The organism is Pseudomonas sp. EA_65y_Pfl1_P113 (genome assembly GCF_963970525.1).
Taxonomy (GTDB): Bacteria; Pseudomonadota; Gammaproteobacteria; order Pseudomonadales; family Pseudomonadaceae; genus Aquipseudomonas; species Aquipseudomonas tritici.
The window spans coordinates 1-57,671 of the sequence record NZ_CAXAQM010000030.1; the positions used below are offsets into that span (position 1 = coordinate 1).

At 60.1% G+C, this 57,671-nt stretch carries 47 protein-coding genes and 1 other RNA gene (1 of these 48 running past the window's edge); 31 read left to right on the forward strand and 17 right to left on the reverse strand.

Translation table 11 applies throughout. The annotated features are described in order from the left end of the window. Positions 1–359: 359 nt before the first annotated feature. The 7 genes from wecB (at position 360) to AACY52_RS22160 (ending at position 11,970) form a co-directional block, all read left to right on the forward strand. Positions 360–1,511: a non-hydrolyzing UDP-N-acetylglucosamine 2-epimerase gene (gene wecB, locus AACY52_RS22130; RefSeq protein WP_339439018.1), complete on the forward strand. Its 1,152-nt coding sequence runs from the start codon at positions 360–362 to the stop codon at positions 1,509–1,511. Then, positions 1,508–2,770 carry a UDP-N-acetyl-D-mannosamine dehydrogenase gene (gene wecC, locus AACY52_RS22135; protein ID WP_339439017.1) on the forward strand — a complete coding sequence of 421 codons (1,263 nt, stop codon included), beginning with the start codon at positions 1,508–1,510 and terminating at the stop codon, positions 2,768–2,770. The genes wecB and wecC overlap by 4 nt, the downstream gene beginning before the upstream one ends. A 2-nt stretch (positions 2,771–2,772) precedes the next feature. Next, the gene (locus AACY52_RS22140; RefSeq protein ID WP_339439016.1) at positions 2,773–7,080 is read left to right on the forward strand and encodes a methyltransferase domain-containing protein; all 4,308 of its coding nucleotides are present in this window, start codon (positions 2,773–2,775) and stop codon (positions 7,078–7,080) included. 46 nt (positions 7,081–7,126) lie between these two features. Next, positions 7,127–7,885, forward strand: a complete 759-nt coding sequence (locus tag AACY52_RS22145) for a hypothetical protein (protein ID WP_339560779.1) — start codon at positions 7,127–7,129, stop codon at positions 7,883–7,885. Positions 7,886–7,914: 29 nt separating this feature from the next. Next, the gene (locus AACY52_RS22150) at positions 7,915–9,126 is read left to right on the forward strand and encodes a glycosyltransferase family 4 protein (RefSeq protein WP_339560780.1); all 1,212 of its coding nucleotides are present in this window, start codon (positions 7,915–7,917) and stop codon (positions 9,124–9,126) included. Next, complete coding sequence (locus AACY52_RS22155) at positions 9,123–10,310, forward strand: glycosyltransferase family 4 protein (RefSeq protein WP_339439013.1); 1,188 nt, start codon at positions 9,123–9,125, stop codon at positions 10,308–10,310. The genes AACY52_RS22150 and AACY52_RS22155 overlap by 4 nt, the downstream gene beginning before the upstream one ends. A gap of 94 nt (positions 10,311–10,404) precedes the next feature. Further along, the gene (locus tag AACY52_RS22160; protein ID WP_339418727.1) at positions 10,405–11,970 is read left to right on the forward strand and encodes a PAS domain-containing methyl-accepting chemotaxis protein; all 1,566 of its coding nucleotides are present in this window, start codon (positions 10,405–10,407) and stop codon (positions 11,968–11,970) included. A 76-nt stretch (positions 11,971–12,046) separates the two neighbouring features. Here AACY52_RS22160 and AACY52_RS22165 read toward each other — a convergent pair whose 3' ends face one another. Next, positions 12,047–12,739 (reverse strand): alpha/beta family hydrolase, encoded by a 693-nt coding sequence (locus AACY52_RS22165; protein WP_339439012.1) that lies wholly within the window; start codon positions 12,737–12,739, stop codon positions 12,047–12,049. A 79-nt stretch (positions 12,740–12,818) separates the two neighbouring features. Between AACY52_RS22165 and ccoN (AACY52_RS22170) the strand changes: the two genes are divergently transcribed. The 14 genes from ccoN (AACY52_RS22170) to hemN all read left to right on the forward strand — a co-directional run bounded on the left by ccoN (AACY52_RS22170) (position 12,819) and on the right by hemN (position 26,749). Next, positions 12,819–14,243: a cytochrome-c oxidase, cbb3-type subunit I gene (gene ccoN / locus AACY52_RS22170; RefSeq protein WP_339418731.1), complete on the forward strand. Its 1,425-nt coding sequence runs from the start codon at positions 12,819–12,821 to the stop codon at positions 14,241–14,243. A 10-nt stretch (positions 14,244–14,253) separates the two neighbouring features. Beyond that, entirely contained in the window at positions 14,254–14,862 is a 609-nt protein-coding gene (gene ccoO / locus AACY52_RS22175; protein ID WP_065881223.1) for a cytochrome-c oxidase, cbb3-type subunit II, read from the forward strand. 3 nt (positions 14,863–14,865) lie between these two features. Then, entirely contained in the window at positions 14,866–15,066 is a 201-nt protein-coding gene (locus tag AACY52_RS22180) for a cbb3-type cytochrome c oxidase subunit 3 (protein ID WP_010208563.1), read from the forward strand. Continuing rightward, positions 15,063–16,010, forward strand: a complete 948-nt coding sequence (gene ccoP, locus AACY52_RS22185) for a cytochrome-c oxidase, cbb3-type subunit III (RefSeq protein WP_339427943.1) — start codon at positions 15,063–15,065, stop codon at positions 16,008–16,010. The genes AACY52_RS22180 and ccoP (AACY52_RS22185) overlap by 4 nt, the downstream gene beginning before the upstream one ends. Positions 16,011–16,419: 409 nt before the next feature. After that, the gene (gene ccoN / locus AACY52_RS22190) at positions 16,420–17,862 is read left to right on the forward strand and encodes a cytochrome-c oxidase, cbb3-type subunit I (RefSeq protein ID WP_339436435.1); all 1,443 of its coding nucleotides are present in this window, start codon (positions 16,420–16,422) and stop codon (positions 17,860–17,862) included. Then, the gene (ccoO, locus tag AACY52_RS22195) at positions 17,862–18,470 is read left to right on the forward strand and encodes a cytochrome-c oxidase, cbb3-type subunit II (RefSeq protein WP_003193167.1); all 609 of its coding nucleotides are present in this window, start codon (positions 17,862–17,864) and stop codon (positions 18,468–18,470) included. The genes ccoN (AACY52_RS22190) and ccoO (AACY52_RS22195) overlap by 1 nt, the downstream gene beginning before the upstream one ends. Positions 18,471–18,476: 6 nt before the next feature. Then, a complete protein-coding gene (locus AACY52_RS22200; RefSeq protein WP_003175465.1) occupies positions 18,477–18,662 on the forward strand; it encodes a CcoQ/FixQ family Cbb3-type cytochrome c oxidase assembly chaperone in 186 nt (61 codons plus the stop codon). Next, positions 18,659–19,636: a cytochrome-c oxidase, cbb3-type subunit III gene (gene ccoP / locus AACY52_RS22205; protein WP_339418737.1), complete on the forward strand. Its 978-nt coding sequence runs from the start codon at positions 18,659–18,661 to the stop codon at positions 19,634–19,636. Before AACY52_RS22200 ends, ccoP (AACY52_RS22205) begins: the two co-directional genes overlap by 4 nt. Positions 19,637–19,895: 259 nt before the next feature. Then, positions 19,896–21,299 (forward strand): cytochrome c oxidase accessory protein CcoG, encoded by a 1,404-nt coding sequence (ccoG, locus tag AACY52_RS22210; RefSeq protein ID WP_339418738.1) that lies wholly within the window; start codon positions 19,896–19,898, stop codon positions 21,297–21,299. A gap of 15 nt (positions 21,300–21,314) precedes the next feature. Beyond that, positions 21,315–21,854 (forward strand): FixH family protein, encoded by a 540-nt coding sequence (locus AACY52_RS22215; RefSeq protein ID WP_339418740.1) that lies wholly within the window; start codon positions 21,315–21,317, stop codon positions 21,852–21,854. Positions 21,855–21,920: 66 nt separating this feature from the next. Further along, complete coding sequence (locus tag AACY52_RS22220) at positions 21,921–24,365, forward strand: heavy metal translocating P-type ATPase (protein WP_339560781.1); 2,445 nt, start codon at positions 21,921–21,923, stop codon at positions 24,363–24,365. A 22-nt stretch (positions 24,366–24,387) separates the two neighbouring features. Next, entirely contained in the window at positions 24,388–24,600 is a 213-nt protein-coding gene (gene ccoS / locus AACY52_RS22225; protein ID WP_339418744.1) for a cbb3-type cytochrome oxidase assembly protein CcoS, read from the forward strand. After that, on the forward strand, positions 24,593–25,276 hold the full coding sequence (locus tag AACY52_RS22230; RefSeq protein ID WP_339436436.1) for a sulfite exporter TauE/SafE family protein: 684 nt from the start codon (positions 24,593–24,595) through the stop codon (positions 25,274–25,276). The genes ccoS and AACY52_RS22230 overlap by 8 nt, the downstream gene beginning before the upstream one ends. 90 nt (positions 25,277–25,366) lie before the next feature. Next, entirely contained in the window at positions 25,367–26,749 is a 1,383-nt protein-coding gene (hemN, locus tag AACY52_RS22235) for an oxygen-independent coproporphyrinogen III oxidase (protein ID WP_339560782.1), read from the forward strand. Here the strand turns inward: hemN and AACY52_RS22240 are convergent, their stop codons facing one another. Beyond that, positions 26,750–27,217, reverse strand: coding sequence for a hypothetical protein (locus AACY52_RS22240; protein WP_339418749.1), 468 nt, complete (start codon positions 27,215–27,217; stop codon positions 26,750–26,752). A 151-nt stretch (positions 27,218–27,368) separates the two neighbouring features. Here AACY52_RS22240 and fnr point away from each other — a divergent pair, with 151 nt between their 5' ends. Together fnr and AACY52_RS22250 are read left to right on the forward strand one after the other, a co-directional pair. Next, the gene (gene fnr / locus AACY52_RS22245) at positions 27,369–28,103 is read left to right on the forward strand and encodes a fumarate/nitrate reduction transcriptional regulator Fnr (protein ID WP_049712041.1); all 735 of its coding nucleotides are present in this window, start codon (positions 27,369–27,371) and stop codon (positions 28,101–28,103) included. A gap of 78 nt (positions 28,104–28,181) precedes the next feature. Beyond that, positions 28,182–28,730, forward strand: a complete 549-nt coding sequence (locus AACY52_RS22250) for an adenine phosphoribosyltransferase (RefSeq protein ID WP_065873845.1) — start codon at positions 28,182–28,184, stop codon at positions 28,728–28,730. An 87-nt stretch (positions 28,731–28,817) separates the two neighbouring features. Here AACY52_RS22250 and AACY52_RS22255 read toward each other — a convergent pair whose 3' ends face one another. The 5 genes from AACY52_RS22255 to dnaX form a co-directional block, all read right to left on the reverse strand. After that, positions 28,818–29,966, reverse strand: coding sequence for an acyl-CoA dehydrogenase family protein (locus tag AACY52_RS22255; protein ID WP_339418750.1), 1,149 nt, complete (start codon positions 29,964–29,966; stop codon positions 28,818–28,820). A gap of 199 nt (positions 29,967–30,165) precedes the next feature. Beyond that, positions 30,166–30,768: a recombination mediator RecR gene (gene recR / locus AACY52_RS22260; protein ID WP_065873846.1), complete on the reverse strand. Its 603-nt coding sequence runs from the start codon at positions 30,766–30,768 to the stop codon at positions 30,166–30,168. A gap of 66 nt (positions 30,769–30,834) precedes the next feature. Continuing rightward, the gene (locus tag AACY52_RS22265) at positions 30,835–31,869 is read right to left on the reverse strand and encodes an NADP-dependent oxidoreductase (RefSeq protein WP_339436438.1); all 1,035 of its coding nucleotides are present in this window, start codon (positions 31,867–31,869) and stop codon (positions 30,835–30,837) included. 153 nt (positions 31,870–32,022) lie between these two features. Beyond that, a complete protein-coding gene (locus AACY52_RS22270; RefSeq protein ID WP_339560783.1) occupies positions 32,023–32,361 on the reverse strand; it encodes a YbaB/EbfC family nucleoid-associated protein in 339 nt (112 codons plus the stop codon). 43 nt (positions 32,362–32,404) lie between these two features. Next, positions 32,405–34,459, reverse strand: a complete 2,055-nt coding sequence (gene dnaX / locus AACY52_RS22275) for a DNA polymerase III subunit gamma/tau (RefSeq protein ID WP_339418757.1) — start codon at positions 34,457–34,459, stop codon at positions 32,405–32,407. A 133-nt stretch (positions 34,460–34,592) separates the two neighbouring features. On the opposite strand from dnaX, the gene AACY52_RS22280 reads away from it, so the two are divergent. Then, positions 34,593–35,351, forward strand: a complete 759-nt coding sequence (locus tag AACY52_RS22280; protein WP_339436440.1) for a transporter substrate-binding domain-containing protein — start codon at positions 34,593–34,595, stop codon at positions 35,349–35,351. Here AACY52_RS22280 and AACY52_RS22285 read toward each other — a convergent pair. Then, the gene (locus AACY52_RS22285) at positions 35,305–36,201 is read right to left on the reverse strand and encodes a DMT family transporter (RefSeq protein WP_339560784.1); all 897 of its coding nucleotides are present in this window, start codon (positions 36,199–36,201) and stop codon (positions 35,305–35,307) included. The genes AACY52_RS22280 and AACY52_RS22285 overlap by 47 nt on opposite strands. A gap of 102 nt (positions 36,202–36,303) precedes the next feature. Here AACY52_RS22285 and AACY52_RS22290 point away from each other — a divergent pair, with 102 nt between their 5' ends. Together AACY52_RS22290 and AACY52_RS22295 are read left to right on the forward strand one after the other, a co-directional pair. Next, positions 36,304–37,167, forward strand: coding sequence for a LysR substrate-binding domain-containing protein (locus tag AACY52_RS22290; protein WP_339560785.1), 864 nt, complete (start codon positions 36,304–36,306; stop codon positions 37,165–37,167). A gap of 61 nt (positions 37,168–37,228) precedes the next feature. Next, positions 37,229–38,131 (forward strand): DUF2167 domain-containing protein, encoded by a 903-nt coding sequence (locus tag AACY52_RS22295; protein WP_339560786.1) that lies wholly within the window; start codon positions 37,229–37,231, stop codon positions 38,129–38,131. An 89-nt stretch (positions 38,132–38,220) separates the two neighbouring features. Here the strand turns inward: AACY52_RS22295 and AACY52_RS22300 are convergent, their stop codons facing one another. Beyond that, positions 38,221–38,730 (reverse strand): hypothetical protein, encoded by a 510-nt coding sequence (locus tag AACY52_RS22300; protein WP_339560787.1) that lies wholly within the window; start codon positions 38,728–38,730, stop codon positions 38,221–38,223. A 260-nt stretch (positions 38,731–38,990) separates the two neighbouring features. Here AACY52_RS22300 and AACY52_RS22305 point away from each other — a divergent pair, with 260 nt between their 5' ends. Then, positions 38,991–39,557, forward strand: a complete 567-nt coding sequence (locus tag AACY52_RS22305; protein WP_339418764.1) for a hypothetical protein — start codon at positions 38,991–38,993, stop codon at positions 39,555–39,557. 65 nt (positions 39,558–39,622) lie between these two features. Here AACY52_RS22305 and AACY52_RS22310 read toward each other — a convergent pair whose 3' ends face one another. The 8 genes from AACY52_RS22310 to AACY52_RS22345 all read right to left on the reverse strand — a co-directional run bounded on the left by AACY52_RS22310 (position 39,623) and on the right by AACY52_RS22345 (position 51,616). Next, complete coding sequence (locus AACY52_RS22310; RefSeq protein ID WP_339560788.1) at positions 39,623–41,584, reverse strand: hypothetical protein; 1,962 nt, start codon at positions 41,582–41,584, stop codon at positions 39,623–39,625. 38 nt (positions 41,585–41,622) lie between these two features. Beyond that, positions 41,623–42,054: a hypothetical protein gene (locus tag AACY52_RS22315; RefSeq protein ID WP_339418767.1), complete on the reverse strand. Its 432-nt coding sequence runs from the start codon at positions 42,052–42,054 to the stop codon at positions 41,623–41,625. Between the two features lie 126 nt (positions 42,055–42,180). After that, an RNA gene (gene ffs, locus AACY52_RS22320) (signal recognition particle sRNA small type) lies at positions 42,181–42,277 on the reverse strand. 212 nt (positions 42,278–42,489) lie between these two features. After that, the gene (locus tag AACY52_RS22325; RefSeq protein WP_339427942.1) at positions 42,490–43,656 is read right to left on the reverse strand and encodes a putative zinc-binding metallopeptidase; all 1,167 of its coding nucleotides are present in this window, start codon (positions 43,654–43,656) and stop codon (positions 42,490–42,492) included. Between the two features lie 203 nt (positions 43,657–43,859). Further along, positions 43,860–46,217, reverse strand: a complete 2,358-nt coding sequence (gene ligA, locus AACY52_RS22330) for an NAD-dependent DNA ligase LigA (protein WP_339560789.1) — start codon at positions 46,215–46,217, stop codon at positions 43,860–43,862. 87 nt (positions 46,218–46,304) lie between these two features. Then, positions 46,305–47,174 (reverse strand): cell division protein ZipA, encoded by an 870-nt coding sequence (zipA, locus tag AACY52_RS22335; RefSeq protein WP_339418773.1) that lies wholly within the window; start codon positions 47,172–47,174, stop codon positions 46,305–46,307. 291 nt (positions 47,175–47,465) lie between these two features. Further along, complete coding sequence (gene smc / locus AACY52_RS22340) at positions 47,466–50,954, reverse strand: chromosome segregation protein SMC (RefSeq protein WP_339560790.1); 3,489 nt, start codon at positions 50,952–50,954, stop codon at positions 47,466–47,468. A gap of 2 nt (positions 50,955–50,956) precedes the next feature. Continuing rightward, positions 50,957–51,616 (reverse strand): GntR family transcriptional regulator, encoded by a 660-nt coding sequence (locus AACY52_RS22345; RefSeq protein ID WP_339418775.1) that lies wholly within the window; start codon positions 51,614–51,616, stop codon positions 50,957–50,959. A gap of 280 nt (positions 51,617–51,896) precedes the next feature. Here AACY52_RS22345 and xdhA point away from each other — a divergent pair, with 280 nt between their 5' ends. From xdhA to guaD, 4 genes are all read left to right on the forward strand, one after another. After that, positions 51,897–53,345, forward strand: coding sequence for a xanthine dehydrogenase small subunit (gene xdhA, locus AACY52_RS22350; protein ID WP_339560791.1), 1,449 nt, complete (start codon positions 51,897–51,899; stop codon positions 53,343–53,345). Further along, complete coding sequence (gene xdhB, locus AACY52_RS22355; protein ID WP_339560792.1) at positions 53,338–55,737, forward strand: xanthine dehydrogenase molybdopterin binding subunit; 2,400 nt, start codon at positions 53,338–53,340, stop codon at positions 55,735–55,737. Before xdhA ends, xdhB begins: the two co-directional genes overlap by 8 nt. A gap of 67 nt (positions 55,738–55,804) precedes the next feature. Further along, positions 55,805–56,644 carry a xanthine dehydrogenase accessory protein XdhC gene (gene xdhC / locus AACY52_RS22360; RefSeq protein ID WP_339418780.1) on the forward strand — a complete coding sequence of 280 codons (840 nt, stop codon included), beginning with the start codon at positions 55,805–55,807 and terminating at the stop codon, positions 56,642–56,644. Positions 56,645–56,656: 12 nt separating this feature from the next. Further along, positions 56,657–57,671: the 5' portion of a guanine deaminase gene (gene guaD, locus AACY52_RS22365; RefSeq protein ID WP_339418782.1), read on the forward strand. 290 nt of this gene lie beyond the right edge of the window; 1,015 of the gene's 1,305 nt are visible here — the first part of the coding sequence; it begins with the start codon at positions 56,657–56,659; its stop codon lies beyond the right edge, outside the window.

Here is a 57,671-nt window from a genome sequence, read left to right on the forward strand (position 1 = left end):
GGCGGGTGTTGGAGGGATGTTTCTGAACCACCGTCCAAGGCCTTCGAGACCCAGGACGGTGAAGATATCAAAGACCCGGTTTCCGGTGAATCGTAAGGCTGCTCCGCTTAAGTGAACAGCATTACGCCTCAAGGGCGGCTTTTGAGTTCTCACGCGACCGGTAACATGCCGTAACTAGCCGAACGGTCAGTAGTCGGCCACGCCCCCTTTAGGCAAAATCGACCCTTCGTTTCGTACCTAACCCAATCCACACAACCCAGTTACCACGTGCTCTAAAGCCTGGCACTGCGTTGAAGGCAGCTGTGCACCCGCGTTTCAGGCTCAGCGTTTATTCATCCGCTAAACAAGAAGCCATCCCCATGCCTCTCAAGACACTGTGCATATTCGGCACTCGCCCCGAAGCCATCAAAATGGCACCGATGGTTATCAACCTCGCGAACGACGATCGTTTCCACTCGAAAGTCTGTGTCACAGCGCAACACCGCGAGATGTTGGACCAAGTGCTTGAACTGTTTGAACTGGTGCCTGACTACGACCTGAACATCATGACCGTCGATCAGAGCCTGACCCATGTAACCACCGCGATCATTCAAGGGCTGCAATCGGTCCTGGAAGACTTCAAACCGGATGTGATCCTTGTGCATGGCGATACGGCGACCACTTTTGCTGCAAGCCTGGCGGCTTATTACCAGCAAATTCCCGTGGCGCATATCGAAGCCGGGCTGCGTACGCACGACCTTTACTCCCCCTGGCCAGAGGAAGGCAACCGACGCCTCACGGGCAGCCTCGCATCGATGCATTTTGCGCCCACTCAAACCTCCCGGCAGAACCTGCTGAATGAGGGCGTCCTCGACGAGCGTATTCATGTCACGGGCAACACAGTGATCGATGCGCTGCTCAATGTTGTCGAGAAACTGCGCTCGGCTACATCGCCACTGCGCAGCCGACTTGACCAGCAATTTTCCTTCCTGTCCCCAGGTCAGCGCATGGTCCTGGTGACGGGGCATCGCCGAGAAAACCTTGGCGACGGTCTTGAGCGTATATGCGAGGCATTGGCAGAAACCGCCGCGAGCTTCCCAACCGTGGCCTTTGTTTACCCTGTGCACCTGAACCCCAAAGTGCAAGAACCCGTAAAACGCCGGCTGGCAGGCATCAAGAATGTGCATCTGATCGGGCCACAGGACTACCTGCCGTTTGTCTACTTGATGACCCGCGCGTACGTGATTCTCACGGATTCGGGCGGTATCCAGGAGGAAGCGCCTGCGCTCGGCAAGCCGGTGCTGGTAACGCGCGACACAACTGAACGTCCCGAAGCAGTCGACGCCGGGACGGTCCGGCTGGTAGGCACCGAGATCGCGACCATTACTTATCACCTTAAAGAGTTGCTCAGCAATGAAGCCGCCTATCGAGCGATGAGCAACGCCCACAACCCCTACGGTGACGGCAAAGCTTGCGGACGCATCCGCGAAGTGCTTATCGCAACCTGGCGCGAAAACGAGGTGGCGGCATGAGCCTTACAACGTTATGCGTCGTGGGCCTGGGTTACATCGGCCTGCCCACCGCTGCGCTGTTTTCCTCACCTCAACGGCAGGTCATTGGCGTCGACATAAACCAGCACGTTGTGGACCTCGTCAATCTTGGCCAAGTGCATATCGTTGAGCCAGAGCTGGACCCGTTGGTCCACTCAGCGGTCAGCCAAGGCTATCTGCGTGCGACAACCCAGCCAGAACCAGCGGACGCCTTCTTGATTGCCGTGCCGACGCCATTCCTGGAAAACCGTGAGCCAGACCTGAGCTGTATCGAAGCGGCCAGCCGCGCCATTGCGCCTGTGTTGAAAAAGAACGACCTCGTTATCTTGGAGTCGACATCTCCGGTCGGCACCACCGAACTCATGGCTCAGTGGCTGGCCAATGCCCGCCCGGACCTGACCTTTCCCCCAACCCATGGGGAAGCCAGTGATATTCGTATCGCTCACTGCCCGGAACGTGTGCTACCGGGTCATATCTTGCGAGAACTGGTCTCCAATGACCGAATCATCGGCGGCATGACCCCTGCCTGCTCAAGCGCAGCAGTACGGCTGTACCAACAGTGTGTCGAAGGCCAGTGCATTGTCACCGGCACACGCACCGCCGAGATGTGCAAGCTGACCGAAAACAGTTTTCGCGACGTCAATATCGCCTTCGCCAACGAACTCTCGATGCTCTGCGCGCAGTTGGAGATAGACCCATGGGAGCTGATACGCCTGGCGAACCACCATCCACGCGTGAATATCCTGCAGCCAGGGCCTGGCGTCGGCGGGCACTGTATTGCGGTCGATCCTTGGTTCATCGTCAGTAAAACGCCCGAACTGGCGCGGTTAATCCACACTGCGCGCCTGGTTAACGACAGCAAGCCACAATGGGTCATCCAGCAGGTCAAGCTGGCGGTGGCGGATCTTCTATTCAAGCACCCGGGGCTTAGCGCGCACGACGTGCGAATTGCCTGCTATGGCTTGGCGTTCAAGGCAGACATCGATGACCTGCGCGAAAGCCCCGCACTTGGCATCGCCCGGCAGTTGGCCAAGGAGTTGGGGGTGACGTTGCTGCTGGTCGAGCCGAATATTCATACGCTTCCCGCCGATCTGCGCAGCCATACATTGACCGATACGGCCTGTGCCTGGGACACCGCGCATATCCATGTGTTGCTGGTCGGGCATCGCCAGTTCAGGTCACTGCCTGCGCAACACACCAACGAGGTGGTGATTGATGCCGCCGGCGTATTGGCGAACTGACGATGAATGCCCCACGGCCACTGGCCGATACCCACGATCGCGTCATGGAAGCCTACTACGGCAAGCTGGGTGAGCACTTCATGCAGGAGACGCGCGCGCGGATCCATTGGATCTGTGCCCAGGTCACCGGCAAGACAGTCCTCGACGTAGGCTGCTCTCAGGGCATCATTCCTGTATTGCTCGCCCGTGAAGGGCATGTGGTCACGGGCGTGGACAGCAGCCCCCAGGCAATCAAACAGGCCGGCGACTATCTGCGAGCGGAACCCGACCACGTGCAGCAGAATATTTGTTACTTGAACGCAGACTTTCTGTCGCTGGGTACCGAGCGTGTCGAACCTGACAGCATCGTGATCAGTGAAGTGCTTGAACACCTCATCCATCCCGCCACCTTCGTCGAGAAAGCAGCGTCGATGCTCAAACCGCATGGCCAATTGATCATCACCGTGCCATTCGGGGTGAATGATTTTATCGACCACAAGCACACGTTCTACCTGCTGGAACCGTTTCGGTTATTGAGTTCGCACCTGCACGTCGTCCGGATTGAAATACTGGGCAAGTGGGTGGGAATGGTCGCTATCAAAGCCGAGCCGGGGAAGAGCGCACTGGAGCTTGACCACATCCGCCAGCTCGAAACTGCGTTCGAGTCAGTCGAGCGAAGCCTGCTTCGCCAGGTAGCCGCCAGTCGCCAACACCGGGAGCAGGCGAATCAGAAATACCGTGGAACCACTGAACACATTGACCGACTCAAGAACACGCTTAGGCTCTCCACCCAGCAAATGGAGGCCCTGACCGCCAACCTGCAACGCGCGGATGCCAGATGCCATCTGCTGGAAAATCGCTTGATCAAGACACGGGCCAGCACGACCTATCAGTTGGGTTATCAACTGCGTATGGCGGTGGGCTCGCTGCGCGAGTGCCTGCGTTTGCCAGTGGCGTTATTCAAGCTGTACCAGCACGCCTGCGCGCGTCGCAAAGGCCAAGCCCCCACGTCATTCGCAGACCGTGACGCTCTGCCAACAACGTCACCTGACACCGCCGCTTTCCTTGCAGCACCGGCCCCCACGCCATTGCCGGATGCAGCCTATGTGCGCAGCCAACTGATGCTCGCCCCTCATGACACGGCCAAGCCCTTCAGAATTGCCTGCGTGCTAGATACCTTTTCCCATGAGGCCTACCGGTATGAAAGCGAGCTGTTGCAACTGACGCCCGAGCAGGGCCTGGCCGAGCTGCAAGCGTTTAAACCGGACCTGCTGTTCATCGAATCCGCATGGCGCGGCAAGGAGGACCGCTGGCAGAACAAGATCGCCCAGAACAGCGTAGAACTGCGCGGGATCTTGCACTGGTGCCGGGAACACAAAGTGCCAACGGTGTTCTGGAACAAAGAAGACCCGGTGCACTTTGAGACGTTTCTGGGCACCGCCAAGCAGTTTGACCTGGTGTTCACCACGGATATTGACTGTATTCAACGCTATAAAAGTGCGTTGGGGCATGAGCGTGTCTACCTGCTGCCCTTCGCCTGCCAACCGGCCATACACAATCCGCTCGAACTGTATGAACGCAAGGATGCGTTCTGCTTCGCCGGCGCCTACTACACCCGATACACCGAGCGGACCCGCGATCTGGAACACTTTATCAACGACCTGCCTGGCTTGCGTCCCCTTGAGATCTACGATCGTAACTTCGGCACGACAGAGCCCAACTATCAGTTTCCGACCCGCTATCGGGGCCACATTGCTGGCACGTTGAACGCGGCGCAAATGGACCGGGCTTATAAGGGTTACCGCTATGCGATGAATCTCAACTCGATCAAACAGTCGCAATCCATGTTCGCCCGCCGCATCTTTGAATTACTGGGGTCCAACACCCTCACCGTCAGCAACTTTTCTCGCGGCCTGCGTGTACTGATGGGTGATCTGGTCATTTGCAGCGACAGCAGTCAGGAAGCGTTACGTCGCCTCAACACTCCCGCTGAGCACGCCAGGCAGCGGTTGGCCGGCCTGCGCAAAGTGATGCAGGAGCACACCTATGCCCATCGTTTGCGGTATGTGATGAGCAAAGTCACAGGTCGCGTGGATGACGTGCCTCTGCCAACAATTTGCCTCGTCGCCGAGGCGCGCAATGACGTTCAGCTGCAGGCACTCAAGGAGCATCTGCAACGCCAGCGCTACCCCCACGTCAACCTGCATGTCGTGGTAAACGATTCGACAACAAGGCAGCCCGCCAGCGTGGATTCCCGCTTACACCTGATTGAGCGCAGCCGGCTGGATAACCTTACCCTGGCCGACCTGGCAAACGGCGCAGAGTGGTTTGGCGCGATGATTGCGGCGGACTACTACGGCCCTCACTACCTGCTCGACCTGGCATTGGCCACGCGTTACAGCAAGGCGCATGTGATCGGCAAGATGGCTCATCATGCCGCGGACAAACAAGGCATACACCTGATAAATCCGGGCCAGGAATACCGCTGCACGCTCGGTATAGCCGCACGCCGAGCCATGATCAGGACGGCGGCAGTGGCGCAACAGCGCGCCCGTGACTGGCTGGAAAGCCTGCCAAAGCTCACCTACACGCACCCTGGTTCCCTTGCGATTGATGCCTTCAACTACTGCGAAAACGCCGCAGGCAGCGATCTACAGCATGTTATAGGCGTGGTAAACGACCTTGATTTGAATACCGGTATCAGCCTCGACAAGCTTCAGCGCAGCAGTGAATCAATCCCGCCACTGAACGCAAGAACCTCCGGCCCGCAGACCAGCGGCCAGGGCCTGGCAGAACTGTTCGGACCACTGCGCAGTAAGCATTTGCAAGCCCAGGTCGAAGGCAATACCTGGCATATCCACTCCTCTCTCGCAGACGGAAAACACGACTACCACTACGCCAGGCAGACCTTAAATGTTGCGCAACTAGAGGTGACCGAAGGCACATTGAGATTGATGCTCGATGCCACGCCGGGCCTGAACCTGCAACTGGTTGTACTGTTTCTGGATGCGCAGGAACAACGGATCAGCCATGTCATGCAACTGGCTAATCGGAGTCAGGCCTGGGAGGTACCGCCAGAGACGGCTTCCTTGCGTCTAGGCCTGCGCGCCTACGGCAGCGGCAGCTCGACGATCAAGGCGCTGGTTCAAGGCCATTGCGACATTCAACCCTCTACCGTCCTCGGGAAGGCTAAGCATCTGCTGCTGACCAACCACTACCCGACTTATGGCGACCTGTATCGAAATGGTTTTATTCATACCCGTGTCGCGGCCTATCAGGAACAGGGCCTACCTATAGACGTCTTTCGGTTGCGACCCAACGAACCGATCAGTTATCACGAATTCGACAATGTTGACGTAGTGACCGGGCCTGGAAGCGCCTTGAAGAGCATGCTTGACGCCGGACACTACACATCGGTGCTGGTGCACTTTCTGGACCAGCAGATGTGGGAAATAGTGCGCCCCTACCTGCCTCGCCTTCGAGTGATTGTCTGGGTGCACGGCGCGGAGATCCAACCCTGGTGGCGCCGGGCTTATAACTACAAAGATCAAGAGCAGTTGCAACTGGGCAAGCTCGACAGCGAACGACGCATGGCTTTCTGGCGCAGCGTGCTGCAGCCCATGCCACCCAATCTGCAATTGGTATTCGTGTCGCGGCAGTTCGCCGAGGAAGCAATGGAAGACCTAGGGTTCCGGTTGCCTCAGAACCAACACCGAATCATCCACAACCCCATTGATACCCGACTGTTTTCTCACGCGAAGAAAGCGCTTGAACAGCGCAAAAAAATCCTGTCGATCCGCCCCTATGTATCACGCACTTATGCCAATGATCTGAGCGTCAAAGCCATTCAACTGCTGGAGACAAAGCCATGGTTCAACGAGCTAGAGTTCCTGATGATGGGCGATGGGCCGTTGTTTGAAGAAACACTTGCACCGCTGCGCAAGTACCCGAACGTGCGGATCGAAAAAGGTTACTTGAAACAATCCCAGATCGCCGACCTGCATAAACACTACGGCGTATTTCTGTGCCCAAGCCGAATGGACACTCAAGGCGTTTCTCGCGATGAAGCGATGGCCTCAGGCCTGGTCCCTATTACCAATCGGGTCGGAGCAATCCCTGAGTTTGTTGATGACGCCTGCGGTTTTTTAGCTGATCCCGAGAGTTCTAACGGGATCAGCGACGCGATAGAAACGCTGTTTTTAAACCCAGGAATTTTCAGGGAAAAGTCCTTGAACGCCAGGCAGCGAGTGCTGATGCAAAGCGATGTGCAATTGATCACCGCATCAGAACTAAGTCTTATACGAGAACCCCACGGTGAGCCAAGAAATTAGGGCCTTGCAACACAGTATCCTGTCGACACTCATCTGGTGCGTACACTTGGGCCGTAACTTCATGAGCATCGCTCCACGCGCAATGTTGATGGCTCATGCTGCGCATTTTTGCGCACAGATGTTGTTGATAACGACCCATTTCCTGCCGATCAAGATTGTCATTCTGCTCGGATCAGAGAGGGTTCCTGCGTATTTGCCGCCGGTGCTGAAAGACCTTAATAAAATCACCCTGATCATCGGGTTAGGCCTGTTGACGGTGATCCTCTACGTTTTTTACCTAGGGGCCGGTTTTATGGCTTCCCGTTACTCAAGAAACGGCGCACGTGCTCTGATAAAACGCTGCGCAGAACCAACACTGCTCAACACTCAATTACCCCTGGCTGCCAGAGCGTTTTCCAGATTCACACGGGGCTTATCCGATGCCGTGTTCGCCCTGACCGTTTTCATCGCATTGCTCTACCTTTACCCGTCACTCCTGGCCGTCAGCCTTCTCTACTATGCAACCGCAGCGGCTGTGCTGATTGGTTTGAACAACCGTAGTCACCGCGTGCATTCGATGCTGTCCCGCCACCCTCTCACAGTAGCCGACACATTCCACGCCACAGGTTTCCTGGTGACATTCGCCTTCATCATTGTCGACTTTCTTTGTCTGACGCCTCCCCACGTTTACATCGCGCTCATTGCGCTGATTCTCCTCCGTCAAAGCTTCAGCAGGTTGAAGGTCCTCACACAGGACGTTCTTTACCTGAGCAGTCACTCGCTGAACATCAATCGGATGTTTCTTGCCACCCACCCGATTCACTGAACACCGTCGAAATAAACAGGAATTCCCCCGTGCCCCCTATCGCCATGATCGTCTGGAATGAGTTCCGCAATGACGCCCGCGTATTGAAACAAGCCCGGACACTCCAAGCGGCCGGTTATCAAGTGACAGTGTTCGCATTGCATACACCAGGTGTAACGCAGCGCAGGGAAGTACTGGCGGATGGCATCCGTGTGATACGCGTGGCCCGCAGCCTGAGATGGCGACCCGCAAGTGCTGGATCTTGCGCTTCGACCGGCTCACCGCCGACAGAACAGTCGATGCCGCTGCGACGCATCCTTTCACGACTTTGGGTGCATGCAGGGCTATTGGTGCGGATCGCTCTGCATCGCGCCGCCGTTGTGCATGCCCATGATGTCAATACGCTGCCCACTGCATGGCTGGCCGCCCGGCTCAGCGGAGCGAGGCTGGTGTACGACGCCCATGAAGTCAGTACCAGCCGCGAGGGGTATGCGCGCTTTCGCAAGTGGGTTGCCTGTATCGAAAAAGCCTTGATGCCCAGGGCTGAGGGCACCATTACCACCACACAAAGCAGGGCTAAGTTCTTTGCCAGGGCCTACGGAATAACCCGTCCGCTGGTGCTGCAAAATCGTCCGCGCCTGATCGCCAGTCCACCGAGCCAGAGAATTCGCCATGAGCTGGGTTTGAAACGGCCCTGGCCCATCGTTCTCTATCAGGGCGGCCTTCAACAGGGGCGCGGCCTGGAGCGTTTGTTACGCGTCGCAGTCACATTGCAACGCGCTTACTTCGTATTGATTGGGGGCGGCAGGCTTACGACCCCCCTGAAGACGTTGAGCGAGGAGCTTGGCTTGACAGAGCGAGTGCACTTTATTCCGACCGTTTCATTAGCGGATTTGCCCGGCTATACCGCGTCAGCCGATATCGGCGTGCAGCCTATAGAAAATACCTGCCTGAACCACCTCACCACCGACTCGAATAAGCTGTTCGAATACATCATCGCCGGGCTGCCCGTGGTCGCGACGGCGTTTCCGGAGATTCGCAAAATTGTCCGGTCCCACGCGGTGGGGTTGTTGGTGACGGCAGGCTCGGATCAATCACTGCACCGGGAATTACAGCGGTTGATCGATGAACCGTTGTTACGTCAGACACTGGCCCAAAACGCGAAAAATGCCGCCTCGTCTCTAAGTTGGGAGCAACAAGAAAGCAATTTGGTAACACTGTATGAACGCGTACTGACGGGTAAGACTGAGAGGTGCATATGACAGTGCGCATTCTTTTATTGAGCTATTACTTTCCGCCCGACCTGTCGGCCTTTCGCGTCGAGGCGCTGGTCAATGGCTTGCTCACCTACGGTAACGATGAGATAGAGATCGACGTGCTGACCACTCAGCCGAACCGCTACCCTTCTTATACTTTCTCCTGGGATCGCACCGCACATCAGCCAAGGCTGTCTATCACCCGCATAGACCTGCCCACGCACGGATTCAGCGTTTGGGGCCAGGCCTGGGGATTTGCCAACTATGCCTGCGGCGTACTTCGAGCTGTAAAAGGCAAGCAGTACGACGTGATTGTGGCCACTTCTTCCCGGCTGATGACGGCCACACTGGGCGCCGCTATTGCGCGCCAAAAAAAGGCACCGCTCTATCTGGATATCCGAGATATCTTTGTCGACGTACTGCCCGAACTTTTCCCCGGCGTAATGGGCAAACTCCTGGCGCGAGTATTTTCCCGCGTTGAACAATTCACCCTCGATCGCGCAACGCGGGCAAACCTGATATCACCCGGGTTTCTGAGTTACTTCTCGGCTCGTTATCCACACAAGCGCTTTTCAACTTTCACCCACGGTGTGGACGATCTCTTTCTTGAAACCCCGTTCTATCCAGACACGCCTAACGAACCAACACGCCCACTGAAGATTGTCTACGCTGGCAATATCGGCGTCGGCCAAGGCTTGGATAAAATACTGCCATCACTGGCCGAACGGCTCGCAAACACAGCCTGTTTCTATGTGATTGGCGATGGCAGTACGATGAAAAAACTGCGCGAAGCGCTGATCGAGGGACATGTAAAGAATGTCGAGCTTATTGCGCCCATGCCCCGACACAAACTGATTCATTACTATCAGCAAGCCGATGTGCTTTTTTTGCACCTCAATGACTTCAAGGCATTCTTGAAAGTCATTCCCTCCAAACTGTTTGAATATGCGGCTACCGGAAAGCCAATACTCGCGGGACTGGAGGGTTATTCAAAGGCGTTCACACTCAATCATATTCCCAATGCTTGCGTGTTTGCCCCCGGAAACCCGGACGCAGCGGTTGCCGCACTTGCCCGCCTTAGGCTCAGTGCTACTGACCGCGAGGCATTTTTAAGGGCGTATTCCCGAAGCACGATCCAGCAGCGCATGGCGTTCGACATTCTCGAGACCGCTACACTTACAGAACAGTGACACGAGGCGTTGGCCGGTTGATTGTTGCAAAAATAAGTTAAATAAACCGCCATTCCTGCCGACAACCCTTGAAAGCCTTGCGGATTGAACAACCATGCGTAATAACCAACCCGTTACCCAGCGCGAACGTACCTTCCCCGCTCAGCAACGGTTGATCTCCACCACAGATGCCAAGGGCGTGATCACTTACTGCAACGACGCGTTTGTCGAAATCAGTGGGTACACCCGCGAAGAACTGGTCCGTGCCCCGCACAACCTGGTGCGTCATCCGGATGTTCCGGCGGCGGTGTTCGCGCACATGTGGTCGACGCTCAAACAAGGCTTGCCATGGATGGGCATCGTCAAGAATCGCTGCAAGACCGGTGATCACTACTGGGTTAACGCCTATGTGACGCCCGTCTTCGACGGCAACCAGGTGGTCGGCTACGAATCGGTGCGCATCAAGCCCACCTCTGAGCAAATCCGCCGGGCCGAAGCGCTTTATCACCGCATCAACCAGGGCAAGTCAGCGATCCCCCAGCGGGACAAATGGCTGCCGGTGTTGCAGGACTGGCTGCCGTTTATCCTGGTGAGCCAACTGAGCTTCATGATCGGCGCGTCACTCAACTCCCACTGGGGCTTTGCCCTGGCGGCGGGGTTGTCGGTGCCGTTGGGCCTGCTGGGCTTGAGTTGGCAACAGCGTGGCCTCAAGCGTTTGCTGCGCCTGGCCGAGCAGACCACGTCCGACCCGTTGATCGCGCAGATGTACACCGACAGCCGTGGTGCCCAGGCGCGCCTGGAGATGTCGATCCTCAGCCAGGAGGCGCGTCTGAAGACCTGTCTGACGCGCTTGCAGGACACTGCCGAGCACCTGAACGCCCAGGCGGCGCAGTCCAACACCCTGGCGCATAACAGCTCCAGCGGCCTGGAACGCCAGCGTGTAGAAACCGAGCAGGTGGCGACGGCGGTCAACCAGATGGCGGCGACGACCCAGGAGGTCGCCAGCCATGTGCAGCGCACCGCCGATGCGACCCAAGAGGCTAACCGCCTGACCGGTCGCGGTCGCGACATTGCCGGGGAAACCCGCGAGGCGATTCAGCGTCTGTCGGTGGCGGTTGGGGAGACGGGCGTGACCGTCACTCAATTGGCCAAGGACAGCGATGAGATTGGTGGTGTGGTCGATGTGATCAAAGGGATCGCTGACCAGACCAACCTGCTGGCCTTGAACGCAGCCATCGAAGCGGCGCGTGCCGGTGAGATGGGTCGAGGCTTTGCCGTCGTTGCCGATGAAGTCCGTCAACTGGCCCAACGCACCGCCGAGTCGACCGGGCAGATCCATGCCCTGATCGCCAAGCTGCAGCACACCGCTGCTGCCGCTGTGCAAACCATGGACGCCGGGCATCGCCAGGCCGAAGAAGGCGTAGCGCGGGTGATGGAAGCGGATCAGGCGTTGGTGGGCATCAGCGAAGCGGTGGCACATATCACCGACATGACGACCCAGATCGCTGCTGCCACTGAAGAGCAAAGCTCCGTGGCCGAAGAGATCAGCCGTAATATCAGCACGATTGCGCTGTTGGCGGACCAGACGTCGGAGCAGGCGTTGAACTCGGCGCAGTTGAGTGAAGAGCTGACGCATACCGCGCATACCCAGTATTCGCTGGTGGAGCGGTTTAACCGGTAGGCCGCTTTCGCGAGCAAGCCCCCACATTTGAATGCATTCACACATCTAAATGTGCGGGCTTGCTCGCGAAGGATCCCTAAGAGGCGCCGAGAAACTCAGCGACCTTCACCGCCGCAGCCTCCAAGTGCTGCTCATGACTAAACCCCGACGTCTTCAACGGCTTCAAATCATGATCCCCCGCCACCAGCCACATCACCTCGATGCTCGGCGACACGTCGTACCCCTCCACCGCCGCCCGATTGCCCAGCGCATCGCGCTCGCCCTGCACAATCAACGTCGGCGCCTTCAACCCAGCCAGGTGCTCGACCCGTGGTTTTTCCGGCTTGCCCACCGCATAGAACGGATACCCCAGGCACACCAGCCCATCGGCGCCCAATTCATCGGCCAACAAACTGGCCATGCGTCCGCCCATGGACTTGCCGCCAATCGCCAGTTTCCCAGCGACATGACGTCGCACCTCGACATACACCTCGCGCCATCCTTCCAGCAGTTTGGGCGCAGGGTTCGGTGGCCGCCTGCCCCCGTCCACCCGGCGCTGGGCCATGTACGCAAACTCGAAGCGCAACACGTTCACGCCATGCCCCGCAAGGCGTGCAGCCATGTCGTTCATAAACCCGGAATCCATTGGTGCACCGGCGCCGTGGGCCAGGATCAGCGTGACTGGAGCGGCTGAAGTCGTCCTCGACGCCGCATCCCACAGCCACCCATGTTCCCGCACACACTGCACCCATTGATCCCCGTCAATACTGGCCTTGTGCTCTTTGGCCATGCTTGCCTCGCTTTTTAGTCTGCCTATAACTCCAGCCCAAGTGTCGCATCTGCTTGGGCTGAACCGTGGATGGGGAACCATGAACACTACTTTAAGTACCGCCTATAACTACAAGGTGGTCCGCCAATTCGCCATTATGACGGTGGTGTGGGGCATCGTCGGCATGGGGCTCGGGGTTTTTCTCGCGGCTCAATTGGTTTGGCCTGCACTCAACTTCGACTTGCCCTGGACCAGCTTCGGCCGCCTGCGCCCGTTGCACACCAATGCGGTGATCTTCGCCTTTGGTGGCTGCGCGCTGTTCGCCAGCTCCTTCTACTCGGTGCAACGTACCTGCCAGACGCAGCTGTTCGCGCCGAAAATCGCCGCATTCTGCTTCTGGGGCTGGCAGCTTGTCATTCTCTCGGCCGCCATCTCCTTGCCACTGGGCTACACCAGTTCCAAGGAATACGCAGAACTGGAATGGCCGATCGACATCCTGATCACCATTGTCTGGGTGGCGTATGCCATCGTGTTCTTTGGCACGATCATGAAGCGCAACACCAAGCATATCTACGTCGGCAACTGGTTCTTCGGTGCGTTCATTATCACCGTGGCCATCCTGCATATCGTCAACAACCTGGAAATCCCGGTTAGCCTGACCAAGTCCTACTCCCTCTACGGCGGTGCGACGGATGCCATGGTGCAGTGGTGGTATGGGCATAACGCGGTAGGCTTTTTCCTCACCGCCGGTTTCCTCGGCATGATGTATTACTTCGTGCCGAAACAGGCCGAGCGCCCGGTGTATTCCTATCGTTTGTCCATCGTGCACTTCTGGGCACTCATCACCCTGTACATCTGGGCCGGCCCGCACCACTTGCACTACACCGCGCTGCCGGACTGGGCACAGTCGCTGGGCATGGTGATGTCGCTGGTGCTGCTGGCACCGAGCTGGGGCGGCATGATCAACGGCATGATGACGCTCTCGGGTGCATGGCATAAGTTGCGCAGCGACCCGATCCTGCGCTTCCTCGTCGTCTCCCTGGCGTTCTACGGCATGTCGACCTTCGAAGGCCCGATGATGGCGATCAAGACCGTCAACGCCCTCTCCCACTACACCGACTGGACCATCGGCCACGTACACGCCGGTGCCCTTGGCTGGGTAGCGATGATTTCCATTGGCGCGCTGTACCACATGATCCCGAAAGTTTTCGGTCGCGAGCAGATGTACAGCCTTGGCCTGATCAACGCGCACTTCTGGCTGGCCACCATCGGCACCGTGCTCTACATCGCCTCGATGTGGGTCAACGGCATTGCCCAGGGCCTGATGTGGCGTGCGGTCAACGAAGACGGCACCTTGACCTACTCCTTCGTCGAAACCCTGGTGGCCAGCCACCCTGGCTTCATCGTGCGGTTGGTGGGCGGTGCGATCTTCCTCAGCGGCATGTTCCTGATGGCTTACAACACTTGGCGCACCGTGCGTTCGGCGCAACCTGCCGAAGTTGCCGCTGCGGCGCAGATGGCCTGAGGAGTCTGTGATGAAACACGAAACGATTGAAAAGAACGTCGGCCTGCTGATGCTGCTCATGGTGCTGGCCGTGAGCATCGGCGGCCTGACCCAGATCGTCCCGCTGTTCTTCCAGGACGTGACCAACAAACCGGTTGAAGGCATGAAGCCCTACACCGCGTTGCAACTGGAAGGCCGTGACATCTACATCCGCGAAGGCTGCGTACAGTGCCACTCGCAGATGATCCGCCCGTTCCGCGCCGAAACCGAACGCTACGGCCACTACTCGGTCGCCGGCGAAAGTGTGTGGGACCACCCGTTCCTGTGGGGTTCCAAGCGCACCGGGCCGGACCTCGCGCGCGTTGGCGCACGCTACTCGGACGACTGGCACCGCGCGCACTTGTACAACCCGCGCAACGTGGTGCCCGAGTCGAAAATGCCGGCCTATCCGTGGCTGGTCACCGCGCAGGTCGACAGCAGCCACACCGAGACCAAGTTGAACGTGATGCGCACCCTCGGCGTGCCCTACACCGACGACGACATCAGTGCCGCCGTGGCCAGCCTCAAAGGCAAGACCGAGATGGACGCGCTGGTTTCGTACCTGCAAGTGCTCGGCACTGCCATCAAGAGCAAGAGGTGAGCCATGGGATTTGAATTCGATGCGGGCACCATCCGCGGCCTCGGCACGCTGGTGGTCGCCATCGCCTTTATCGGCCTGTCGCTGTGGGTGTTCAACAACCGGCGCAATGCGGAATTCGAACAGGCGCGCCTGTTGCCGTTCGCCGATGAACCTTCTCCATCCGACGCTCAAGAAGAGCCTGCAATAAGGAGCACTCGGCCATGACCCTGTTTTGGAGTACATGGATCTGCGTACTGACCCTCGGCAGCCTGATCGGCCTGACCTGGCTCTTGATCGGCACCCGCAAGGGCGAGACCAAGGGCAGCGTCGACCAGACCATGGGCCACGCCTTCGACGGTATCGAGGAATACGACAACCCGCTGCCCCAGTGGTGGTTCATGCTGTTCGCCGGCACCCTGGTGTTTGCGGTTGGCTACCTGATCCTCTACCCGGGCCTGGGCAACTGGAAAGGTGTGTTGCCGGGCTATGAAGACGGCTGGACGTCGGCCAAGGAGTGGGACAAGGAGATGGCCAAGGCTGACACCAGGTTCGGGCCGATCTTCGCCAAATTCTCGGCCATGCCGCTGGAAGAAGTCGCGAAGGACCCGCAAGCGCTGAAAATGGGCGGTCGCCTGTTCGCTTCCAACTGCTCGGTGTGCCACGGCTCGGATGCCAAGGGCGCGTTTGGTTTCCCAAACCTGGCGGACAACATCTGGCGCTGGGGCGGTTCGGCTGAAGCGATCAAGGCCACCATCCTGAACGGCCGTCACGCGGCCATGCCGGCCTGGGGTGACATGCTCGGCGACAACGGCGTGAAAAACGTCGCTGCCTACGTCCGCCACGACATGGCCAAGCTGCCATTGCCTGCCGACAGCACCGCTGACCTGGCCGCAGGCCAAGCGGCTTTCAACACCACCTGTGTCGCTTGCCACGGTCCGCAAGGCCACGGCATGGAAGCCATGGGCGCGCCCGACCTGACCAAACCGGCCGGCTACATCTACGGCACCAGCCTTGCGCAGTTGCAGCAAACCATCCGCCACGGCCGCCAAGGCCAGATGCCAGCGCAGGAAGCGCTGCAAGGTAACGATAAAGTGCACTTGTTGGCCGCGTATGTTTACAGCCTGTCCCACAACGCTGATGGTGCAACGCCAGAAAGCCAGCCCCAATAACATCTGACTGCCTCCTCTGATCAGGGGAGGCTCCGCTTACCTGTGGCGAGGGAGCTTGCTCCCTCGTCACAGGTTCATGCTCACTTTTGAATGAGCCACATCATGAGCGACCAAGTGTCGCACCCTTCCAAAGCACACCTTTCCCCTCCTCACTTTCGGGTCTACGCTTGTTCCCACAGTGGACCATTCCCGGCCTACGCGACGGCAGCCGTTGCGCCCCCGAAATTTCCTGTCCACTCGATCAGCTTTCCATTTCGGATTTTATCCCTACACCAAACATGGAAAGGGCGCAGAATCTGGCGTGGAACGTATTGATACAGGTCAGCCATTGCGTTGCATTGGCCCCTCGCTTTCTACATACTTGCGGCCGATTTTACCTATAAAAAAACCTAAACCGTGGAACCTTAGAATGAGCACAGCAATCAGTCCGACTGCTTATAACTATAAGGTAGTCCGCCAGTTCGCCATCATGACGGTGGTCTGGGGGATCCTTGGCATGGGGCTCGGGGTGTTCATCGCCTCGCAACTGGTTTGGCCGGAATTGAATTTCGGTTTGCCATGGACGACCTTTGGCCGCCTGCGCCCGCTGCACACCAACCTGGTGATCTTCGCCTTCGGCGGATGTGCATTGTTTGCCACCTCCTACTATGTCGTGCAGCGAACCTGCCAGACGCGACTGATCTCCGACAGCCTCGCGGCCTTCACCTTCTGGGGTTGGCAAGCGGTCATTGTCGGCGCCATCGTCACCCTGCCACTGGGGTACACCACCACCAAGGAATACGCCGAGCTGGAATGGCCCATCGCCATTTTGCTTGCCATTGTGTGGGTGACCTATGCCGTGGTGTTCTTTGGCACCATCGTCAAGCGCAAGACCAAGCACATCTATGTGGGCAACTGGTTCTACGGGGCGTTTATCCTGGTGACGGCGATGCTGCACATCGTCAACCACGCCTCGTTGCCGGTCAGCCTGTTCAAGTCCTACTCGGCCTACGCCGGGGCCACGGACGCAATGATCCAGTGGTGGTACGGCCACAACGCCGTAGGGTTTTTCCTCACCACCGGTTTCCTGGGGATGATGTACTACTTCGTGCCGAAACAGGCCGAACGTCCTATTTACTCCTATCGCCTGTCCATCGTGCACTTCTGGGCACTGATCACCCTGTACATCTGGGCCGGCCCGCACCACTTGCACTACACCGCGTTGCCGGACTGGGCGCAGTCCCTGGGCATGGCCATGTCGATCATCCTGCTGGCCCCGAGTTGGGGCGGCATGATCAACGGCATGATGACCCTGTCGGGTGCCTGGCATAAATTGCGCACTGACCCGATCCTGCGCTTCCTCGTGGTATCGCTGGCGTTCTACGGCATGTCGACCTTTGAAGGGCCGATGATGGCGATCAAGACCGTCAACTCGCTGTCCCACTACACCGACTGGACCATCGGCCACGTACACGCCGGTGCACTCGGATGGGTAGCGATGATCTCCATCGGCGCGCTGTATCACATGATCCCCAAACTGTTCGGCCGTGCGCAGATGCACAGCGTCGGGCTGATCAACACGCACTTCTGGCTGGCGACCATCGGTACCGTGCTCTACATCGCCTCGATGTGGGTCAACGGCATCACCCAGGGCCTGATGTGGCGTGCAATCAACGATGACGGCACCCTCACCTACTCCTTCGTCGAAGCGCTGCAGGCCAGCCATCCGGGCTTTATCGTCCGCGCGTTGGGCGGTGCGTTCTTTGCCTCCGGCATGCTGTTCATGGCCTACAACGTCTGGCGCACTGTGCGTGCCTCCGACCCTGCCGAAGCCGAAGCCGCCGCCAAGATCGCCGTTGTGGGAGCCCACTGATGAAGCATGAAGTAGTCGAGAAGAATATCGGCCTGCTGGCCTTCTTCATGGTCATCGCCGTGAGTATCGGCGGCCTGACCCAGATCGTTCCGCTGTTTTTCCAGGACGTCACCAACAAGCCGGTGGAAGGCATGAAGCCGCGCACCGCGCTTGAACTGGAAGGCCGCGACGTCTACATCGCCAACGGTTGTGTCGGCTGCCACTCGCAGATGATCCGCCCGTTCCGCGCCGAAACCGAACGCTACGGCCACTACTCGGTCGCCGGCGAAAGCGTATGGGACCACCCATTCCTGTGGGGTTCCAAACGTACCGGCCCGGATTTAGCGCGTGTCGGCGGTCGTTACTCTGATGACTGGCAACGTGCGCACTTGTACAACCCGCGCAACGTCGTGCCTGAGTCGAAAATGCCGGCGTACCCGTTCCTCGTGGAAAACAAGCTCGACGGCAAGGACACCGCGAAGAAGATGGAAGTCTTGCGCACCCTGGGCGTGCCCTACACCGACGAAGACATCGCCGGTGCAGCCGCAGCCGTGAAGGGCAAGACCGAAATGGACGCATTGGTGGCCTACTTGCAAGGCCTTGGCACCATCATCAAAAGCAAACGGTGATTCTTCATGGATATCGGGATGATTCGTGGGCTGGGCACCGTTGTGGTGATGGTGGCCTTTATCGGCCTGGCGTTGTGGGTTTTCAGCCCCAAGCGCAAGTCGGAGTTTGAAGACGCGACCTTGCTGCCCTTTGCGGATGATCCCGAAGCCATCAAGCACGTCGAGCAAGCTTCTAGGAGTAACAAAGAATGACTACGTTCTGGAGTCTGTACGTCACAGTCCTCAGTCTGGGTACCATCTTCGCCCTGACCTGGCTGCTGCTGTCGACCCGCAAGGGCCAGCGGGCCGAGCAAACCGACGAGACTGTCGGCCACTCGTTCGACGGCATCGAGGAGTACGACAACCCGCTGCCCAAGTGGTGGTTCATGCTGTTTGTCGGCACCATCATCTTCGCCCTCGGCTACCTGGTGCTGTACCCGGGCCTGGGCAATTGGAAGGGCCTACTGCCAGGCTACAACTACCTCGATAACGACAAGCAAACCGCTTTCGCCAACGGCCAGACCGGTTGGACCGGCGTGCACGAGTGGGAAAAGGAAATGGCCAGGTCGGACGCCAAGTTCGGGCCGATCTTCGCCAAATTCGCCTCGATGCCGATTGAGGAAGTCGCCAAGGATCCACAAGCCTTGAAGATGGGGGGCCGTCTGTTCGCCTCCAACTGCTCGGTGTGCCACGGTTCCGACGCCAAGGGCGCCTATGGCTTCCCCAACCTCACCGACGCCGACTGGCGCTGGGGTGGCGAGCCCGCCACCATCAAGGAAACCATCATGAAGGGTCGCCATGCCGTGATGCCGGCCTGGCTGGATATCCTCAAGGAGCAAGGCGTCAGCGACGTCGCCGCCTTCGTGGTGACCAACCTTGACGGTCGCAAACTGCCAGAAGGCGTCAAGGCTGACGTGGCCAACGGCGAAAAACTCTTCGCCGCCAACTGCGTGGCCTGCCACGGCCCTGCCGGTAAAGGCACCCCCGCCATGGGCGCGCCTGACCTGACTCACCCGGGCGCCTTCATCTACGGCTCGAGCTTCGCCCAACTGCAACAGACCCTCCGTTGGGGCCGTCAGGGCCAGATGCCTGCGCAGGAGCAACTGCAAGGGAATGACAAGGTGCACTTGCTCGCGGCGTACGTTTACAGCTTGTCCCATGGGGATAAGAAGGCTGAGGAGCAGTAAGTCCTTTCAAATGCTCTGAAAACACCGAAGACCTAGTGTGGGAGCGGGCTTGCCCGCTCCCACATTGGATCTCCTTCGATTTGACGACCGAGCCAGCCAAAACCGACCCTACTTTCCAAGTCAATTGATCCAGATCACGTAGGTCGTCCCCTTTCAGCAGCAACGGGGGCGTATCATCAGGCCACTGCAACACCCTTTAATTTGACCCCGGTTGGCACGTACTGGCCGAGGCAAGTCTCCACCGCCGTGGGATGCAATGATGAGCGACCAGATACCGGTACAAGACGTTACCCCGCCTGCCAAAACCGTCGACCTCTACGCCTCGCGAGAGAAAATCTATACCCGTGCCTTCACCGGCCTGTTCCGCAATCTGCGCATGCTCGGTGGTGCCGGTCTGTTCCTGCTCTACTTCGGCACTGTGTGGCTGAACTGGGGTGGTCACCAGGCTGTGTGGTGGAACCTGCCGGAGCGTAAATTTTTTATTTTCGGCGCGACCTTCTGGCCCCAGGACTTCATCCTCCTGTCGGGCATTCTGATTGTTGCGGCGTTCGGCCTGTTCTTTATCACCGTGTACGCCGGACGCGTGTGGTGTGGGTATACCTGCCCGCAAAGTGTGTGGACATGGATCTTCATGTGGTGCGAAAAGGTCACCGAAGGCGACCGCAACCAACGCATCAAGCTCGATAAAGCGCCGATGGGCGCCAACAAATTCCTGCGCAAAGTCAGCAAGCACAGCCTGTGGCTGCTGATCGGCTTTGCGACCGGCATGACCTTTGTCGGCTACTTTTCGCCGATCCGCGAGCTGGTGTTCGAGTTCTTCACCGGCCAGGCCGATGGCTGGTCGTATTTCTGGGTGGGTTTCTTCACCCTCGCCACCTATGGCAACGCCGGCTGGCTGCGCGAACAGGTGTGCATCTACATGTGCCCGTACGCGCGTTTCCAGAGTGTGATGTTCGACAAAGACACGCTGATTGTTTCTTACGACCCACGTCGTGGCGAACTGCGCGGCCCGCGTAAAAAGGGCGTCGACTACAAGGCCCAGGGCCTGGGGGATTGCATCGATTGCACGATGTGCGTGCAGGTGTGCCCTACGGGTATCGACATCCGCGACGGCCTGCAGATCGAGTGCATCGGCTGCGCCGCGTGTATCGACGCCTGCGACAACATCATGGACAAGATGGACTACCCGCGAGGCCTGATCAGCTACACCACCGAGCACAATCTTTCCGGGCAGAAAACCCACAAGTTGCGCCCGCGCTTGATCGGCTATGCCTTGGTATTGCTGGCGATGATCAGCCTGCTGGCGGCGGCATTCTTCATGCGCTCTCTGGTGGGTTTCGACGTGAGCAAAGACCGCGTGCTGTTTCGCGAAAACGCCGAAGGGCGTATCGAAAACGTCTACAGCCTAAAGATCATGAACAAGGATCAGCGCGACCATACCTACGTGCTCGATGCTTCGGGCCTGCCGGACCTCAAGCTGCAGGGCCGCCGCGAGATCAAGGTGGCCGCCGGCGATATCGTCAGCATGCCGGTGGAGCTGTCGAGTGCGCCGGAACAATTACCATCGAGCACCAACGAGGTGACCTTCATGCTCAAGGATGCCGATGACGCCAGCGTCCAGATTGAAGCCAAGAGCCGATTCATCGGCCCACACGTCCGTTAATCAAGAGAGCCAACAATGCCCCTAGCGACTGCTGCAAGCCCCTGGTACAAGCATCTGTGGCCCTGGATCATCATTGCGATCCTGGCCTGCTCGGTGACCTTGACCCTGTCCATGGTGACCATCGCGGTGAACAACCCGGACAACCTGGTCAACGACAACTACTACGAGGCCGGCAAAGGCATCAACCGTTCCCTCGACCGTGAGTTGCTGGCCCAGACCCTGCAACTGCGCGCCAAGATGCACCTGGATGAGCTGACCGGTGAAGTCGAGGTGAACCTCACCGGCAACAGCAACCCTACCACCCTGGAATTGAACCTGATTTCCCCGACCCAGCCCGAGAAGGATCGCAAGATCAACCTGGCCCGCAGTGACAGTGAACCCGGCCGCTACATAGGCCAGGTCACCGACAAGGTCGAAGGCCGTCGCTTCGTCGAATTGCTCGGCGTGGAAGGCGACCGCACCTGGCGCATGTTCGAGGAAGAACAGGTCAGCCACGACAAAGACTTGCTGCTAGGTGATGAACCGTTGCAGGGTGCCGAAGACCTGAAAAAGTAAAAACCTGCGCTTCGCGCATCGCGGGCAAGTCGCACCGCCGCTCCCAGCCACTATAGATTCCAGATCATGACCACCCCGTGCTACCACTGCGCCCTCCCCGTCCCCTCTGGCAGCCGTTTTACCGCCGTGATCCTCGGCGAACGCCGCGAACTCTGTTGCCCCGGCTGCCAGGCGGTGGCCGAAGCGATTGTCGCCGGTGGCCTGGAAAGCTACTACCAGCACCGCAGCGAAGCCTCGGCCAACCCTGAGGCGTTACCCGTGCAACTGGTGGACGAGCTGGCGCTGTACGACCGCGCCGACGTGCAAAAACCCTTTGTACGCCACGACGGCGAACTCGCCGAAGCCACGCTGCTGATGGAAGGCATCAGCTGCGCCGCATGTGGCTGGCTGATCGAGAAACACCTGCGCCGCCTGCCCGCCGTGGCCGAGGCGCGCCTGAACGTGTCCAACCACCGCTTGCTGGTGCGCTGGGCTGACGGGCAGTTGCCGTTGAGCCAGTTACTCAGCGAGCTGCGCCATATCGGTTACGCCGCCCACCCGTATCAAGCGGACCGCGCTGCCGAGCAACTGGCCAGCGAAAACCGCCTGGCCCTGCGCCAATTGGGTGTGGCTGGGCTGCTGTGGTTCCAGGCGATGATGGCAACCATGGCCACCTGGCCGGAATTCAACATCGACCTGAGCCCGGAGCTGCATGTGATCCTGCGCTGGGTGGCGATGTTTCTTACAACACCCATCGTGTTCTACAGCTGTGCACCGTTTTTCAAGGGTGCCCTGCGCGACTTGCGTACGCGTCACCTGACCATGGATGTGTCGGTTTCATTGGCCATCGGCGGTGCATATCTGGCGGGCATCTGGACCGCGATCACCGGCGTAGGTGAGTTGTACTTCGATGCGGTGGGCATGTTTGCGCTGTTCTTGCTGGCCGGTCGCTACCTCGAGCGGCGTGCCCGCGAGCGGACGGCTGCCGCGACGGCGCAGTTGGTCAACCTGCTGCCCGCCTCGTGCCTGCGGCTCAAGGCGGATGGTCAAAGCGAGCGCATCCTGCTTCCCGAGCTGGCGTTGGGTGACCGTGTACTGGTGCACCCCGGTGCCGTACTGCCGGCGGATGGCGTGATTCTCGACGGCCAATCGAGCATTGATGAGTCCCTGCTCACCGGTGAATACCTGCCGCAACCGCGCCAAACCGGGGATGCGGTCACGGCGGGCACGCTCAATGTGGAAGGCGCATTAACAGTCCAAGTGCGCGCCTTGGGCCATGACACGCGCCTGTCCGCCATCGTGCGCCTGCTGGAGCGCGCCCAGGCCGAGAAACCGCGCCTGGCGCAGATCGCAGACCACGCTGCGCAGTGGTTCTTGCTGTGCTCGCTGATCGCCGCCGCCCTGATCGGCTTGCCGTGGTGGGAATTGGATTCTTCGCGGGCGTTCTGGATTGTATTGGCGATGTTGGTCGCGACCTGCCCATGTGCCTTGTCCCTGGCCACACCCACCGCGCTCACTGCCGCCACTGGCACCTTGCACAAACTCGGGTTATTGCTGACTCGCGGACACGTGCTGGAAGGGCTGAACCAAATCGACACGGTGATTTTCGACAAGACCGGCACCCTCACCGAAGGCCGCTTGGCCTTGAGAGCCATCCGTCCCCTGGGCACATTGAGCACGGACCTGTGCCTGAGCCTCGCCGCCGCCCTGGAAAACCGTTCCGAACACCCGATTGCCCGCGCCTTTGGCCGCGCGCCGCTGGCCGCCGATGAGGTGCTCAGTTCGCCTGGGCTTGGTCTTGAAGGCCGCGTTGGCGAGCGCCAATTGCGCATTGGCCAACCGGGCTTTGTCTGCGAACTCAGTGGTTGCGCGATCCCCGCCTCACCGACAGATTCGGGTCAATGGCTGCTGCTTGGCGACCGCGAAGGCGCCCTCGCCTGGTTTGTGCTCGATGATCGCCTGCGCAGTGACGCCCCGGCCCTGCTGGCCGCCTGCAAGGCGCGCGGCTGGCGCACGCTGTTGCTGTCCGGGGACAGTTCGCCGATGGTCGCCAGTGTCGCCGCCGAATTGGGGATCGACGAAGCCCACGGTGGCCTGCGCCCTGATGACAAGTTGCAGGTGCTGCAACAACTGCACAAGGAAGGCCGCAAGGTGATGATGCTCGGCGATGGGGTCAACGATGTGCCTGTGCTCGCCGCCGCGGATATCAGCGTGGCCATGGGCACCGCCACCGACCTGGCCAAGACCAGCGCCGATGCGGTGTTGCTTTCCAACCGTCTGGACGCGCTGGTGCAAGCCTTTTCCCTGGCGCGGCGCACGCGTCGCGTGATCATTGAAAACCTGCTGTGGGCCGGGCTGTACAATGGCCTTATGCTGCCGTTTGCCGCCCTGGGTTGGATCACGCCCATCTGGGCGGCGATCGGTATGTCCCTCAGTTCGTTGACCGTGGTGCTCAATGCCCTGCGCCTGACTCGCCTGCCGAGCGCGCCAGTTGCCCGAGCCCCCTCAGTAACCCGCCCGCTGCCGGTGTGAGCCGTGCGGACATGGAGTGCAGATGCCAGCTTTATACGTGATGATTCCGGCGGCGCTGCTGTTAGTGGGCGTGGCCATCTACATCTTCTTCTGGGCCGTGGACAGCGGCCAATACGACGACCTCGATGGGCCGGCCCATAGCGTGCTGTTCGACGATCAGGACCCGAATCACCTGGCCGGTGTCGAAGAAGCCAACCACCCCGAACAATCGCCCAAAGACCCGCCCCATGCTTGAACTGGCGCCGCTGTTGGTCTCCGCATTGATCCTCGGCCTGCTGGGGGGCGGCCATTGCTTGGGCATGTGCGGCGGGCTGATGGGCGCGTTGACCCTGGCGATCCCCAGGGAGCAGCGCAGCCGCAGGTTTCGCCTGCTGCTGGCGTACAACCTGGGGCGCATCCTCAGCTATGCCGCTGCCGGCGTGTTGATCGGCCTGGCCGGCTGGGCGGTGGCGAACAGCCCGGCCGCGATGTTCATGCGCGTACTCGCCGGGCTGTTACTGATCAGTATGGGCCTCTACCTGGCGGGCTGGTGGAGCGGCCTCACCCGCATCGAAAGCCTCGGACGCGGCCTGTGGCGGCATATCCAGCCCGTTGCCAACCGTTTGCTGCCGGTGTCCAGCCTGCCGCGCGCGTTGCTGCTGGGCGCACTCTGGGGCTGGTTGCCGTGCGGATTGGTCTACAGCACATTGCTGTGGGCGGCGAGCCAGGGGAATGCGTTGGACAGCGGGTTGCTGATGCTGGCGTTTGGACTGGGCACTTGGCCGGTACTGTTGGCCACCGGCCTGGCGGCTGAGCGGGTCACGGCGCTACTGCGCAAACGCAGCGTGCGGATGGCCGGTGGCTTGCTGGTCATACTCTTCGGTATCTGGACGTTGCCCGGTGCGCACCAGCACTGGCTAATGGGCCACTAAGTAGCGCCGCTCCCCGTTGATGCAAATCAAGATGGCACCCGCGACGTGCCCCTAGACTCACCCCACTAGCCAATCCGGGGGAGCGACCGCATGCTCGACGCCATTCGTTGGGACACCCATCTGATTCACCGCTACGACTTGGCAGGACCGCGCTACACGTCCTACCCCACCGCCGTACAATTCGACAGCCAGGTCGGCACGTTCGACCTGCTCCACGCCCTGCGCGACAGTCGCAAGGCTGTGCGGCCATTGTCGCTGTATGTGCATGTGCCGTTCTGCGCGAACATCTGCTACTACTGCGCCTGCAACAAAGTCATTACCAAGGATCGTGGCCGCGCCCAGGCTTACCTGCAACGCCTGGTGCAGGAAATCCAGCTGGTGGCCTGCCACCTCGACCCGAAACAACCAGTGGAACAACTGCACTTTGGCGGCGGTACGCCGACGTTTCTCAGCCACGACGAACTGCGCCAGGTCATGGCATGTCTGCGCCAGCACTTCAATTTGCTGGATGATGATTCCGGCGACTACAGCATTGAGATCGACCCCCGCGAGGCGGATTGGGCCACCATGGGCCTGCTGCGCGAGCTGGGCTTCAACCGCGTCAGCGTCGGCCTGCAAGACCTCGACCCCGAGGTGCAACGCGCGGTCAACCGCCTGCAAAGCCTGGAAGAAACCCGTGCAGTCATCGACGCCGCGCGCACCCTGCAATTTCGCTCGATCAATATCGACCTGATCTACGGCCTGCCCAAGCAGACCCCGCTGAACTTCGCGCGCACCGTGGAGGAAGTGATTAGCCTGCAACCGGACCGCCTGTCGGTATTTAACTATGCGCATCTACCGGAACGCTTCATGCCGCAGCGGCGCATCAACACCGACGACTTGCCTTCTCCGGCAGAAAAGCTGCTGATGCTGCAAACCACCATAGAGCAATTGACCCAAGCCGGCTATCGCTACATCGGCATGGATCACTTCGCCCTGCCGGACGACGAGCTGGCCATCGCCCAGGAAGAAGGCACTCTGCAACGCAACTTCCAGGGCTATACCACCCACGGTCATTGCGACCTGATCGGGCTCGGGGTGTCGGCGATCAGCCAGATCGGCGACCTGTACTGCCAGAACAGCAGCGACCTCAACGCCTACCAGAACAGCTTGGCCGGCGCGCAACTGGCCACCAGCCGCGGCCTGGTCTGCACCTCGGACGATCGGTTGCGGCGGGAGGTTATCCAACAGATGATCTGCAATTTCAGCCTGGCGTTCGAGAAGATCGAGCCGGCCTTCAACATTGATTTTCGCGGGTATTTTGACGACATCTGGCCGCAACTGGAGGCCATGGCCGAAGATGGCCTGATCGAACTCGACGCCCAGGGCATTCGTGTATTGCCGGCCGGGCGACTGCTGGTGCGTTCGGTGTGCATGGTGTTCGATGCCTACCTGGAGCACCAGAATCGGCAACGATTTTCACGGGTGATCTGATTACATCGACAACGAGGCGGCCTTCATCGAGTCGTTGGCGCTCATACCTTTCATCGACTTGGCCAGGGAGGTCTGAGCCGACATCAGGCCCGCCTGCAAAGAACTGATTTCGCTTTGCAGAGCACTGGTCTTGGCTCGAGCCTCTTCGGGCGAGAGGTTATTGGCGGCCGCGACTGCCGCCAGTTCGGCCTGTTTTTCGGCGATCTGCTGTTTCAGTTGGCGGATCATTTTCAGCACCTGTTTGACGTTGTCGTCCAGGCCACTGTCATCGATATCCGCATTGGAGCTTTTGGCCGCACCCGCGGCTTTGAAGGCATCGGCGGAAATAGTCACGGTTACACCTTCTACCACTTTGGGCGCAGTAGCCGTTTCGGCGCCTGGAACTTCTTCCTTGGCCTCAGCCAATGGCTTTGCATCCGGCACAGTCGGAATGCGGATGGCAGGGTTGTAGGCGGCTATAACAGACATGATCCAGGCTCCGACTAATAGGTATGCCTGCTGTATCGACCTTGGTACAAAAACCTTTATACCGTTACCGGTTTTTTGTACACGCTGGCTTCAGCGGCCTCCAGTGCGTTACCCTTACGTCTTATGTGTGTTTTCCCACAAGGATTAAAAAATGTCCGAGCCAGTCAAACTGCGCGCTCACAGCCAGGCCCATTGCAAGGATTGCAGCCTGGCACCCCTCTGCCTGCCACTTTCGTTGAATTTGGAAGACATGGATGCGCTGGACGAGATCGTTAAACGCGGTCGCCCGCTGAAAAAAGGCGAGTTTCTGTTTCGCCAGGGCGACAAGTTCGACTCCGTTTATGCAGTGCGTTCGGGCGCGTTGAAGACGTTCAGCCTGAGCGATGGCGGCGAAGAACAGATCACGGGGTTCCACTTGCCCAGTGAACTGGTGGGGCTGTCAGGCATGGACACCGAGATTCACCCGGTGTCGGCCCAGGCGCTGGAGACTACGTCAGTGTGCGAAATCCCCTTCGAGCGCCTGGACGAACTGGCCCTGCAATTGCCGCAACTGCGCCGTCAGCTGATGCGCGTGATGAGCCGCGAGATTCGCGACGACCAGCAAATGATGCTGCTGTTGTCGAAGAAAACCGCCGACGAGCGCATCGCCACCTTCCTGGTCAACTTGTCCGCGCGGTTCCGCGCCCGTGGTTTCTCGGCCAACCAGTTCCGCCTGAGCATGTCGCGCAATGAAATCGGCAACTACCTGGGCCTGGCGGTGGAAACCGTGTCCCGCGTGTTTACCCGTTTTCAGCAGAACGAGTTGATCGCTGCCGAAGGCAAGGAAGTGCATATCCTCGACCCGATCCAACTGTGTGCATTGGCCGGCGGCACGGTCGACGCCTGATCCAGACGCTGCGGCCGCGCCAACTGGCGAGGCCGCAGGTATACTTCGAGTCCGTTTCCAGCCCAGGACTCTTCGACGATGACCTTTGATTCGTTCGACATCAAATCCCTGATCCGCCCTGTCATCGACTTCCCCAAGCCTGGGGTGATCTTTCGTGACATCACCCCGCTGTTCCAATCGCCTCGCGCCCTGCGGCTGGTGGCCGACAGCTTTGCCCAGCGTTATGTCGAGGCTGACTTCACGCACATCGGCGCCATGGATGCGCGGGGGTTCCTGATCGGTTCGATCATCGCCTATCAACTGAACAAGCCGCTGATCCTCTTTCGCAAGCAGGGCAAGCTACCAGCCGACGTGCTGGCCGAGGGTTATCAGACCGAGTACGGCGAGGCCTTCCTGGAAGTGCACGCTGACAGCCTGTGTGAGGGTGACTCGGTATTGATCTTCGATGATTTGATTGCCACAGGCGGCACCCTGATCGCGGCGGCGAACCTGGTGCGGCGCATGGGTGCGCAGATTTTTGAAGCAGCGGCGATCATTGATTTGCCGGAGTTGGGTGGGTCGCAGCGGTTGGAAGATATGGGGATTCCGACGTTTTGTTTGACGCAGTTTGCGTTGACTGAGCGTTGACCGCTTGAACTGATTACTTAGTTGTCCGGTCCGGCCTCTTCGCGAGCAAGCCCGCTTGCTCGCGAAGAGGCCAAGAAGAACACAAGATCACAACCCCATCTGCTTGCTGATGATTTCATTCATCACTTCCCGAGTCCCTCCCCCGATGGACAGGATACGGTTGTCCCGATACAGGCGCTCCACCAGGTTCCCACGCATATAGCCCTGGCCCCCGAGTATCTGCACGGCGTCAAACGTCACACGGTCCGCCGTGTCAGTGGCGAGGTTCTTGGCCATGGAAATTTCCTTGATCACACTCTTTCCCGCGGCCATCTTTGCCGCCTGGCGGTAGGTGAATTCGCGGGAGACTTCAACGGCAGTGGCCATTTCCGCCAAGCGATGCTTGATCACCTGGAATTTGCCGATGGGTTTGCCGAAGGCTTCGCGTTGCGCGGCCCATATAAGGCTTTCCTCAAGTGCCAGTTGTGCGGTCATGTTGGCCATAAGGGCCAAGGCCAGGCGTTCGCTCTGGAAGTTGCCCATGATGCAGGCGAAACCCATGTTCTCGGCGCCGATCAGGTTGCCAGCAGGCACCCGGCAATCGTCGAAGAATAATTCAGCCGTGTCCGACGCCCACCAGCCCATTTTCTTCAGAGGTTGGCCGACGGTAAAACCGGGGGTGTCTTTTTCGATCAGCAGCAGGCTGATACCGGCAAAACCCGGCTCGCCGGTGCGCACGGCCACGGTGTAGAAATCGGCGCGGATGCCGCTGGTGATAAAGGTCTTGCTGCCGCTGACGCGGTAGTGATCGCCGTCGCGAATGGCGCGGGTTTGCAGGCTGGCCACGTCGGAACCGCCGCCCGGCTCTGTGACAGCCAGGGCGATGATCTTCTCACCCGACAACACCAACGGCGCTACGCGCTGGCGTACGTCGGGTCGCGCCCACTTGACGACAGGCGGCAGGCCGATATCCAGCGAACCCAGCCCCGCCACCACGCCGCCGGAGCCGCAGCGCATCAACTCCTCGCTGGCGGCCACTTTGGCGAACAGATCACCTTCATGACTGCCACCCAGGGCTTCGGGGTAACCGATGCCCAGTATCCCCGCCGCGCCGGCCTTGAGGTACAGCTCTCGGGGAAAACTCTCGGCCTCTTCCCACTGCTCGACGCCGGGCAACATTTCGCGTTCGACAAAACGGCGCACGCTGTCGCGGACCAATTGATGGCTGGGGTCGAAGTAGTCCTGATAGGCAGACATCGGCAAGCTCCACTGTGAGGTAGAGCGAACTTACCAAGCGCTTGCTTGGTTATCAAGTTGACTGCAGATTTCACCCACAACACAAAACCAATGTGTGTGGGGCTTGCTCGCGAATGCGGTGGATCAGTCAATATCTTTGTTGACTGCTACCCTGCATTCGCGAGCAAGCCCGCTCCCACCTTTTGATCTGTGTGGCCCCTTAAAGGGCGATGGGTTTGCGACCGGCGAAGGAATGCGCCAGCGTCCCACCGTCCACCAATTCCAACTCGCCACCCAGCGGCACGCCATGGGCGATGCGCGAAGTGATCAGGCCTTTGTTGCTCAGGAGTTGGGCGATGTAATGCGCAGTCGCCTCACCTTCCACCGTCGGATTGGTGGCCAGGATCACTTCGGTAAAGGTGCCCTGCTCTTCAATACGCGCCACCAGTTGCGGAATGCCGATGGCTTCCGGGCCCAAGCCGTCCAGCGGCGACAGGTGGCCCTTGAGCACGAAGTAGCGCCCGCGATAGCCAGTCTGTTCCACCGCGTACACATCCATCGGCCCTTCCACCACGCACAGCAGCGTGTCGTCGCGGCGCGGGTCGGCGCATTGCGGGCAGAGCTCCTCTTCGGTGAGGGTGCGGCACTGGCGGCAGTGGCCCACACCGGTCATGGCCTGGCTCAGGGCCTGGGCCAACCGGGTGCCGCCGCTGCGATCACGCTCCAGCAGTTGCAGCGCCATGCGCTGGGCAGTTTTCTGGCCCACGCCCGGCAAAGTGCGCAGGGCGTCGATCAGTTGGCGAATCAGGGGGCTGAAGCTCATGGGCGAAGGGTCCGACAAAACAACGAGACGCGGTTTATACCCGCGCCTCGGATTAGCGTCAAATGCTCAATCCTGTGCGACGCGCACCACCAACTTGCCGAAGTTGCGTCCCTCCAGCAAACCGATGAAGGCTTGCGGCGCCTGCTCCAGGCCGTCGACCACATCTTCGCGGAACTTGATCTTGCCATCGCGCACCCACGGCGCCATGGCGCTGAGGAACTCGGGCTGGCGATCACCGTAGTCATCAAACACGATAAAGCCCTGAATGCGCACACGCTTGGTCAGCAAGGTGCGTTGCAGCGCCGGCAAGCGATCCGGCCCGCTGGGGGCTTCATGGGCGTTGTACCCGGCGATCAACCCGCACAGCGGAATGCGCGCCTTGGGGTTGAGCAAAGGCACCACAGCGTCGAAGACTTTGCCGCCGACGTTCTCGAAATAGATGTCCACGCCCTTGTCGCACGCCTGCGCCAATTCGTTGGCAAAGTCCGCGCTCTTATGGTCGATGCAGGCATCAAAGCCCAATTCGTCTACCACGTAGCGGCACTTGTCCGCCCCCCCGGCGATCCCGATGACGCGCAAGCCCTTGAGCTTGGCCACCTGCCCCACCACCGAGCCGACCGCGCCGGATGCCGCTGCCACTACCAGGGTTTCCCCTTCCTTGGGCTGGCCGATGTCCATCAGCCCCATGTAGGCGGTCATACCCGGCATGCCCAGCACACCCAGGGCCATCGACGGGCTGGCCAGACCTTTTGGCACCGGGATCAGGTTGCGACCATCGGAAATGCTGTGGCTCTGCCAGCCGGTAGCACCGACCACCAGGTCGCCCACTTCGAATTTCGGATGACGCGACTGCTCGATACGGCTGACAGCGCCGCCGGTCATCACTTCATCGATTTCCACTGGAGCTGCGTAGGACGGTGCGTCGCTCATGCGGCCGCGCATGTAGGGATCAAGGGACAGGTACAGCGTCTTAAGCAGGACCTGGCCGTCTGCCACGTCCGGCAGACTCACCCGCTCCAGGCGGAAGTTCTCCGGGGTGGGTGCACCCTGGGGGCGTGAGACCAGGACGATGCGCTGGTTCAGTATCGGTTCTTGAGGCATGAAGGTGCTCCTTTAACGGTAATCGAATTCATCGCTATCAAGTGCAGACACCGGCTGATACCCCGAGGTTCTATAGAGCTACCGTCCCGTAGGGCGAGTAAAAAAAATGCCAGGCACGAGGCCTGGCATTTGAGTCTAGCTAAGGCTTGCCGATCAGAACGGCAGCTTCATGCCCGGTGGCGGTTGCATGCCAGCGGTCACGCCACCCATTTTTTCCTGACTGTTGGCTTCGATCTTGCGCACGGCGTCGTTGACGGCCGCGGCGAACAGCGCCTCGAGCATTTCCAGATCATCTTCGCTGGTGCCTGGCAATACGCTTGGGTCGATGCTCACGCGCTTGATGTCGTGACGACCGGTCATTACCACACTGACCATATCGCCACCGGCCTTACCGGTGACTTCGGCGTTGGCCAGTTCTTCCTGCATCTTGGCCATCTTTTCCTGCATCTGCTGCGCCTGCTTCATCAGGCCGGCCATGCCACCTTTCATCATGGGAATCACCTCAAAAGTACGTGGATCAATGATTGGCCCGGTGTTATGACGCTTGGGGCACCGGGGCTTCGACGGGTTCAATAGTATCGTGACGGACGACCGCACCGAACTGTTGCATCATTTGCTGGATGAGCGGATCAGCGTGGATCGAGTCTTGCGCTTCACGCTGGCGGTTGATACGCCGGCGGCTCGCGGCCTGAGCCGGGGTTTCCTGCTCAGGCTTGATCAGCTCGATGGCGATGGTCAACGCGCGCTCATGGTACTGGTTCAGCGCATCGTTCAGGCGGCGCTGCTGGGTCGCGTTGAACAGGGCGCTGTGGGCCGGGTCCAGGTGCAACAGCCAGTGGTCGCCTTCAATGGAAATCAGCGTGCAGTTAGCGGCGATGCTGCCGGTCATGCCGGAGATCGGCAGTTTCGGGAACAGCTCCAGCCATTGCAGCGCCAGGCCGGTGGCCGGGGCTGAAGCGGGTTCCGCCTCGGGCTCAGGGGCCGGCTCGGCGGTGTGTTCGCTGGCCAGGTCGTCCAGGTAGCTGTAGGCCGAATCCATGTCCGGCTCAATGTAGTCTTCGTCCAGCGGCGGTTCGTCGTCAAGGTCGATGCCTGGGGTGGCAGCTTCCACCTGGGCCACGGTTGGCTCGGGAACAGGCGCAGAGGCCCACTCAGGGGCATCCGGCACCACGCTGTCCGGGGTCGGCTTGGGCATCGGCGTCAGCTCGGGCTGCTCGCTGCTGGTTTCCAGCACAGGCTCCACGGCAGGCACCTGCTCGACTTCAGCGTCGGCGTCTACCGGATTATTCCAGGGCAAATCGACGACCGGCTCAGGCTCGGCGATCGGTTCCGACTCGACCACTGGCGCAGCAACCACAGGCTCTGGCTCAGGTACCGGCGCGACCGGCGCGGGTGCAGCCACCACTGGCGCAACCACTGCCGCGCCAGCCACTGGTTTGGCGGAATCAACTGTGGCCTGGCTGATCCCCACTGGCTTTAGCGGCTGTCTCGGCGCATCGGCAGCGTCCGCGGGCCGGAAGGCCAGCATGCGCAGCAGCACCATTTCAAAGCCACCGCGCGGGTCCGGCGCCAAAGGCAGGTCCCGGCGACCGATCAGGCCCATCTGGTAATAGAACTGCACATCTTCGGCCGGCAACGCCTGGGCCAGGGCCAACACGCGGTCGCGGTCGCCATGACCGTTGTCGACCCCTTCCGGCAGGGCCTGGGCGATGGCAACGCGGTGCAGCACATTGAGGATTTCCGAGAGCACGCCGTTCCAGTCCGGGCCTTGCTCCGACAGGTGGCGCACGGCTTCGAGCAACGCCTTGGCGTCGCCTTCGATCAGCGCGTGCAGCACGTCGAATACCTGCCCGTGGTCGAGGGTGCCGAGCATGGCGCGCACGTCGGCGGCCATGACCTTGCCTTCACCAAAGGCGATGGCCTGATCGGTGAGGCTCATGGCGTCCCGCATCGAACCATCGGCGGCGCGGCCGAGCAGCCACAAGGCATCGTCTTCAAACGGTACGTTCTCGACGCCCAGCACGTGGGTCAAATGCTCGACCACTCGCTCGGGGGTCATGTTTTTCAGGGAGAACTGCAGGCACCGCGACAAAATCGTTGCAGGTAGTTTCTGCGGGTCGGTGGTGGCCAGGATGAATTTAACGTAGGGCGGCGGCTCTTCCAGGGTTTTCAACAAGGCGTTGAAGGAATGGCTGGACAGCATGTGCACTTCGTCGATCAGGTAGACCTTGAAGCGGCCACGGCTCGGCGCGTACTGCACGTTATCCAGCAGCTCGCGGGTGTCTTCGACCTTGGTACGGCTCGCGGCGTCGATTTCGATCAGGTCGACGAAACGCCCTTCGTCGATTTCCTTGCACACCGAGCAGGTGCCGCAGGGCGTCGAAGTGATACCGGTTTCACAGTTCAGGCATTTGGCGATGATGCGCGCAATGGTGGTCTTGCCCACTCCTCGGGTACCGGTGAACAGGTAGGCGTGGTGCAGCCGTTGGCTGTCCAAGGCATTGATCAGAGCCTTGAGCACATGGGTCTGGCCGACCATTTCGCGGAACGAGCGCGGACGCCATTTACGTGCAAGAACCTGATAACTCATCGAAAACCGTCGCAACTGGGAAGCGGAAGCCGGTAATGCTAGCGGAGCAAGGGGGAAATTGCATCCGGCACGCTCGCCTAATCTGACTAAGCTCTCCTGATTGGCCCCAAAAAGGCCTGAACCCGGAGAGCATATGCGCGTAGTCCTGGGCGCCTTATGGATGATCACCACAGCGAGCCTGGCAGCGCCCGCACCGTTGCGTTTCTCGGTTTCCGACAGCTGGGCGATGCCCATGGTGCAATTGGAGGACGGACGGCCCACCCAGGGCATTTTGTATGACCTGATGTTGAGCCTGGCCACCCAGGTCGGTCAGCCGGCCGAATTCCACGTATTGGCACGCGCGCGAATCTCCAGCGCCATGGAGCATGGCGAGATTGACGTGCGCTGTTATGTCACCCAGGCCTGGGTCGACAACCTGTCGGGTGATTACACGTGGAGTATCCCGTTGATGGTGCAGCGCAACCTGTTGGTCAGCACTCAGATACCTGCGCAGCCGCTTCAGGTTGGCAAACTTGCGCCACAGGCCATCGGCACGGTGCTCAATTATCGCTACGCCATCCTTGAGCCTTTGTTTGCCAGCGGCCGGCTCAGCCGTGACGATGCCCGCAGCGAAGAGCAGGTGCTGCAAAAACTGGTGGCCGGGCGCTTCAAGTTCGCCGTGACCAATGAATGGATACTCGACCGGTTCAACCAGCGGATGCCGGTCGGCAAACGCCTGCACAAGGCCGCAGTGATCGATCAGCAGAACCTGGGCTGCACTGTGCGCAATGATCCGAATGTGCCGGTGCAAAAAATCCTGCGCACCTTGTTGCGCATGAAGATGTCGGGCGAGATCGACGAAATCATCAAGCTGTATACCGGAGAGGCCACCGCCAACGCCCTTCCAGACTGATCGCTGCCACGCTGGACAACACAATCACGCCGCCCAGCACCACTTGCAGGGCGATGTGCTCACCCAGCAACGTCGCCGCCATCACCATGGCGACGGGCGGGATCAGGTACATCGCCAACGAGGCGCGGCTGACTTCGACATGCTTCAACACGTAGCCCCACGCCAGGTACGCCAAAGCACTGGGGAAAATCCCGAGCACAAGCACCGCAAGGTTTTCCGGCAACGGCGCCTGCACCACGGCAGCGGGCAGGCCAGGCAGGTTCACGCAGAGCATCAACGTGCCCCCCCACACCATGTAGCACGCCATCGTCAGCGGGCTATAGCGATGGGCATAGTGTTTCTGGATAACGAAGTACAGGCTCCACGACACCGCCGCCAGCAGGATCAGCACACCGCGCGGGTCGATATCGCCCACGCCGTGATCGCCCCAGATCACCACCAGCACGCCAAACAAGCCAAGTAACACGCAGCTCCAGCGCCAGAGGCTGACCCGCTCCTTCAAGCAGAAAAACGCGATCAACACACTGAACAGTGGTGCCGATTGTGCCAGTACGCTGGACGCCGCCGCACTCACGAATTGCTGTCCATAATTGAGGCTGGTGTGATGCAGGAACACCCCGAAAAAGCTCAACACCAGCAGCCACGGCACATCCCGCAGGCGCGGCCGGCCGATGCCCATCACCAGCGCCACACCGGCCATGAACAGCGAAGCGATCAGAAACCGCAGCAGCGCGAGCTGCCCAGGGCTGTAGCTGTTCAGCCCCATGTGCACGCCAATCGGCGAATAGGCCCAACAGAGGATGACGCTGGCAATGACTAGCGTAAGCTTCAGGGGTGACGGGGTGTTCATCGACGGCATCCGAAAACTGAGAAGGAATGCCGTCAGTCTTGGCCCGGGCAAGGCGTAGGACAATTAAGCGTTTCTGACTTCTGAATTCACTGGAACTGAGTAATGGAACTGGCCCAACTGAAAATGGTGCGAGCCGTGGCGCAGACCGGCAGCGTGGCCCATGCTGCCCTGCAATTGCACTGTGTGCCGTCCAACATCACCACGCGTATCAAGCAGTTGGAAGGCGAGCTGGGCACGCCGCTGTTTATCCGCGCCGGGCGCGGGCTGGCGATCAGTGCTGCCGGTGAGATATTCCTGGAGTATTGCGAGCGCATCCTGGCATTGGTGGACGAATCCAAACGCGCGGTGGATGCCAACGCCATTCCCCGTGGCACCCTGCGCATCGGTGCGGTGGAGTCCAGCGCCAGCGGCCGTCTGCCGCCGCTGCTGGCGGAGTATCACCGGCGCTACCCGGATGTCAGCCTGGAGCTGGTCACCGGCGCATGGGGCGAACTGCTCGATGACCTGCAACACCACCGCCTGGATGTGGCGCTGGTGGCAGCCGGCAACAAAAGCACGAAGCTCGAGCACAGCGTGGTCTACAGCGAACGCCTCGTATTGATCGCCAGCACCTCCAGCGCACCGATCCACAGCGCCGAGGACCTCGCCGGCCGTACCCTGCTGGTGTGGCCGCCCGGCTGCCCATATCGGGCGGCGCTGGAGAACTGGGTCAAGCCCCACGCCTTCAAGCCGGCCATCGCCAGCTATGCCAGTTGGGGCACGATCATCGGTTGCGTCAGCGCGGGCATTGGCGTGGCGCTCGCGCCGGAAGGCATCCTGGCCCGCTATGAGCAGGCCAATCAGTTGGCGTCGTACCGATTTGATGAACTGCAGGCCGTGGACAACCTGCTGTTCTGGCACAAGGACACCCAGCGGCACCTTGCGCGGGATGCGTTTGCCGGGTTGTTGCGGGAGACCTTTCGCTAACCCGTAGCAGGTCCTTTCAGTTATTATTTTGCGAAATTAATTCAAAATGTAAGGGACTACCATGAATTACTTCCGCCTGTTGTTGGCGGCGGCCGCTTTGAGCCTGCCTGCCGCCCCCGCCTTTGCCGCTTCCCCACCCGCGCCCGTTGAAGCCAGTGCGCCCGCCGAAACGGCCGAACATTTCCTCAAGTCCCTCAAACAGAAGACCGGCACGGTCACCTTGCCCAGTGGCATTGCAACCCTCAAGCTCAACGACGAGTTCTATTACCTCGACCCCGCCGACACCGAGCGCTTGCTGACGGATGGCTGGGGCAACCCGCCGGGCTTCAAGACACTGGGCATGATCGTGCCAAAAGCCGTTAGCCCATTGTCGGAGCGCGGCTGGGGCGTGATCGTCAGCTACAAGGCCGACGGGCACATTTCCGACGAGGACGCCGCAAAAATCGACTACGCCGAACTGCTCAAACAGATGCAGGAAGAGGACGAGGCCGAAAACAAAGAACGCCAGCAACAAGGCTACGCCGGCTTGCACTTGCTGGGCTGGGCCGAGCCGCCGCACTACGACGACAGCACCCACAAGATGTATTGGGCCCGCGAACTGAAGGCCGACGACGCCGAGCAGACCACCCTCAACTACAGCATCCGTGTGCTGGGCCGTGAAGGCGTGCTGGAACTCAACGCCGTCGCCGCCATGGCCGACCTGCCCACCATCAAGCAGGAATTGCCCAAGGTCTTGGCCTTTACCAACTTCACCGACGGCAACCTGTACACCGACTTCAACCCGAGCACCGACAAGCTTGCCACTTACGGTCTCGCTGCGTTGGTCGCCGGTGGGATTGCAGCCAAAGCCGGGTTGTTCGCCAAAATCGGCATCTTCCTGTTGGCTGCAAAGAAATTTCTGGCGATTGGCGTGGTGGCGTTGTTCGCCGTGATCCGTAAGCTGTTCAACCGCAACAAAGCCTGAAACCAGACATGAGAACGCCGCAACGTGCGTGGCACGTTGCGGCGTAATCGGAGGTTCTGACTAGGGCTCTGTCTGCCTGGGGCGCGTGGCTAGGGTTTAGGCGCAGACAAACGGCTGTACTGATCCTGGCTGATCCAACCGGTAAACGAACGGGTCTGAGCATTGATGAACTCGACCTGCGCCCAGCCATGCTTGAAGGCCAGCACGCCGACCACGTCGTTTTTGACAATGTAGGGGCGCTTAGCCGCCTTGGCACTTGGGGTTTTCAGCAGGTACGCCTTGTCGGCGGACACCTTCGCCAGGCCGATCCATTTCTTGTTCGCGGTCTGGGTCAAGTCCAGGCCGGTGGCGATCTCTGGCATCAGCACGTTCAAGCAACCGGGGTGGGCGTATTTGAGGTGACGGAACGGGTACTGGCTGATGCACTGCACCAACTGGCCATCGCACTTGCCATTCTCGGCCAGCGGAAAACCCAGTTTGGGAATGATCAGATTGAATAAATACTGGATGCACTGCACATCGGCGGGCAAGTTGCGGGCTTCACCGGGAGCCCCTACCGAAGCACTGATAAGACACGGTAACCCGTGCAGGCTTTTCATCACAGACATCCTTGTTAGTTAAAGAGGTGATAGCACTTCAATATCAAACGCTCACCCTTGTCATACTCTGAAATAAGTGGCTGGCGGAAACTAACAAGGTGGTTTGGGGTTGTTCAGAAAGTGTTTTAAAGCTGTGAGGGAGCCCTCAAGGACAGATCGGGAAAATGCAGTTTCTCAACTAAATAGGCGGTATTCAGCCGCCGGCTGGACTACTGTCTTTCGCGCAAGAGACTTGCCTCAAACTATTTTCAAGGATTGAAATGAAAATCACGCTAGTTGTTTTGTCTGTCTTGGCCCTGCTCTGCGGTTGCGCTTCGCCTCCAGCCACTGTTGCACCCGACCTGTCGCGCCCCTCCATTGCCGAAACCAAATCGGTGGTGTTCGACGGCAAGACGTTCGTCCTGAAATTTCAGAAACCCGGCCTGTGGGAATACTTCCCGGCGCAGGAAAGCGTCGATGCCTGGAATGAGATGGTGGATTTTACCGTGGTCCCTCGCGAGATGAACCGTTTCGAACCCCTCGACCTCGCCAGGAATACCGTCCGGCTTCACCAGCAGGAAAACCCGAATATGCCGTCGATACTGGCGACGGACAATGCCACCGGCATCGTGTATTTGGTGATGTATTTCCACGAGTCTCTGCGCAAGGATGGGCGCTTCTCTGAAGTCAGTTTCTTCAAATACTACCGGGACAGTGGCACCGGCCAGACCATCATCTTTCACTTTGCCAGGAACATTCCCACACCGAGCAATCCGCCAAAAACGGTGGAGGCGATGGGCCCGGAAATAGTCCCGGTGATCAAGGCATTCCCGGTGTACCGGCCGTAATGCCGCTAAGCAGGCAGGCCCCATCGTCGGCCTAACCTGCTCGCCGCCAGTGCCTGTGAGTTCAATCAGTAACCGTGCGACCCGCTGAATCCCTGATAATTGTGGTACCCGAGCCATTCGACCACATCGTAAGGGACGTAAAGCTGTTGCTTTGCGCGGGAAATTGCGATGTACACGGCACAGATCCGCTGGTCGAACGCGTAGGCATCCTTGAACTTCACGTTGGTCAGCAGCTCAGGGGTCAGCAGCACCCGATCGAATTCCATGCCACCTGCCTCTTCCGCCAGCATCAGCAGGCAACGCTTGCCGGGGACCCCGCCCAGTCGGTTCAAGCGTGTGATATCGGCGACATTGAAGCCTTTTTCCAGCTCACTCTCGACCCACAGAAACGACTCATCGAACTGGCTGGCATCACGCACCTGTTGCCAGTCAGCCATGTCGCTGAAATACACGTGTGGCCCGTTTTCGTTGTGCTCGTTGCTGTAGAACTGCGGCTTGAACAAGGCGACGACGCTGACCATGAAGCGTTGGAGATCCTGCTGCGCCGCGTTGTCGGGGAACCCGAACGGGCAGTTGGCCTGCTGCAACTGAATGGCCCACTTCATGGTGTCCCAAGGCGAGGCGGTCAAGACCACGCAGCCTTCCGGCGGCACGAAGCCCTGGGGGTAATGTTCGATGCCGACGTCGGCATCCCGCGCGCCTTCGAAGGGGGTCTTGCATTTCTGCGAGTGCACGCTGATCAACGGGTTGACCAGCCGCTCGACGTTGCGGCCCGAGCGCACGGAATAACTGATGTCGGTGTGCCGGACTTCGCGCTTTCTTCTGACCATCACTCCGTTGGCCAATTGGTACTCATCGCCGAGGGTGATCAGCACTTGGCGGCCGCGTTCGATAATCTGCAACAACGAAGGCGGGATGTCCTGGCTTTCATCAATCAATACATGGGTGTACCGAGGCGGCACCACACAACCGTCGAGGCTCGCGCGCTTGATCAGCAACAGCGCCGCGAACGCGAGTGGGCTGGCCCATTGCGGGTTGGCCTCCAGGTAAGTCCACACACGGCTGGAATACTCCAGTAACACCTGGGCATCCACACCTGACAACGGTTGTTTGAAATGCGGCAAATGACTGGCCGACAGGCTGTGATGGCTGGAGTGGCAATAGCGTTCGAGCACCTTGAGACACACCTCGACGGTCACTGGACCATCGTGCCCGCGCCACCCATGGATATCCAGGGTTTGCGCCACAGCCAGTTTGCCGGGCAACCTGGCCGGCGCTGCCTGCGCGGGCGGGCGTGGCCCGTGCAACAGGGACTTGGCGAACGCGGCAAACGTCGAGCCGGCCTTGCTGTCGCACCCCAACCCCATACGCTCGCGAAGTGTCGCCAGCTTTGCTTGCGTGCGCGCCAGTATGAGGGTCGTTTCAGGCCGCAGGCACTCCATCAACGCGCCGAGCAGGTGGCTCTTGCCGATGCCCGCGTAGCCTTGAACATGCAAGTCTTCATTCAAGTTGGCGCGAAAGGTGCGCACCAGCTTGTCCTGGGCCGGGCTGAGCCAGCGTTCGCGATGCCGGGGTGTAATCATCTGCTGGCTGAACGGATCATTGCTGCGCAGATGGCGGACCTTGTAGCCGATATCCCATTTACCCGTAGGCAACAGGTAATCCCGCGCCGCAACTTCTTCAGCTGAAAGCAGGCGCAGGTTCACGCTTTTGAGCGCGTTAAAACCAAAGTACAGCTTGCGCGGGTCGAACAGCCGTTGCGCCTCAGACAGCAACGCGGCAGCGACCGCAGGCGGTGAATCGACTGCCCAGCCGAGCAACTTTTCCAGGATGCGCTCGGCACCCGCGCACGTCAGGTCTTTTTCCGCGGCCTGGGCCAGGTTCTGGATGACGAGCACGGCGGCCAGCTCCGGGTCCGTCAGGCCGACCAAGGCCTCGGCACCGTCCGTGCCGAGCAGTGCGGTGCAGGTTTCATCCGTGACAGGCAGGAAGACGGGGCTGGATAAATCAAAGTGTTCCGGTTGCATAGTTCCTCGCAGCCAGGGGCCGACGTACGTCGCGTGGATCAGGCATGGTCCTGGCTACCCAGTTCGAACCGATACTCGCCCAGGGAGCCTGACATGCCACCGCAATGGGCCGGCAAGTCAGCCCCAGAGGCCATCGCATTGATCTGCTGCTGGAGTTCGAAAACCGCCATCTCAAGCAACCTGCGCAAATCTTCGGCGCTCTGCGCGGCCACATTCAATTGCAGCGTGCAGGCGCCCGCGAGTGGCAGCGGCGCGGGCTCGGCGATCAGCACCGGGGCATCCGTCACTTCCTCGGCCCGGATCATTTGCGCCTGGCTGAGGATTTGCGCGTGTTCGTCGTCCATGAGGTCCAATACCCTCGACAATTCCAGGGTCTGTTCAGGATGCGATTGAATACGGTCCTTGATCTCCAGGCGCCGCATCTGCCATTCCCGCAGTTTTTCGCGCGTGAGGTCGTCGACTTTTTCCACGTGTGCTGTCTCCGGATGCCAGGCATGGAGTATGCCGCCATGGACTGCACGATGGCAGATGGCGTGAAAGCATTTTTTTGAATTGAAAGTGATGAGATGTTGCTAGGAGGAGCGTTATGGAGGCAACCCCACCAGCCACACCCCGGCACACAATGTTCCCGCTGTGGCTGCTGCCTTCCGGCTCTGACCAGGTTCACGGGTAATCGTTGCGGGGGGACCGATGGGGTCACCATAACGACGCCTGCCTCTCGGCAAGCGGGGCCATTGTACCGATCTCATAGGAAGTTACAACCATTGCGCCGGATAAAAAATATGAAGGGGCTCAAGCACTTGTCTGCGCCCGTGGGAGCAATATAGAACGCTGTGGGAGCCGGGCTTGCTCGCTCTGCTGGCGACTCGGTCTGCCTGGGCTACCGAGCTGCCACACAAGGCGGATTACTGCGCCTGTACCACCTCCTCCGCACGGCCGCCCTCTTCCTGGATCACCAGGTGAATAAAGTGCAGCTTGGCGATCACCGCCGGTGGCAGCACGAAGGGATAGAAATCCGGCTGGCCCATGCTGCGCGATAGTTCGTTAAGCATGCCGGCCAGTTCGATCCAGGCATTGACGAACGACAGGAACGCTGCACCGCCAGGGTGTTCAGGGTCGTAGAGCGTGCTGAGCGGGAATGGCTGGTAATCCAGCTCCATCGTGCGGGCGCTCATGCCGAAGCCGAGGGCGGTGTCGACCGCGTCCATCATGTGCAGGTAATGGGCCCAGGTTTCGGCCCAGTCTTCCCAGGGGTGCATGGTGGCGTAGGCACTGACGCAGGTTTGCTGCCAGTCGGCGCGTGGGCCGTTCTGGTAGTGCTGGTCGAGCGCATCGGCATAACTGGCGCGTTCGTCGCCGAACAGGTTGCGAAACGCTTCAAGCCAGTGGGTATTGGCGATCAGGCGATCCCAGTAATAATGGCCGACTTCGTGACGAAAGTGCCCGAGCAAGGTGCGATAGGGCTCACGCATTTGCACGCGGAGTTTTTCACGGTGGGCGTCGTCGGCTTCCTTGATATCGAGGGTGATCAGGCCGTTCGCATGGCCTGTCATGGGGGCGTTGCCTTCCAGGTCGACACCGACGAAGTCGAAGGCCAGGCCGTTATCTTCATCGGCACTCTTGGGCACCACGCGTAAACCCAGGCTGATCAGTTGCGCGACCAAGCGGCGCTTGGCGGTTTCGACTTTGCGCCAGCGATCGTGGTTTTCCGCGATCGACAGGTCGGGGATGGTGCGGTTTAAGCTGCAGGCCACGCACAGCGATGCGGTGCTGTGGGCCGGGATCAGCCAGTTGCAGGCGGCCGGCGTGTCGAGGTTGGCGCAGCGGCGGAAGGCGCCGGCGGCGAGGTTGTCGTCCTGTAGCCAAGTGCCTTCGACGGGCCCGGGTTGCAGGGAGGACAGGCGGCTTTGTGGCGCTTGATACCCCAACAACGCCTGGCAGGCCAGGCATTGGCTGTTGCGAAAAAACAGCGATTGGCCGCAGCGGCACTGCCACACCTTGCTATCGCGAGATGTGCCGGCTACGAACGGTGCAGCGATGCGCGAACTGAGTTGTTCGAAGTAGCGGAACATGGCGATCTTTTCCTGCCTTGAGTACCAACAATAACCGCGTAGCAGCTGTCGAGCTTAAGCGAGGCTGCGTCGGCAACACTGCCCATCCAGCGCCGCGCTCTGCACCGCATCGCCGCCAATGCAGCCCCGCTGGCGCTCGACAGCTGCTACGGGGCGCGCGTAGGAACTCTGAGCATCGCCAGTAAGAGATCGTTCAGTAAGAATCAGACCGTGATGTTATGCGTGGCCAGGAAGGCGACGAAAGCTTCTTCGTCCAATACCTTCAAGCCCAGCTCGCTGGCCTTGGCCAGCTTGGAGCCGGCGCCTGGCCCAGCCACCACGCAATGGGTTTTCGCCGAGACGGAACCCGCCACCTTGGCGCCGAGGCTTTCGAGCTTTTCCTTCGCCACGTCACGACTCATCAGCTCCAGGGAGCCGGTGAGCACCCAGGTGTGCCCGGCTTCGGGCAAACCTTCGACGACTTTCTTCTCGCTCAGCCAGTGCATGCCGAAGTCCTTAAGCTGCTGCTCGATGGCCAGGGCGCGGTTGGCGTTGCCTTCGCTGTCGAAAAAGTCGCGGACGGCCTTGGCCTGTTTCTCGGGCAGGGCCTGGCGCATGTCCAGCCAGTCCGCCTTGATCACGCCCTCGAGGGTGCCGAACTTGTCCGCCAGTTTCTGCGCAGCGCCCGGGCCGACGCTCGGCACGTGCAACTTGTCGAGCAAGCCGCCCAACGTGGTGCTGGCGGCGAATTCGGCACTCAGGTCGCCCTGATCCTGCAATTGCAGGCCGCATTCATCCGGCGACAGCAGCGCGCCGATCACGTCTTGGTTATGGCTGTCTTCAAAGAAGCTGTGGATCTCGTGCGCCACTTCCAGGCCCACGTCCGGCAAGTACGTCAGCACTTCCGGCAAGGCCTTCTGCACACGTTCCAGCGAGGCCAGGGAACGCGCCAGCACCTTGGCGGTCTCCTCGCCTACGTCGGGAATACCCAGGGCGTAGATAAAGCGCGCCAGGGTCGGGGTCTTGCTGTTTTCGATGGCGGTAATCAGCTTCTTGCTGGAAATATCGGCGAAGCCTTCCAGGTCGATAATCTGCTCGTACTTAAGTTTGTAGAGATCAGCCGGCGAGCCGATGAGTTTTTCATCCACCAACTGTTCGATGGTCTTGTCGCCGAGGCCGTCGATATCCATGGCACGACGCGACACAAAATGGATGATCGCCTGCTTGAGCTGCGCGCCACAGGCCAGGCGGCCGACGCAACGGTACACCGCGCCTTCGCTCACGGTTTCCTTGCCTTTGCTGCGCTTGACCAGTTGCGTGCGCTCCACATGGGAGCCGCACACCGGGCAGCGCTCGGGAATCGGCACTGCACGTGCTGTTTCCGGGCGCCGCTCGAGCACCACCGACACGACTTGCGGGATTACGTCACCGGCACGGCGGATGATCACGGTATCGCCGATCATCACGCCCAGGCGCGCGACTTCGTCCATGTTGTGCAAGGTAGCGTTGGAGACGGTGACACCCGCGACCTTGACCGGCTTCAAGCGCGCCACCGGTGTGACGGCGCCGGTGCGGCCAACCTGAAATTCGACGTCGAGCAGTTCGGTCAGCTCTTCCAGGGCCGGGAATTTATGCGCGATGGCCCAGCGCGGTTCGCGGGCGCGGAAGCCCAGCTCACGCTGGGAGGCAATGCTGTTGACCTTGAACACCACACCGTCGATCTCATACGGCAGGCTGTTACGCCGCTCGCCGATATCGCGGTAGTACTCCAGGCAATCCTGAATGCCCTTGGCCAGCTTCAGCTCGTGACTGATGGGCATGCCCCACTGCTTCAGTTGCTGCAGGTTGCCAATGTGGGTGTCGCTGATATCGGTGGTCACGCCATAACAGCAAAATTCCAGCGGGCGGCTGGCAGTGATCTTTGAGTCCAGCTGGCGCAAGCTGCCGGCAGCCGCGTTGCGCGGGTTGGCGAAGGTCTTGCCGCCGACCTCCAGTTGCGAGGCGTTGAGCCGCTCGAAACCGGCCTTGGACATGAACACTTCGCCGCGCACCTCGAGGGTGGCCGGCCAGCCGCTGCCGTGCAGCTTCAATGGGATATTGCGCACGGTGCGCACGTTGACGCTGATGTCTTCACCGGTGGTGCCGTCGCCACGGGTAGCACCCCGTACCAACTCGCCATCCTGGTACAGCAGGCTGACCGCCAGGCCGTCCAGCTTGGGCTCGCAGCTGTACTCCACCGCCCCGCCACCGCCAAACAGATCGCCTACGGGCAGGTCGAGACCTTCGGTCACCCGGCGATCGAACTCCAGCAGGGTGGTTTCATCAAACGCGTTGCCCAGGCTGAGCATCGGAATCTCGTGCTTCACCTGAGTGAACGCCGACAGCGCCGCACTGCCGACCCGCTGCGTCGGTGAATCGCGCGTAATCAGCTCCGGATGCTCGGCCTCCAGGGCCTTGAGCTCATGGAACAACCGGTCGTACTCGGCGTCCGGAATGCTTGGCTCGTCGAGGACGTGATAACGGTAGTTGTGCTGATCCAGTTCAGCGCGCAGTTCGAGGATGCGGGTATGGGCGGCGGTCATGGGTGTTCTCTCATAAAGCAAAAGAGCAGCCGAAGCTGCTCAATATGTTAGTGCACGGATTCTACAGGCAACGCTTAAGATCAGGCCTCAGCGTTTCTGTGTCAGGGCGCGACGTTCGAACTCGACGATGCGCTGACGGTAATGTTCGATGGTCTGGGCCGTGAGGACGCTGCGCTGGTCGTCCTTGAGCTCGCCATTCAGTTCCTGGGACAGCTTGCGGGCTGCGGCCACCATCACGTCGAATGCTTGTTTCGGGTGACGTGGGCCTGGCAGGCCAAGGAAGAAGCTCACCGCCGGGGTGCTGAACAGGTCGATATCGTCGAGGTCGAAGGTGCCCGGCTTGACCGCATTGGCCATGGAGAACAGCACTTCGCCGTTACCCGCCATGCTTTCGTGACGGTGGAAAATATCCATCTCGCCAAAACGCAGGCCACTTTCCAGGATGTTCTGCAGCAGGGCCGGACCTTTGAAACCGGCGGCATCGCGGCAGATCACGCTGATCACCAGCACTTCTTCGGCGGCGGGCTGGTCGTTGACAGATTGGCGCGGCGCGCTGGAGGTCTTGCCCACATTTTCGTCCGGGAAATCATCGTCGCGGCTGCTGAAGCTCGGGCCTTCATCGACGTCGAGGTTCAAGTCGCCCTGATGCGGCTCGGCAGCGCTGGCACTGGCGCGCTTGCCACGCTTGGACGACGGCTCGCGGGCTTCACGCAGCGGCGCGCTCATCGACGGCAAGTCGTGCTCGTCCAACTGGGGTTCTTTATGGGTATCAAGCACACGAGGCGGCCCCAGCAGCTCGGCGGCACCGTCGTCGTCAGGCAAGTTGGACAGGTTGCGGTCCAGACGAAATTTGAGCTTGCCCTTGCCACCGCGCATGCGGCGCCAGCCATCAAAAAGAATACCGGCAATGACAATAATGCCGATGACGATCAGCCACTCGCGCAGACCGATTTCCATGTAATCCCGTGCCTCTAATAAAAAATGCTGAAAAATAAGGGGTTTAGCACTGCGCAAACCGCTTTAAAACGTGGCGCCAACTCTATGTTCTGACTGACGTTTTGCCCACGCATATGAAAATTTGACATTAAATTAGCACAGTTGGCGAAAGATGTATTGGATTGGCATCTTCGCTCTCCAATGGCCTTTTCGTACATTGGCGCCAACGGTGAGCTGCAAGCTTCAAGTTATAAGCTTCAAGCTCAAGCCAACTCACTTGTAGCTTGCAGCTTGCGCCTAAACGCTACGCCGCTAGGCGTCCACCATCGCCATCGCTTCTTCGACATCCACCGCTACCAAACGCGAGCAGCCAGGCTCATGCATCGTCACACCCATCAACTGATCCGCCATTTCCATGGCGATCTTATTGTGGGTGATATAGATGAACTGCACGGTCTGGGACATCTCCTTTACCAACCGTGCGTAGCGTCCAACGTTAGCGTCATCCAGCGGGGCGTCAACTTCATCGAGCATGCAGAACGGCGCCGGGTTCAACTTGAAGATGGCAAACACCAGGGCCAATGCGGTCAGGGCTTTCTCGCCGCCGGACAACAAATGGATGGTGCTGTTCTTCTTGCCCGGAGGCCGCGCCATGATCGTTACCCCTGTATCGAGTAGATCTTCGCCCGTCAGTTCCAAGTAAGCGCTGCCACCGCCGAAAACTTTTGGGAATAACGCCTGTAAACCGGCATTAATCTGATCAAAGGTATCTTTGAAGCGGTTACGGGTTTCCTTGTCGATCTTGCGGATCACATTTTCCAGGGTGTCCAAGGCTTCCACAAGGTCGGCGTTCTGGGCATCCAGATAACGTTTGCGCTCGGATTGCTGCTGGTATTCGTCGATGGCCGCCAAGTTGATCGCGCCCAGTCGCTGGATACGCGCAGCAATGCGTTCGAGTTCTTCTTCGGCCTCTTTCTCGTTGGCCTGGGCGGTCAGTGTGTTGAGCACGCCGTGCAGGTCGTAGCCGTCTTCCAGCAATTGGTCTTGCAGGGTCTTGCGGCGCACGGTCAAGGCTTGCCATTCCATGCGCTGTTGTTCGAGCTGACCGCGGATAAGCTGGGACTGCTGCTCGGCCTGGGTCCGGCGTTTTTCGGCGTCGCGCAATTCGCGATCGGCGTCTTCCAGGGCGATCTGCGCGGTCTTGAGCTCTTCGTCGACGGTCATGCGCTTGTCGAGCAACTCTTCGAGCTTGAGGCGCAGTTCTTCCAGCGGCGCTTCGCCCTCCTCAAGATTGAGGCTCAACTGCTCGCGCTTTTCGGTGAGGCGTTCCGATTGCATCTCCAGGCGCTCAAGGGCCTGAGCCGTGGAGTTGTGCTGGGCGCGCAGCGAGCCGAGGCGCACTGCCAATTGGTGGGCATGGTCCTTGTGTTGGCGGGCTTCCTGGCGCACGCGGTCGAGGCGTTCGCGCAGGCTGTCGCGCTGGGCCAACAGCAATTCGCGTTGCTCGGTGTCGAGGGCCATGCTGTCCAGGGCCTCCTGCAACTGCAGGCGCGCTTCGCCGATCTGCTCATGTTCGAGAGCGCGTTGTTCGCCCATCTCGGCGACTTCTTCATCAAGACGGGTGCGGCGCAGGGTCAGCTGTTCGGCCTTGGCTTTGCTCGCGGAGAGCTGGGCCTTGAGTTCACCTTGTTGGCGCGCTTCGTCCTGCAACAGGCGGCGCAGGTGTTCGCGGCCGGTCTCTTGCTGGCGCTGGGTGGCGCGCAGGGTTTGCAGTTCGGTTTCCAGGCTTTCAAGGGTGGCTTCGCGTTCTTCGCGTTCGGCGCTCAGGTTGACGATTTCCTGGCCCCGGGCCAGGACGCCGCTTTCGGCTTCACTGGCACGGCGTACCCGCAGGAAATGGCGACCGACCCAGTAGCCGTCGCGGCTGATCAGGCTCTCGCCGACGCCAAGCTGGCCGCGCTGGGCCAAGGCCTGCTCAAGTGATTCAACCGGTGTGACCTGGCCCAGCCACGGCGACAGATCAATTGCCGCTTCGACCTTGTCCAGCAAACTGCCCGGCACCCGTGTGCCATCGGCCGCAGGGCTGAGCAAGCGCAGATCACCCTGGGCAAAACCGGCCAGGTCGAAGCCGCCAAAATCATCCACCAGCACAGCCTGCAGGTCGGCGCCGAGCACGGTTTCCACCGCCAGCTCCCAACCCGCCTCGACCTTCAAGCCTTCCGCTAATCGCGGGCGTTCGGCCAGATGCTGCTCGCGCAACCATTCAGCCGTACCGGTGCCTGGGTCCAGGGCGGCTTGCTGCAAGGCCTCAAGGGATGCCAAGCGCCCATTGAGCCGCTGCAAATCACCCTGGGCTTGCTGCTGCGCCTGAGTCGCCTGTTGCAGTTGCTGACGCAATTGCTCCAGACGCTCCACTTGCTGTTCTTCGCTGGCTTCCAGTTCCTCCAGCGTCATTTCGCTTTCGGCCAGTTGCTCGCTCAGCTCCATGATTGCCGCGTCTTCCGGGTCGGCGGCGAGCAACACACGCTCTTCCTGCAGACGACGCTGGCGTTCGGCCAGGCGCTCCATGCTGGTTTCCAGTTGCTGGATGCGCGACTGCTGCACCTCAGCCTGGCGACGCGGCTCGGCGGATTGCAGGTTGAAGGTGTCCCACTGCTCCTGCCAGCCGTGCATGGTAGTTTCGGCCTCTTCCAGCGCCGCCGCCGCCTCTTCGGCGGCGGCGCTGGTGATCTCCTGCTCGGGGGTGAGCATGTCCAGCTCTTCGCCGAGGGTCAGCAGTAACGTGCGGTCGTGCCCCAAGTGAGATTCTGTTTCCAGGCGCGCGCGCTCGGCTTCCTTCAAATCATCCTGCAGCTGGCGCAGCCGCTGCTGGCCGTGCTGGATGCTCTGCTCGACGCGGGCAATATCGCCGCCTACCGAATAGAAGCGGCCCTGCACCAGATTGAAGCGCTCGGACAGGTCGTGGTGCCCATCACGCAGGCGTTCGATGCTGGCGTCGGCATTGCGCTGCTCGGCCACCAGGGCTTCAAAGCTGATTTCCTGGGTGCCGATAATCGCTTCGCGCTGGCCAACCTGGTCATTCAGCGCCTGCCAACGCAGGGCCGACAGTTGTGCCTTGAGCTGGCGCTCTTCGCCCTTGTATTCCTGGTACTTCTCGGCGGCCTGGGCCTGGCGGTGCAGGCGCTCCAACTGGCGCTCCAGCTCTTCGCGCAGGTCGGTCAGGCGGGCGAGGTTTTCGTGGGTGCGGCGGATACGGTTTTCGGTCTCGCGGCGGCGCTCCTTGTACTTGGAGATGCCGGCTGCTTCTTCGATAAAGTTACGCAGGTCTTCGGGCTTGGCTTCGATCAGCTTGGAGATCATGCCCTGCTCGATGATCGAATAGCTGCGCGGGCCCAGGCCTGTGCCGAGGAAGATATCGGTGATGTCGCGACGGCGACACTTGGTGCCATTAAGGAAGTAACTGTTCTGGCTGTCGCGCGTCACTTTGCGGCGGATCGAGATTTCGGCGTAGGCCGCGTACTCACCGACCAGGGTGCCGTCGGCGTTGTCGAATACCAGTTCGATGCTGGCCTGGCTGACGGGCTTGCGGCTGGTGGAGCCGTTGAAGATGACGTCGGTCATCGATTCGCCGCGCAGGTTTTTTGCCGAGCTCTCGCCCATCACCCAGCGTACGGCGTCGATGATGTTCGACTTGCCGCAACCATTGGGCCCGACCACCGCTGCCATATTACTGGGGAAGTTCACCGTGGTCGGGTCGACGAAGGATTTGAACCCCGCCAGTTTGATGCACTTGAGCCGCACGTTTAGGCGTCCGCCAACGCGGCGATGACCAGCGAGCTGCTGCGCTGGCAGTAGGCCGACAGCACCAGGCGAATCTGCACCAGGTCACGGGCCAGTACAGCGGCGAGCAGTTGTTCGAACAGCGCCAGGTACTCGCTCATGGACGCCTTGCGTTGATCCAGGGCCAGGTAATAGGCACGGTTCATCGCAGGCTGCAGGTTCTCGACGGTTTCCTGCAAATACGGGTTGTTGGCGAAGGGGTACGCGGCACGCATGACATTGAAGCTTTCCTCAACGAAAGCGCGGATGTCCTCGCGCTCATAGCTGACCTGCAGGCGCTGCTGTATTTGCAGAAACGGTGCCATGTCGACCTGGGTCTGCCAGCCTTCGGCAACCGCATTGCCGAGCAGGATGTACATCTCGCCCATCAGGGTACACAGGCTCTGCACCTTGTGTGCGGTGAGTTCGGTGACGTGGGCGCCACGGCGCGGCAGAATCGCGATCAAGTGGCGACGTTCGAGGATCAGCAAGGCTTCACGCACGGAACCACGGCTGACATTGAGTGCCAGCGTGACCTTTTGCTCCTGGATCCGCTCCCCAGGCTTGAGATCGCCGCGAATAATGCGTTCGGCGAGGTGGTGAGCGATTTGCTCGGCGAGACTGTCCGGCGCCTTGAACGTCATGTTTTCCCTTCAAAATCTTCTATCAATACAGGCGCGGCAGTGTAGCGCATTGGCCCGCTGATGGCGCTACGCCCACCTTGGCGAATTTGGCACGGAATAAGCAAAGGTTGCAGTGTATAAGCCCGCAAAAACAACGGTTCCAGAAGACTGGACCATAATTGAACGTGTTGTGATCGGATTTTCTTGACCCTTAGGTCAGAAAACAATTGACCGAAAAGTCAGACATGACTAGATTCGGCGCAAAGCGGTTAACAACAATAATGAGTCTGCGAGGCCTTCCGTGATCCAGTTTTTACTTAACCAGGAACTCCGTAGCGAGCACGCCCTGGACCCCAACCTGACTGTGCTCAACTATCTACGCGAGCATGTGGGCAAATCCGGTACCAAGGAAGGCTGCGCCAGCGGCGATTGCGGTGCCTGCACCGTGGTGGTCGGCGAGCTGCACAAGGACGATCAAGGCGCCGAGCAGATCCGTTATCGCAGCCTCAACTCCTGCCTGACCTTTGTCTCGTCCCTGCACGGCAAACAACTGATCAGCGTCGAAGACCTCAAGCACCAGGGCCAACTGCACAGCGTGCAACAGGCCATGGTCGAGTGCCACGGTTCACAATGCGGCTTTTGCACCCCCGGTTTTGTGATGTCGTTGTTTGCCCTGCAAAAGAATAGCGACGCCCCCGACAGCCAGAAAGCCTATGAAGCCCTGGCCGGCAACCTGTGCCGCTGCACCGGTTATCGCCCGATTCTCGCTGCCGCCGAACAGGCTTGCTGCAACAAACCCCAGGATCACTTCGACAGCCGCCAGGCCGACACCATCGCCCGCCTCAAAGCCATTGCGCCGACGCAAACCGGTGAACTCAACAGCGGCGACAAACGCTGCCTGGTGCCCCTGACCGTTGCCGATCTGGCCGACCTCTACGATGCTTATCCCCAGGCGCGCTTGCTGGCCGGAGGCACCGACCTGGCGCTGGAAGTCACCCAGTTCCACCGCACGCTGCCGGTGATGATCTACGTCGGCAACATTGAAGAAATGAAGCACATCGAAGATCTCGACGACCACCTGGAAATCGGCGCGGCCACAGCCCTCTCCGATTGTTACGCCGCGTTGAACGCTGAATACCCGGACTTTGGCGAACTGCTGCATCGCTTCGCCTCTCTGCAAATCCGCAACCAGGGCACCCTGGGCGGCAATATCGGCAATGCGTCGCCGATTGGTGATTCGCCACCGCTGCTGATCGCCCTCGGCGCGCAGATCGTGCTGCGCAAGGGCGAAACCCGCCGCACCCTGGCGCTTGAAGACTACTTCATCGATTACCGCGTCACCGCGCGCCAGGACAGCGAGTTCATCGAGAAAATTATCGTGCCGAAGGGTCACGCGTTGTTCCGCGCCTACAAGGTTTCCAAGCGCCTGGACGATGACATTTCCGCCGTGTGCGCCGCGTTCAATTTGCAGATTGAAAACGGTGTGATCAGCGACGCCCGCGTTGCGTTCGGTGGCATGGCGGCCACGCCTAAACGCGCCAAGAGCGGCGAAGCCGCGTTGGTGGGCGCCACCTGGAACTCGACCACCGTCGAAAAAGCCTGCGCCGCCCTGGCCGAGGATTTCACCCCGCTGTCGGACTTCCGCGCCAGCAAGGAATATCGCCTGCTCAGCGCGCAGAACCTGTTGCGCAAATACTTCATCGAACTGCAAACGCCGCACATCGAGACTCGGGTGACCGCTTATGTCTAACCATCACGCCGTCGTTAAAACCCTAGCCGAACTCGCCGAGCTGTTCGCCCAGGATCTCACCTCTGGCGTGGGCCGCAGCGTCAAGCATGACAGCGCCGCCAAGCACGTCAGCGGTGAAGCGCACTACATCGATGACCGCCTTGAATTCCCCAACCAATTGCACCTGTATGCGCGCATGTCCGACCGTGCCCACGCGAAGATCATCAGCATCGACACCGCGCCCTGCTATGCCTTTGAAGGTGTGCGCATTGTTATCACCCATGAAGACGTGCCGGGCCTGAAAGACATCGGCCCGCTGATGCCCGGCGATCCGTTGCTGGCGATTGATACGGTGCAGTACGTCGGCCAGGTTGTACTCGCAGTGGCCGCCCGCGACCTGGGCACCGCACGCAAAGCAGCGATGGCTGCGGTGATCGAATACGAAGACCTGGAACCGGTGCTGGATGTGGTCGAGGCGTTTCGCAAAAAGCACTTCGTGCTCGACAGCCACACCCACCAGCGCGGTGATTCAGTCGGCGCATTGGCCACGGCCAAAAACCGTATCCAGGGCACTCTTCATATCGGCGGCCAGGAACACTTCTACCTGGAAACCCAGATCTCCTCGGTGATGCCCACCGAAGACGGCGGCATGATTGTCTATTGCTCTACGCAAAACCCCACCGAAGTGCAGAAACTGGTGGCCGAAGTGCTCGACGTGTCGATGAACAAGATCGTGGTGGATATGCGCCGCATGGGCGGTGGTTTCGGCGGCAAGGAAACCCAGGCCGCCAGCCCCGCGTGCTTGTGCGCGGTGGTCGCGCGCCTCACTGGCCAGCCGACCAAGATGCGCCTGCCGCGCGTGGAAGACATGCTGATGACCGGCAAGCGCCACCCCTTCTATATCGAATACGACGTCGGCTTTGACGACTCTGGTCGCCTGCATGGCATCAACCTGGAACTGGCGGGTAACTGCGGCTGTTCGCCGGACCTGTCCAACTCGATTGTCGACCGTGCGATGTTCCACTCCGACAACGCGTATTACCTGGGCGATGCCACGGTGAACGGCCATCGCTGCAAGACCAACACCGCGTCCAACACTGCCTACCGTGGCTTTGGCGGCCCGCAAGGCATGGTCGCCATCGAGGAAGTGATGGACGCCATCGCCCGCCATCTGGCGCTTGATCCGCTGGCGGTGCGCAAAGCCAACTACTACGGTAAGACCGAGCGCAACGTCACCCACTACTACCAGACGGTCGAGCACAACATGCTCGAAGAGATGACCGCTGAGCTTGAGGCCAGCAGCCAATACGCCGAGCGCCGCGAAGCGATTCGCCTGTACAACGCCCACAGCCCGATCCTGAAAAAAGGCCTGGCGCTGACCCCGGTGAAGTTCGGCATTTCGTTTACAGCCAGCTTTCTCAACCAGGCGGGTGCACTGATCCACATCTATACCGACGGCAGCATCCACCTGAACCACGGCGGCACCGAGATGGGCCAGGGCTTGAACACCAAGGTCGCGCAGGTGGTGGCCGAGGTGTTTCAGGTGGAGATCGACCGCGTACAGATCACCGCCACCAACACCGACAAAGTGCCCAACACCTCGCCGACCGCCGCCTCCAGCGGTGCTGACCTGAACGGTAAGGCCGCGCAGAACGCCGCCGAAACCATCAAGCAGCGACTGGTGGAATTTGCCGCGCGCAAGTACGACGTGAGCGAGGCCGATGTGGCATTCCGCAACGGTCATGTGCGCCTGCGTGACCAGATCCTGACCTTTGAGGCGTTGATCCAGCAGGCTTATTTCGCCCAGGTTTCGCTGTCGAGCACCGGCTTCTACAAGACCCCGAAAATCTTCTACGACCGCAGCCAGTCGCGCGGTCGGCCGTTCTACTACTTCGCGTTCGGCGCGGCCTGTTGCGAAGTGATCGTCGACACCCTGACCGGCGAGTACAAGATGCTGCGCACCGACATCCTCCACGACGTCGGCGCCTCGCTGAACCCGGCCATCGACATCGGTCAGGTCGAAGGCGGTTTTATCCAGGGCATGGGCTGGCTGACCATGGAAGAGCTGGTGTGGAACAACAAGGGCAAGCTGATGACCAACGGCCCGGCCAGCTACAAGATCCCAGCCGTGGCGGACATGCCGCTGGAGCTGCGCGTCAAGCTGGTGGAAAACCGCAAGAACCCGGAAGACACGGTGTTCCATTCCAAGGCCGTGGGCGAGCCGCCGTTCATGCTCGGGATTGCTTCGTGGTGCGCGATCAAGGACGCCGTGGCGAGCCTGGGTGATTATCGCCATCAGCCGAAGATTGACGCACCGGCGACGCCGGAGCGGGTGTTGTGGGGGTGTGAGCAGATGCGGCAGTTGCAGGCTGTTGCGCCTGTGGTAACCGAAACCGAGTTGGCTTCGCTTTAGACCGAGACGCCGCCTTCGACTTGCTCGCAAAGACGGCCGAACGGACAACAGAAATGTTGAGGTAAACATGAACAACTGGATCAGCGCCCTCGCCGACCTGCAAAACCAGGGCGAACCCTGCGTCCTGGTGACCATCATCGAAGAGCTCGGCTCCACGCCGCGCAACGCCGGTTCGAAGATGGTAATCAGCGCCGCGCAGACCTTCGACACCATCGGCGGCGGGCACCTGGAATACAAGGCCATGCAGATCGCCCGGGACATGCTCGTAAGTGGCCAGCAGAACACTCATCTGGAACGCTTCAGCCTCGGCGCCAGCCTGGGCCAGTGCTGTGGCGGCGTGACCGTGCTGCTGTTCGAACCCATGGGCCAAGTGCAGGCGCAGATCGCGGTGTTTGGCGCCGGCCATGTTGGCCGCGCGTTGGTGCCATTGCTGGCGAGCCTGCCGTGCCGGGTGCGTTGGATCGATTCGCGCGACCAGGAGTTTCCGGAACATATCCCGCTAGGCGTGCGTAAAATCGTCAGCGAAGAGCCGGTCGACGAAGTCGCCGACTTGCCGGTGGGCAGTTACTGCATCGTCATGACCCACAATCATGCGCTGGACCTGGAACTGACCGCCGCCCTGCTCAAACGCAATGACTTTGCGTATTTCGGCCTGATTGGCTCAAAGACCAAACGGGTCAAATTCGAACACCGCTTGCGTGATCGCGGCTTCGACGCCGCACAGCTGCAACGCATGCGCTGCCCCATGGGCCTCACCGAGGTAAAGGGCAAATTACCGGTGGAGATCGCCGTCTCCATCGCCGGCGAAATCATCGCTACCTATAACGCGAATTTCGGCCAGCACACCGCCAGCGCCGAACCCATTGCCAAACTGCTGCCGGCTTCGCGTCGCAGCCAAGCCCTTTGAATTGAGACGACCATGCCTTTGACTCGCAAAGCCTACCGTGCCGCCATCCTGCACAGCATCGCCGATCCCGCTGAAGTGGGTATCGAAGCTTCCTACGAGTATTTCGAAGACGGCCTGCTGGTGATCGAAAACGGCCAGATCAGCGCGATTGGTCATGCCGGCGATTTGCTGCCGACGTTGCCCGCCGACATCGACATCACCCACTACCAGGACGCGCTGATCACACCCGGCCTGATCGATACACACATCCACCTGCCGCAAACCGGCATGGTCGGCGCGTATGGCGAGCAATTGCTGGATTGGCTGAACACTTACACCTTCCCGTGCGAAAGCCAGTTCGCCGACAAGGCTCACGCCGAAGAAGTCGCTGATATTTTTATCAAGGAGCTGCTGCGAAACGGCACCACCACCGCGCTGGTGTTTGGCAGCGTGCATCCGCAGTCAGTGAACGCATTTTTTGAGGTGGCAGAAAAGCTCGACCTGCGCATGATCGCCGGCAAGGTGATGATGGACCGCAACGCGCCGGACTACCTGACCGATACCGCAGAATCCGGCTACCAGGAGAGCAAGGCGCTGATCGAGCGATGGCACGGCAAAGGCCGACTGCACTATGCGGTCACGCCGCGCTTTGCGCCGACCAGCACGCCGGAACAATTGGCCTTGGCCGGGCAACTGCTGGGCGAATACCCCGACCTGTACATGCAGACGCACATCAGCGAGAACACGCAGGAAGTCGAGTGGGTAAAAACGCTGTTCCCGGAGCGCAATGGCTACCTGGATGTGTACGACCACTACACATTGCTGGGCGAGCGCTCGGTGTTTGCCCACGGCGTGCACCTGTGCGATGACGAATGCGCGCGACTGGCAGAAACGGGCTCGGCCGTCGCGTTTTGCCCGACCTCGAACCTGTTCCTCGGCAGCGGCTTGTTCAACCTGCCGATGGCTGAGAAGCACAAGTTGAATGTGGGCCTGGGCACGGACGTGGGTGGCGGCACCAGTTTCTCGCTGCTGCAAACCTTGAACGAAG

What these genes read in the sequence shown, in the direction of transcription:
- wecB (WP_339439018.1), top strand. Translation starts at nt 360, where the DNA reads ATGCCTCTCAAGACACTGTGCATATTCGGCACTCGCCCCGAAGCCATC.
- wecC (WP_339439017.1), top strand. Translation starts at nt 1,508, where the DNA reads ATGAGCCTTACAACGTTATGCGTCGTGGGCCTGGGTTACATCGGCCTG.
- AACY52_RS22140 (WP_339439016.1), top strand. Translation starts at nt 2,773, where the DNA reads ATGAATGCCCCACGGCCACTGGCCGATACCCACGATCGCGTCATGGAA.
- AACY52_RS22155 (WP_339439013.1), top strand. Translation starts at nt 9,123, where the DNA reads ATGACAGTGCGCATTCTTTTATTGAGCTATTACTTTCCGCCCGACCTG.
- AACY52_RS22160 (WP_339418727.1), top strand. Translation starts at nt 10,405, where the DNA reads ATGCGTAATAACCAACCCGTTACCCAGCGCGAACGTACCTTCCCCGCT.
- AACY52_RS22165 (WP_339439012.1), bottom strand. Translation starts at nt 12,739, where the DNA reads ATGGCCAAAGAGCACAAGGCCAGTATTGACGGGGATCAATGGGTGCAG.
- ccoN (WP_339418731.1), top strand. Translation starts at nt 12,819, where the DNA reads ATGAACACTACTTTAAGTACCGCCTATAACTACAAGGTGGTCCGCCAA.
- ccoO (WP_065881223.1), top strand. Translation starts at nt 14,254, where the DNA reads ATGAAACACGAAACGATTGAAAAGAACGTCGGCCTGCTGATGCTGCTC.
- AACY52_RS22180 (WP_010208563.1), top strand. Translation starts at nt 14,866, where the DNA reads ATGGGATTTGAATTCGATGCGGGCACCATCCGCGGCCTCGGCACGCTG.
- ccoP (WP_339427943.1), top strand. Translation starts at nt 15,063, where the DNA reads ATGACCCTGTTTTGGAGTACATGGATCTGCGTACTGACCCTCGGCAGC.
- ccoN (WP_339436435.1), top strand. Translation starts at nt 16,420, where the DNA reads ATGAGCACAGCAATCAGTCCGACTGCTTATAACTATAAGGTAGTCCGC.
- ccoO (WP_003193167.1), top strand. Translation starts at nt 17,862, where the DNA reads ATGAAGCATGAAGTAGTCGAGAAGAATATCGGCCTGCTGGCCTTCTTC.
- AACY52_RS22200 (WP_003175465.1), top strand. Translation starts at nt 18,477, where the DNA reads ATGGATATCGGGATGATTCGTGGGCTGGGCACCGTTGTGGTGATGGTG.
- ccoP (WP_339418737.1), top strand. Translation starts at nt 18,659, where the DNA reads ATGACTACGTTCTGGAGTCTGTACGTCACAGTCCTCAGTCTGGGTACC.
- ccoG (WP_339418738.1), top strand. Translation starts at nt 19,896, where the DNA reads ATGAGCGACCAGATACCGGTACAAGACGTTACCCCGCCTGCCAAAACC.
- AACY52_RS22215 (WP_339418740.1), top strand. Translation starts at nt 21,315, where the DNA reads ATGCCCCTAGCGACTGCTGCAAGCCCCTGGTACAAGCATCTGTGGCCC.
- AACY52_RS22220 (WP_339560781.1), top strand. Translation starts at nt 21,921, where the DNA reads ATGACCACCCCGTGCTACCACTGCGCCCTCCCCGTCCCCTCTGGCAGC.
- ccoS (WP_339418744.1), top strand. Translation starts at nt 24,388, where the DNA reads ATGCCAGCTTTATACGTGATGATTCCGGCGGCGCTGCTGTTAGTGGGC.
- AACY52_RS22230 (WP_339436436.1), top strand. Translation starts at nt 24,593, where the DNA reads ATGCTTGAACTGGCGCCGCTGTTGGTCTCCGCATTGATCCTCGGCCTG.
- hemN (WP_339560782.1), top strand. Translation starts at nt 25,367, where the DNA reads ATGCTCGACGCCATTCGTTGGGACACCCATCTGATTCACCGCTACGAC.
- AACY52_RS22240 (WP_339418749.1), bottom strand. Translation starts at nt 27,217, where the DNA reads ATGTCTGTTATAGCCGCCTACAACCCTGCCATCCGCATTCCGACTGTG.
- fnr (WP_049712041.1), top strand. Translation starts at nt 27,369, where the DNA reads ATGTCCGAGCCAGTCAAACTGCGCGCTCACAGCCAGGCCCATTGCAAG.
- AACY52_RS22250 (WP_065873845.1), top strand. Translation starts at nt 28,182, where the DNA reads ATGACCTTTGATTCGTTCGACATCAAATCCCTGATCCGCCCTGTCATC.
- AACY52_RS22255 (WP_339418750.1), bottom strand. Translation starts at nt 29,966, where the DNA reads ATGTCTGCCTATCAGGACTACTTCGACCCCAGCCATCAATTGGTCCGC.
- recR (WP_065873846.1), bottom strand. Translation starts at nt 30,768, where the DNA reads ATGAGCTTCAGCCCCCTGATTCGCCAACTGATCGACGCCCTGCGCACT.
- AACY52_RS22265 (WP_339436438.1), bottom strand. Translation starts at nt 31,869, where the DNA reads ATGCCTCAAGAACCGATACTGAACCAGCGCATCGTCCTGGTCTCACGC.
- AACY52_RS22270 (WP_339560783.1), bottom strand. Translation starts at nt 32,361, where the DNA reads ATGATGAAAGGTGGCATGGCCGGCCTGATGAAGCAGGCGCAGCAGATG.
- dnaX (WP_339418757.1), bottom strand. Translation starts at nt 34,459, where the DNA reads ATGAGTTATCAGGTTCTTGCACGTAAATGGCGTCCGCGCTCGTTCCGC.
- AACY52_RS22280 (WP_339436440.1), top strand. Translation starts at nt 34,593, where the DNA reads ATGCGCGTAGTCCTGGGCGCCTTATGGATGATCACCACAGCGAGCCTG.
- AACY52_RS22285 (WP_339560784.1), bottom strand. Translation starts at nt 36,201, where the DNA reads ATGAACACCCCGTCACCCCTGAAGCTTACGCTAGTCATTGCCAGCGTC.
- AACY52_RS22290 (WP_339560785.1), top strand. Translation starts at nt 36,304, where the DNA reads ATGGAACTGGCCCAACTGAAAATGGTGCGAGCCGTGGCGCAGACCGGC.
- AACY52_RS22295 (WP_339560786.1), top strand. Translation starts at nt 37,229, where the DNA reads ATGAATTACTTCCGCCTGTTGTTGGCGGCGGCCGCTTTGAGCCTGCCT.
- AACY52_RS22300 (WP_339560787.1), bottom strand. Translation starts at nt 38,730, where the DNA reads ATGAAAAGCCTGCACGGGTTACCGTGTCTTATCAGTGCTTCGGTAGGG.
- AACY52_RS22305 (WP_339418764.1), top strand. Translation starts at nt 38,991, where the DNA reads ATGAAAATCACGCTAGTTGTTTTGTCTGTCTTGGCCCTGCTCTGCGGT.
- AACY52_RS22310 (WP_339560788.1), bottom strand. Translation starts at nt 41,584, where the DNA reads ATGCAACCGGAACACTTTGATTTATCCAGCCCCGTCTTCCTGCCTGTC.
- AACY52_RS22325 (WP_339427942.1), bottom strand. Translation starts at nt 43,656, where the DNA reads ATGTTCCGCTACTTCGAACAACTCAGTTCGCGCATCGCTGCACCGTTC.
- ligA (WP_339560789.1), bottom strand. Translation starts at nt 46,217, where the DNA reads ATGACCGCCGCCCATACCCGCATCCTCGAACTGCGCGCTGAACTGGAT.
- zipA (WP_339418773.1), bottom strand. Translation starts at nt 47,174, where the DNA reads ATGGAAATCGGTCTGCGCGAGTGGCTGATCGTCATCGGCATTATTGTC.
- AACY52_RS22345 (WP_339418775.1), bottom strand. Translation starts at nt 51,616, where the DNA reads ATGACGTTCAAGGCGCCGGACAGTCTCGCCGAGCAAATCGCTCACCAC.
- xdhB (WP_339560792.1), top strand. Translation starts at nt 53,338, where the DNA reads ATGTCTAACCATCACGCCGTCGTTAAAACCCTAGCCGAACTCGCCGAG.
- xdhC (WP_339418780.1), top strand. Translation starts at nt 55,805, where the DNA reads ATGAACAACTGGATCAGCGCCCTCGCCGACCTGCAAAACCAGGGCGAA.